Below are 57671 nucleotides of genomic sequence, written 5' to 3'. Positions count from 1 at the left end.
ACCGAGCAGCACCTTGTACAGCGCATAAAGCTGCTTGAGGTGCGGCACGACATCGGCGTACTCGCCACGCAACTGCTTGGCTTCGCTGGTTTTCGGCTGCTCAAGGATGGTGCTGACCTTGTTGTAGGTCAGGCGCGCCTTGGAGTGGATCACCGCTTCGTAGAACTGGTAGTCGGTCATCTCGCCGGATTTGGAGATGGTCATCTCGCACACCATGGCCAGACGATCGACTTTCGGGTTCAGCGAGCACAGGCCGTTGGACAGTTGCTCCGGCAGCATCGGCACCACGCGTTCGGGGAAGTACACCGAGTTGCCGCGCACTTGAGCCTCGGCATCCAGCGCCGAACCGATCTTCACGTAACTGGAAACGTCGGCAATCGCCACGTACAGCTTCCAGCCACCGCCGAACAGGCGCAGCTTGCCAGGCTTGGCTTCGCAGTAAACCGCATCGTCGAAGTCGCGAGCGTCTTCGCCATCGATGGTGACGAACGGCAGATCGCGCAGATCGATGCGCTTCTCTTTGTCCTTCTCTTCGACTTCCGGCTTGAGCTTGCCGGCTTCCTTCAGCACTGCCTCAGGCCAGACATGAGGAATATCGTAGGTGCGCAAGGCAACATCGATTTCCATGCCCGGGGCCATGTAGTTGCCCACGACCTCGACCACGTCGCCTTGTGGCTGGAAGCGCGGAGTCGGCCAGTGGGTGATCTTCACCTCGACGAACTGGCCAATCTTGGCGCCGGCATTGCGGCCCGGGGTCACCAGCACTTCCTGCTGGATCTTCGGATTGTCCGCCACCACAAAACCAATGCCGCCCTCTTCGAAGTAACGGCCGACGATGCTCTCGTGAGCACGGGACACCACCTCGACGATCATGCCTTCACGGCGACCACGGCGATCCAGACCGGAAACCCGGGCCAGCGCACGGTCGCCATCGAACACCAGGCGCATCTGCGCCGGGCTCATGAACAGGTCGTCGCTGCCGTCATCGGGAACCAGGAAGCCGAAGCCGTCACGGTGACCGCTGATGCGGCCGAGAATCAGGTCGAGCTTGTCCACTGGCGCATAGGTGCCGCGACGGGTGTAGATCAGTTGAGCATCGCGCTCCATGGCGCGCAGGCGGCGACGCAGGGCTTCGATCTGGTCTTCCGTGGTCAGACCAAACTCTTCGACCAACTGTTCGCGGTTAGCAGGCGAACCCCGATCAGCAAGGTGCTGAAGGATCAGTTCGCGGCTAGGGATAGGGTTTTCATATTTTTCCGCTTCACGAGCGGCCTCGGGATCGAGGGACTGCCAATCGGCCATTAGATAAATTTCACCTTGTCTATATGCGGGTTAGTTTGGCATACGCGTATTGAAACGGGAAATTTCAGGCTAAGACAGGCTCCGAAAAGTCCTTTCAAGGCTTCAGAACCATCCTGTAAAAGCCGTCGGTGAATTTTTTTCAATATTTTCAAGATCAGGGGTTTACAGCTCAAAAGGTGGTCCGTATAGTGCGCGCCATCGACGACGGAGACGTTGCCGATACTGCCCAGATGGTGAAATTGGTAGACACGCCAGCTTCAGGTGCTGGTGGCCGCAAGGCCGTGGAAGTTCGAGTCTTCTTCTGGGCACCACATTCAAGTTTCACAGCATAGCTGTGAAGCCTCACAAAAACCCGCGAAAGCGGGTTTTTGCGTTTCTGGCCCATAACAATCATTTCCCCCGCCAAAGCCCCCCCTCCTCAGAGCTACCCAGCCCGTCAAGCCGCACATGAGAAACAATATCGTTTATGATTGTTACAAGTTTTTGCGGCACCACAGTGAGGAACCCTGCGAATGATGTTTAGAAACACCGCCCTTCCAACATCCCTTCTGCGTGGCTTGACCATCACTTTGCTGGGCCTGACCCTGGCATCTCCACTCACTCAAGCAGCCGATCCGGCCTCCCTGACTCTCTACAACGGCCAGCACAAGGAAGTCGGCGACGCCATCGCCAAGGCTTTCGAAGCCAAGACCGGCATTCATGTCAATGTGCGCAAAGGCAGCAGCAACCAGCTCGCCAGCCAGATCGTGGAAGAAGGCGAGCGCTCCCCCGCCGATGTGATCTACACCGAAGAATCGCCGCCCCTGAACAAACTCGGCGAGCAAGGTTTGCTGGCCAAGACCGATGCCGCGACCCTCGAAGTCCTGCCCAAGGATTACGTCGCCGGCAACGGCACCTGGATCGGCATCACCGCCCGCGTCCGCGTGGTGGCGTTCAACCCGAAGCTGATCGACGAAAAGGACCTGCCCACATCGGTGATGGAATTCTCCCAACCCCAATGGCAAGGCAAAGTGGGTTTCGTCCCCACCAGCGGCGCATTCCAGGAACAGGCCGTGGCAATCATCAAGCTGCACGGGATGGACGCCGCCGAGGAATGGCTGACCGGCCTGCGCGCCTTCGGCAAGACCTACAGCAATAACATGGTGGCATTGAAGGCCGTGGAAAACGGCGAAGTCGCCACCGTGCTGGTGAACAACTATTACTGGTTCGCCCTGCAACGCGAAAAAGGCCAGCTGGACTCGAAGCTGCACTATTTCACCGGCGGCGATGCCGGCGGGCTGATCACCGTATCCAGCGCCGCAGTACTCAAGTCCAGCAAACACCCAAAAGAAGCTCAGCAATTCCTCGCCTATATGGCCAGCGAAGAAGGCCAGCGCGTGATCACCCAGACCACCGCCGAATACCCGCTGCGCAAAGGCCTGGAGTCGGATCGCGGCCTTAAGCCGTTCAGTGAGCTGCAAGCGCCGAAAGTCACCCCGGCTGACCTTGGCAACGCCGAAGAAGCCCTGGAACTGGAACGCGAAGTCGGCCTGAACTGATGAGCGCATCGCTGCCCGCCCCCGCCTCGCGCACGAACTACATACCGAGGCGCAAGGGACCATCGATCTGGCTGCTACTACCGGTCCTGCTGCTGGTTGGGCTCAGCCTGCTGCCATTGTTCTATGTCGGGCTCAAGGCCTGGCAGGCCGGCTGGGCCGAAGCCCTGCACCTGCTGTGGCGCCCCTATGTATTCGGCCTGCTGCGCAACACCCTGTTGCTGCTCATCGGCGTGACCGTTACCTGCGCCATCGTCGGCCTGTCCCTGGCCTGGCTGCTGGAGCGCAGCGACTTGCCGGGGCGGCGCCTCTGGGGTGTGATCCTGTGCCTGCCCTTTGCCGTACCAGCCTTCGTCAGCAGCTTTACCTGGGTCTCCCTCAGCGCCAGCTTCGAAGGCCTGGGCGGGGCCATCCTGGTCATGAGCCTATCCAAGTACCCGCTGGTATTCCTGCCGGTCGCAGCCACCCTGCGCAATCTCGACCCCTCCCTGGAGGAGTCGGCCCGCACCCTCGGGCAGAATCGCTGGGGCGTGTTCTTCAGGGTGACCCTGCCCCTGCTCTGGCCGTCGTTGCTGGCCGGTTCGCTGCTGATCGCCCTGCACATGCTGGTGGAGTTCGGCGCGCTGTCGATCATCGGCCTGCAAACCTTCACCACCGCGATCTATCAGCAGTTCGAACTGGAGTTCAGCAATGCCAACGCAGCGATGCTCTCCGCCGTGCTGCTGGCGCTGTGCCTGGCCCTGCTGTGGCTGGAGTTGCGGGTTCGCGGCAAAGGCCGCCATGTACGAACCGGCCAGGGCGCGGCGCGACATGCCGAGCAGGTCCGCCTGGGCAAGTGGGCGATTGGCGGGCAACTGTACTGCGCGCTGTTGACCCTGATCGGCAGCGGCATACCGCTAGGCATGCTGGCGTACTGGCTGGCCGTCGGCTCATCGGCCGCGTTTCCGCTGGCCGCCATCAGCGAAGCCTTGCTCTCCTCCCTGGCTCTATCGCTGGGTGGCGCGGCGTTGTGCCTGGCGCTGGCGGTACCGGTCGGGCTGCTGGTGGTGCGCCACAAGGGCCGCCTGGCACTCTGGGCCGAACGCCTGCCTTACCTGCTGCACGCCCTGCCAGGTCTGGTGATCGCCCTGACGCTGGTGTTCTTTGCCCTGCACTACGTGCCGGCGCTGTATCAAACCTCGGCCCTGCTGCTGATCGCCTACGCCCTGCTGTTCCTGCCCCTGGCGCAAGCGCCGATCCGCACCGCCCTGAACAAGGCAGCACCACAACTCGAGGAAGCCGCCCGCACCCTGGGCGCCTCCTCATTCACGGCCTTCTGCCGGGTGACTCTGCCGATCATTTTCCCGGCACTGGGGGCCGCCTTCGCCCTGGTATTCCTGGACGCCATGAAAGAACTGACGGCCACCCTGCTACTCAGCCCGACCGGGCTGAATACGCTGGCAACGGAAGTCTGGGCGCACACGGCGAATGTGGAGTTTGCAGCCGCAGCGCCTTATGCGGCGCTGTTGATTCTGGTATCGGGATTACCGGTCTATCTGCTGACGACGCGGATGTATCTGAGCCGCTGAGCCCGCTCCTACAGAAAGCCTTCTGTAGGAGCTCCACCCCAAACATTCAAGCCTTGTGGAAACTCAAGCCCGGAATTGCCCCAGGCTAGCTTTCAGTTGCGCCGCCAGGCCATCCAGCACCTTGCCACTGGCCGTGGTCTCCACCACCGCCTGAGCCGCACGCTCGGCCTGGGCATGGATGGTTTCGACCCGGCCGCGCACCGCTTGCGCGCCCCGAGCCTGATGGGCCGCCGCCTGGGTCGCCAGGCCAATCGCCGCGTGCACCTGCTCCACCGACGACTGCACCGTCTGTTGCAACCGTGCACTGTCGCGCAGCACCAGCAGACCTTCGCTAGCCTGCCTTCCGGCCTGGCCGATCGCCGCCACCGCCTCGCGCGCGCCCTGCTGCAGAGCACCGATATGCGCCTGGATATCCCCGGTGGAGCTTTGCGTCTTGCTTGCCAGCGCCCTGACTTCGTCGGCCACCACCGCAAAGCCGCGCCCGGTTTCCCCGGCCCGCGCCGCCTCGATGGCCGCATTCAAGGCCAGCAGGTTGGTCTGCTCGGCGATGCCATGAATCACCGTCAACACCACCTCGATCTGTTCGCTCTGCTGCGCCAGGCGCTCAATAACCTTGGCCCCGGTGTCGACCTGCCCCGCCAGCGCCTCGATCAGACCGCCCACCTGGGCCGAGGTCCGGGTGTTTTCGTCGGTTGCCTGGCGGATCTCCACCACCTGCTGCAAGGCTGCCTGCATCGCCTGGCTTTCCGCCTGGGCTTCGTCAGCCATCTGCGACAGCGCCCGCAAGCTCTCCGCCACCTCGTCACGCTGGGCCTCGGCCGCGGCGTCCGCCCCGGCATTACGCAGGCTCATCGCACCGATTTCGACACCGGTGCGCTGCGCCACATCGCCCGCCTCACGCACGATCGGCTGCAACTTGTCCACAAAGCGGTTGACCGCCGACGCCATGTCGCCAATCTCATCATTGCTGTTGAGTTGGACCCGTTTGGTCAGGTCGCCCTCACCGGCCGCCAGATCGTTCAACGCAGCGATCAGTAGATGCAGCTTGCTGACCACTCGCCGCCCCAGCACCACCGCCAGCAACAGCAAGACCCCGCAGCCCACCAGCGCCAGGCCCATGCCGATGCGCCAGCGCAGGGTGGCCGCCGCATCCTGCACAGTACCGGCAGTATTGGCCTGCATGTCCGAAGCCGTAGTCTGCGCCGACTGCAGACGCGCACGCATGGCCGCCGAACTGTCCGCCGAAGCGCCCTTGAGGCTATCGCCGACCAGTTGGTCGCTGCTGGCAATCAAGGCTGCGAAACGCTTGTCCAGCGCCGCCACGTCCGCCTCGACCGACGCCGTGGAGACCCCCATCAGCACCTTGCCGATCTCCACGCCGTTAGGACTGATGGAGGCCTCCAGGTAATAGACCGATGGATCGTTCTTGGCTGCGTCCAGCACCTTGTCCAGGGCACGATCGCCCTTGCCCTTTTCCAGCAGCGCCTTGTTGATCGGGTTTTCCCGGTTCAGGTAACGAGTCAGGTGCTCGCCATTGGCGTCGTCATACACCACGAACAGCACGTTGGGATTGCGCTGGGCGCGCCGGGCGAACTCGGAAAGAGTCGGGACGTCGCTGTCCCACATAGCCCTCGGCGCCACCGAAGCGAGCAGTTGGGCCATATCGTTGGCCGAATCCTTGAGATCCTTCTCCAGCGTCGCCCGCAATTGCACCTGCTCTTCCTCCAGGCGCGAGGACAGCCCCACGGTCAATCGTTGCCGGGTACTGCTGGAAAGGCTTTCCAGGCTCGAGGTGACTTCGCGAGCCGCCTGCTCCAACTCGCCGGACAGCTTCTGGCTATCGACGCCCAGACGAGCGGCCAGGTCGGCCTCCAGCGCCGTCACCGTGCTCCGGGTCAGGGCAACGGCAACCAGCACCTGCACTAAAAGGGCGATACCAAGGGTAACGAACACAGGCCGCAACAAACGGCTTTGTAACAGTGAGAGAACGGCCGACACAGGAAATCCCTCTACTTCAACGCCATCAAACTGATAGCACTTTGGAAGGGGAAATCACAGCAAGGGTCGTGCCGCCTGGCAGGCAGAAACGACAAAGGCCCCTGAAGAGGGGCCTTTGTTTTTTACATCAACGACTTATCAAGCAAACGGGTGACGCAGAACGATCGTCTCGTTGCGGTCCGGGCCTGTCGAAATAATGTCGATCGGCGCGCCGACCAGCTCTTCGATACGCTTGATGTAGGCACGGGCAGCGGCCGGCAGCTCTTCCAGGGTCTTGGCACCCAGGGTCGACTCGCTCCAGCCTGGCATCTGCTCGTACACCGGCTCCAGGCCGATGTAGCTGTCGGCGTCGGTTGGCGCGTCGATGACTGCACCATCCTGGTTCTTGTAGCCCACGCAGATGTTGATGGTTTCCAGGCCGTCCAGTACGTCCAGCTTGGTCAGGCACAGGCCCGAGATGCTGTTGACGTCGATGGCGCGACGCAGGATGACGGCGTCGAACCAACCGCAACGACGGGCACGGCCGGTGGTTGCACCGAACTCATGACCACGCTTGGCCAGGAAAGCGCCCACGTCGTCGAACAGTTCGGTCGGGAACGGACCCGAACCCACGCGAGTGGTGTAAGCCTTGGTGATGCCCAGGATGTAATCCAGGTACATCGGGCCCACGCCCGAACCGGTGGCGATGCCGCCGGCAGTGGTGTTGGAGCTGGTGACGTACGGGTAGGTACCGTGGTCGATGTCCAGCAGCGAGCCCTGGGCGCCTTCGAACATGATGTCCTTGCCCGCGCGGCGCAGCTGGTGCAGCTCGGCGGTCACGTCCAGCATCATCGGCTTGAGCAGCTCGGCGTATTCCATGCACTCGTCGAGCGTCTTCTGGAAGTCGATGGCCGGCTCTTTGTAGTAATTGACCAGTACGAAGTTGTGGTAGTCCAGCAACTCGCCCAGCTTCGCGGCGAAACGCTCGCGATGGAACAGGTCGCCGATACGCAGGCCGCGACGAGCGACCTTGTCTTCGTAAGCCGGGCCGATGCCGCGACCGGTGGTACCGATCTTCTGCTCGCCACGGGCTTTTTCACGCGCCTGGTCCAGCGCTACGTGGTAGGACAGGATCAGCGGGCAGGATGGGCTGATACGCAGGCGCTCACGCACCGGTACGCCTTTCTCTTCCAGCTTGACGATCTCACGCAGCAAGGCGTCCGGCGCAACCACCACACCGTTGCCGATCAGGCACTGAACGCCTTCGCGCAGCACACCCGAAGGGATCAGGTGCAAGACGGTTTTTTCGCCGTCGATCACCAGGGTGTGGCCAGCGTTGTGGCCACCTTGGTAGCGCACTACGGCGGCAGCATGTTCGGTCAGCAGATCAACGATCTTGCCTTTGCCCTCATCACCCCACTGGGTGCCCAGGACTACGACATTCTTACCCATAACACTTGTCCTCATTCGCGCAAACTTGGTGCCGGCAACGGCCGGCGGGAAAACTCAAGAAGCCAGCGGCAATACTTGCCAAAGCCCGTTCTGCTGAATCAATTGCCGGTCGCAGTCCGCTTCACGGGCGGCGGCCAATGGTTGTCCAGGCAAGGCCTGAACCACGCGCTGACCCTCACTGCGCAACTGGCAAACCTGCTGCCAGAGGGCTGCATCCGTACTGTCCGGCATCCAGATACCGCCAGACGGTAGCTCGATCTCAGCACGCCCCAGGGTCACCAGGGTTTTCAAATCGGTAGAGAAGCCGGTTGCCGGACGGGCGCGACCGAAGTCGGCGCCGATATCGTCGTAACGACCGCCCTGGGCAATGGACTGACCAACGCCCGGCACGAACACCGCGAACACCACACCGGTGTGGTAGTGGTAACCGCGCAGCTCGCCCAGGTCGAAGTACAGCGGCAATTCAGGGAAACGCACGGAAAGACGCTCGGCAATCGCCAGCAGGTCGTCCAGGGCCGCCAGCACCGGCGCCGGCGCATTGGCCAGACGCTCGCGGGCCGCAGCCAGCACTTCACGGCCGCCACACAGATCGACCAGCGCCCGCAGCATGCCGGACAGATCGGCCGGCAGGCCTTCGGTCAAGGTAATGACCTCGTCGATGGCCTTGCGTTGCAGGGCATCGAACAGTTGCTGTTCCACTTCGCCGGAGAGGCCGGCCGCACGGGCCAGGCCACGGTAGATACCGACATGCCCCAGGTCCATGTGCACATCCGGCACATCGGCCAGTTGCAGCATCGCCAGCATCAGGCTGATGACTTCCACGTCGCTGCTCGGGCTCGCATCGCCGTACAACTCGGCGCCCAGCTGGATCGGGCTGCGCGAGGACGACAAGGCACGTGGCTGCGCATGCAGCACGCTACCGGCATAACACAGGCGGCTTGGGCCTTCGCGACGCAGGGTATGCGCATCGATGCGGGCCACCTGCGGCGTAATGTCGGCGCGGAACCCCATCTGCCGACCCGATTGCGGGTCGATGACCTTGAAGGTACGCAGGTCGAGGTCCTGGCCCGCGCCAGTCAGCAAGGATTCCAGGTACTCGATATGAGGGGTCACGACGAACTCGTAACCCCAGCTCTGGAACAGATCCAACACCTGACGACGCGCAACTTCAATGCGCGCCGCCTCAGGTGGCAGTACTTCTTCGATGCCATCTGGCAGCAGCCAGCGGTCTACCGTTGCCATTACGCCATTCCCCTGTGATCCAGGCGGCCAGCCTATGGGCGGGCCTTGAGTGAAGCAGAAAATGATCGGCTCATGCGCAAACCACGCGCATGGGCGACGAAGCGAAAAGCCTGAAACCGGCTTCGCCACTCACTTTCCTCGAAAAAACCTGTCGAGTCGTTCAACTCGCCGTCTTGCACCAACAACCACAATCAAACGTGCAGACGCAAAAAAGCCGGGAATTTCCCGGCTGCCGCATCATACACTCGTTTTCCCAAAGGATCACCCCGCCAGACACTTTAGCCGCCCGGCGGGGCGATTCAGGTCAACGTCGCATCAAGGCTTGGCCTTTTCCAGGTAACGGAAAAAGTCGCTGCTTGGGTCGAGGACCATGACGTCGGATTTGTTCGCGAAGCTTTCACGATAGGCACGCAGGCTACGATAGAAACCGTAGAACTCCTGGTCCTGACCGTAGGCCTTGGAGTAGATGGCTGCGGCCTGGGCATCGCCGTCACCGCGAATCTCTTCCGACTCACGATAGGCTTCAGCCAGCAGTACGCGGCGCTGACGATCGGCATCGGCACGAATACCTTCAGCCAGCTCGTTACCCTTGGCGCGGTGTTCGCGAGCTTCACGCTCACGCTCGGTGCTCATACGCTCGAAGACGCTGCGGTTCACTTCCTTCGGCAAGTCGATGGTCTTGACCCGGACATCGACCACTTCGATGCCCAGCTCTTTCTCGGCCATCTTGTTGAGCGAAGCCGTGATATCCGCCATCAGCGCATCACGCTCACCGGACACCACTTCGTGCAGGGTGCGCTTACCGAACTGGTCACGCAGGCCCGACTCCAGACGACGGGAAAGACGCTCGTCGGCGATCTGCTTGAGGCCGGAAGTCGCGGTGTAGAAACGCTCCGCATCCTTCACGCGCCATTTGGCATAGGCATCGACCATCACGGCTTTCTTTTCCAGCGTCAGGAAACGCTGGGTCGGTGCGTCCAGGGTCATCAGGCGAGCGTCGAACTTACGCACCTGGTTCACATAGGGCACTTTCACATGCAGGCCCGGCTGAACGTCAGCCTGGACCACACGACCGAACTGCAGCAACACCGCGCGCTCGGTCTGAGCCACGATGTAGAAGCAGTTCCAGGCAGCGATCGCCACGACGACGCCGACGATAAGGGCGATCAGCGATTTATTGCTCATCAGCGACTCTCCCTGGTACGCGCTTGCTGTTGCTGCAGATCAGCTGCCGCACGCGCATTCGCTTCGTTGCTGCTGGCTGCTGCGCCAGTCACCGGAGCACTGGTGCTGCGGCCACTCTCGACCATTTTGTCCAGCGGAAGGTACAGCAGATTGCTCTGGCCGTTCTTGTTGCCGGTCACGAGAACCTTGCTGGTATTGCTGAAGACTTCCTGCATGGTGTCCAGGTACAGACGCTCACGAGTGACCTCAGGCGCCTTGCGGTACTCGGCCACCAGCTTGGTGAAGCGATCGGCCTCACCCTTGGCGCGGGAAACCACTTCGCCACGGTAACCGTTGGCATCCTCGATGATGCGCTGGGCCTGACCACGGGCTTCCGGCACGACGCCGTTGGCATAGGTTTCAGCCTGGTTGCGCGAACGCTGCTCGTCTTCACGGGCGCGGATCACGTCATCGAAGGCTTCCTGCACTTCACGCGGTGCCGCTGCGCTCTGTACGTTCACCTGAGTAACAGTGATACCGGTGCGATAGGTATCGAGGAAACGTTGCAGACGCTCCTTGATCTCGCTGGCCATCAATTCACGACCTTCGGTCAGCACCTGATCCATCGCGGTGGAACCCACTACGTGGCGCAGGGCACTGTCGGTGGCGTGCTGCAGGCTGATTTCCGGCTGATCGACGTTCAGCACGAAGTCCTGCAGGTTGCTGATCTTGTACTGCACGGTCAGCGGCACTTCGACGATGTTTTCGTCTTCAGTCAGCATTTGACCCTGCTTGGTATAGGCACGCTCACGCGTGACGTTTTCCATGTACTTGCGATCGATCGGCGGGAAGTAGATGTTCAGGCCCGGGCCGACGGTTTCATAGTACTTGCCGAAGCGCAGCACCACGGCCTGCTCCTGCTCGTCCACGACATACACCGCGCTGTACAGCCACACGGCCGCCAGCACGGCCAGACCGATACCGAGTAGGCCGAGACCGCCGCCCTTACCGGAACTGCCACCATCGTCACCACGTTTCTTACCACCACCGAACAACCCATTCAGGCTTTCCTGCAGCTTGCGGAAGGCCTCGTCGAGATCCGGTGGCCCCTTGCGGTCGCCATTGTTGCGGCGCTTACCACCCCAAGGATCCTGATTATTCGAGTTGCCACCCGGCTCATTCCAAGCCATAGCGCTCTCCATCTGATAAAGCAAAGACGCACCCACGGCGCGCCGACCAATGCTACAGAATGCCTGCTACAGCGGCACAACCGCTTTCTCAGGCTTTTATTGCAAAGTGTGTTGCTCGATGAACTCCAGCGGCTGCATGCCTTCGCGGCTTACCAGTCGATTCAACTCGACTCGTGGCAAGCGGACAGCCAGCAGGCTGACGCCTTCCTCGTCGTGATCTTCTTTCTGCACCGCGCCCAACTCGAAGAACTGCGCTCGCAGTCGAGCAAAACGCTGCGGCAAGCGCAAGGTGCCTACAAACAAATCCTCGCCCAGTAGCTCGGCAATGGCCTGCTTGAGCAAGTCCAGCCCCTGCCCCTCACGAGCCGACAACCAGACCCGCTGCGGCTTGCCGTCGGCATCGCGCTGGATCTGCGGGTCTACCCCCTCGAGCAAATCGAGTTTGTTATAGACCTCCAGTATCGGCAAGTCCTGGGCTCCGATCTCGCCGAGCACCACCATGACCTGTTCGATCTGGGCCATGCGCTCGGGCTCATGGGCATCGATCACATGCAACAGCAGGTCGGAGTTGCTCGACTCTTCGAGCGTAGCCCGAAACGCCTCGACCAGTTTGTGCGGCAGGTGACGAATGAACCCCACGGTGTCAGCCAGCACGATCGGCCCCAGATCGTCCAGCTCGAGCCGGCGCAGGGTCGGATCGAGGGTGGCGAACAGTTGGTCGGCCGCGAATACATCGGACTCGGTCACGGAGTTGAACAAGGTGGATTTGCCGGCGTTGGTGTAGCCCACCAGCGAGACCGAGGGGATATCGGCACGCTTGCGCCCGCGACGGGCCTGCTCGCGCTGGCTGCGAACCTTCTCCAGCCGGGCCTTGATCTGCCGCAGGCGAATCCGCAGAAGTCGCCGGTCGGTCTCGAGCTGGGTTTCACCCGGGCCGCGCAGCCCGATACCGCCTTTCTGCCGCTCAAGGTGAGTCCAGCCACGAACCAGGCGCGTACTCATATACTCAAGCTGGGCCAGTTCTACCTGGAGCTTGCCTTCGTGAGTGCGGGCGCGCTGGGCGAAAATGTCGAGAATCAGACCCGTGCGGTCAATCACGCGACACTCGAAAATGCGTTCGAGGTTACGTTCCTGACTGGGTGTGAGGATGTGATTGAAAATCACCAGGTCGACCTGTTCGGCTTTGACCAGGTCGCGTAATTCTTCGACCTTGCCGCTGCCAACCAGGTACTTGGCGGTTGGCCGATGACGCGGCACGTTAACAAACGCGACGGTCTCGGCGCCGGCCGATATTGCCAACTCCTGAAACTCCTGCGGATCTTCGCGCGCCTCAGGGTCCTGACCATCCAAGTGAACGAGAATTGCACGTTCACCACCACCGTGGCGCTCAAAGAACAAAGGAGACTCCTATCAGGCGTTACCTGGCTCAGCGTCACCCTGTTCGGATTCGGATGCGCTAGGCAGGCGAATTGGACGAACCGGTACCACTGTCGAGATAGCGTGCTTGTAAACCATTTGGCTGACGGTGTTCTTCAGCAGGATGACGAACTGGTCGAAAGACTCGATCGTACCTTGCAGCTTGATCCCGTTGACCAGATAGATGGAAACCCCAACTTTCTCTTTACGTAAAGTATTCAAGTAAGGGTCTTGTAGCGAATGCCCTTTTGACATGTGCCGCACTCCTTTAAGGATCAATAATAAAAAATCGGAAAACAGATGGCTAAAACCGCCCCACCCCCAAGGATAGACGGCAATTGCAAGGACTCAGCTCAATATGGAGACCGTTCCCAGGTATTTCAAGGCGCGTGGCAGATTGTCGCAATCCAGGCTGTCCAGCCAGTGTAAATCAGCCCAGCTGCGTAACCAGGTGAACTGGCGCTTCGCCAATTGGCGCGTGGCAATGATGCCGCGCTCCTGCATCTCGGCGAATGTCAGCTTGCCATCCAGATGATCCCAGACCTGTCGGTAGCCTACAGCACGTATAGACGGCAACCCGGCATGCAGGTCACTTCTAGAACGCAGAGCTACGACCTCGTCGACGAATCCCTGTTCCAACATAATTGTGAATCTTTGTGCAATGCGCTCATGCAGTACCTGACGGTTTGCCGGGGCAATGGCCAAGTTCGCGACAGTATAGGGCAATTGTCCCCGTCCCGAAGCGGCTGCTTCAGTACTTTGCGCAGATTGTCGCAGTCTATGGGCGGTCATGCTCAGGCCGCTGACCCGATAGACTTCCAGCGCCCGGGTCAGGCGCTGCGGATCATTGGGATGAATCCGCGCCGCCGATTCGGGGTCGATTGCCGCCAGTTGGTCGTGCAGGGCCTGCCAGCCAAGGCGCGCAGCCTCTTCTTCCAGCTCGGCGCGAACCTGTGGGTCGGCCGGCGGCATGTCGGCCAGGCCTTCGAGCAAAGCCTTGTAATAGAGCATCGTGCCGCCTACCAGCAGCGGAATCTTGCCGCGTGCGGTGATATCGGCCATCGCCTCCAGCGCATCGGTACGGAAATCCGCCGCCGAATAACTCTCGGCCGGGTCGAGAATGTCGATCAGGCGGTGCGGAAATTCGGCCAGGATTTCCTTGGAAGGCTTGGCGGTGCCTATGTCCATGCCGCGGTAGACCAGCGCCGAATCGACGCTGATCAGTTCGCAAGGCAAAACCTTGGTGAGTTCGATGGCCAGGTCGGTCTTGCCAGCGGCAGTCGGGCCCATCAGGAAGATCGCTGGGGGAAGCTGGCTCATCAACGACCGCGCAAGAAGAGTTTGTCCAGATCGTCCAGGCCCAATTGGGTCCAGGTCGGCCGGCCATGGTTGCATTGACCGCTGCGCTCGGTGTTTTCCATGTCGCGCAACAAGCCGTTCATTTCCGGCAGGGCCAGACGGCGATTGGCCCGGATCGCACCGTGGCAGGCCATGGTACCCAGCAGCTCGTTGAGGTGCGCCTGGATACGGTCGCTGGTGCCGTACTCCATCAGGTCGGCCAGGACATCATGCACCAGGCGGTTGGCTTCTGCCTGCTTGAGCAAGGCCGGAATCTGCCGGATCGCCAGCGACTCCGGCCCCAGGCGCTGCAACTCGAACCCCAGGCGCTGGAACCAGCTGACGTGCTCCTCGGCACAATCCGCTTCGCGCTGGCTGACAGCGATCGACTCTGGCACCAGCAGCGGCTGGCCACTCAGGCCTTCGCTGGCCATCGCCACCTTCAGGCGCTCGTACATGATCCGCTCGTGGGCCGCGTGCATATCCACCAGCACCAGGCCCTGGGCGTTTTCCGCGAGGATATAGATCCCTTTGAGCTGCGCCAGCGCATAACCCAGCGGCGGGATATCGCCCTGGGCATCCGGCAAGGCCGCAGCCCCGGACTCAGGCAAGGGCGCGAAGAACTCGCGATAGGCGCTTTGCGCCTCGGCCGCCGGCAGCACTGGCTGCGGACGCGGCGTGTACTGGTACTGATAACCCGCGCCCGAGCCAGCCCCCGGCGGGTTGAAGGCCGGTTGGGCTTGCGGCTGTTCCAGCGTCATGTTCGCCGCCAGGCGCATTTCACCCTGGGGGCCGAACTCGCCAGCCTCGATCCCGCTCGGCCGCACTATGCCAGCGACCGCTGCCGGCGCCGCCAGATGGTCTTCCGGCCGGACATCGCCCAGGGCGCGGTGCAGGGTGCCATAAAGGAAGTCGTGGACCATGCGCCCGTCACGGAAGCGCACTTCGTGCTTGGTCGGGTGCACGTTGACGTCGACCACCGCCGGATCGACTTCGAAGAACAGCACAAAGGTCGGATGCCGACCATTGAACAGCACGTCGCGGTAAGCCTGGCGCACCGCGTGGGCCACCAGTTTGTCGCGCACCGCGCGACCGTTGACGTAGAAATACTGCAGGTCCGCCTGGCTGCGGGAAAAGGTCGGCAAGCCTACCCAACCCCACAGATGCAAACCGTTACGCTCGACTTCGATCGGCAGCGCCTGCTCGAGAAAGCCCGAACCGCACACCGCCGCTACCCGCCGCGCACGCGCCACATCATCGTTGGCCTCATGCAGGCTGAGGACGCTTTTACCGTTGTGGCGCAGGTGAAAGGCCACATCGAAACGCGCCAGGGCCAGGCGCTTGATCACTTCCTGCAGATGATCGAACTCGGTTTTCTCAGCCTTGAGAAACTTGCGCCGGGCCGGGGTGTTGAAGAACAGGTCGCGGACTTCCACCGAGGTACCGACCGGGTGTGCCGCCGGCTGCACGCGCGGCGCCATGTCGCGGCCTTCGGTTTCCACCTGCCAGGCCTGATCGGCCTCGCGGGTGCGGGAGGTCAGGGTCAAGCGGGCGACCGAGCTGATGGACGCCAGTGCCTCACCACGAAAGCCCAGGCTCATGACCTGTTCCAGGTCCTCGAGGTTACGGATCTTGCTGGTGGCGTGACGCGCCAGGGCCAGCGGCAGATCGTCCGCGGAAATCCCACTGCCGTCGTCACGCACCCGCAGCAGTTTGACACCCGCCTGCTCGACGTCCACATCGATGCGCTTGGCGCCGGAGTCCAGGCTGTTCTCCAGCAACTCCTTGATCACCGAGGCCGGACGCTCGACCACCTCGCCGGCGGCAATCTGGTTCGCCAGTCGCGGGCTGAGCAGCTCGATGCGGGCGCTGCTGATTACTGCGTCATTCATTCCTTGGCCGCCAGTTCTGTACCCGGGATGGTGAGGGTCTGACCGATTTTCAGCTCATCGCTGCTCAGGTTGTTGGCGCTGCGCAAGGTGGCGGCGGAAACCTGATAACGCACGGCGATCATCGCCAGGGTTTCCCCCGGGCTCACGCGGTGGTCGCGAGGCCCCTGGGCAATCTTCCCGGAATCACGCAGCCAGGCGATGTAGGTGCCCGGTGGAGGGTTCTGCTGGAAGAACTGCCGCACGCCGCTGCTGATGGAGCGCGCCAGTGCCTGCTGATGGCTGACAGTGGCCAGCTTGGAGGCTTCGTTGGCGTTGGAGATAAAGCCGGTTTCCACCAGGATCGACGGAATGTCCGGAGACTTGAGCACCATGAACCCGGCCTGTTCGACGCGCTGCTTGTGCAGCGGGGTGACCCGGCCGATGTTGCTGAGCACTTTCTGGCCGACGTTGAGGCTGGAAGTCAGCGAGGCCGTCATGGACAGGTCCAGCAATACGCCGGCAAGCATCCGGTCCTTGTCATCGAGGCTGACGTTGCCGGCCCCGCCGATCAGGTCGGAACGGTTTTCGCTGTCCGCCAGCCAACGGGCCGTCTCGGACGTGGCGCCACGGTCGGAGAGCGCGAACACCGAGGCCCCGAAAGCCGCGCGGGACGGTGCCGCGTCGGCGTGGATCGAGACAAACAGGTCAGCGCCTTTCTTGCGCGCGATCTCGGTACGACCGCGCAGCGGGATGAAGTAGTCACCAGTACGGGTCAGCTCGGCGCGGAAGCCCTTGAGGCCGTTGATCTGGCGCTGCAGCTCACGGGCGATGGCCAGTACCACGTCTTTCTCATGCTGGCCGCGAGAGCCGGAGGCGCCCGGGTCCTCGCCACCGTGACCGGCATCGATGACCACGACGATATCGCGCTTGCCGGCCGGGGCAGGTGGCAGCTTGATCTCAGGCTTGGTCGGCGTTACCGGGACGGCCGGCACGGTCGCGACATTCGGCGCGGGTGGCGGCGTCGGCGCTGCATCCGCCGGGTTGTCGAACAGGTCGACCACCAGGCGATTACCGTATTGGGCATTGGGCGTCAGGGTAAAACTCTTGGGGGTGACAGCCTTTTTCAGATCGACGACCACCCGCAGGTCGGTGGGCGTGCGCTGGGCCGAACGCATGGCGGTAATCGGCGTATTCGCCGTGGAGACATTCAGCGGCCCGCCGAGGGTCGCACCGTTGATATCGATCACCAGACGATCAGGGGCCGTCAGGGTGAAGACGCTGTGCTGGACCGGACCGGACAGGTCGAATACCAGTCGAGTGTTATCCGGTGCCCGCCACAGGCGAACGCTACGGACCTGTGTAGCGGCCAGAGCGTCGACGGCCAATGCCGTAAGCAACAGTCCTACGACAGCAACCAACGCGCGAATGCGCATACCTAACCCCATCAATTATTTGAATTCCAACGCCAAAGCGGCACACCAGGCCTCGCCACGCGAGCCTTGCGACAACAAATGCAGGGAACGCCCGCTGTTATGCGGGCTAATGGTAATGGTCAGGTCCGGCTTTGGCAAAAAGCCCGCACCACGCTGGGGCCACTCGATCAGACATAGAGCATCACCCTCGAAGTAATCGCGGATGCCGAGAAACTCCAGCTCCTCAGGATCGACCAGGCGATAAAGATCGAAGTGAAAGGCCCGCACATCGCCGATCTCGTAGGGCTCGACCAGGGTAAAGGTCGGGCTTTTCACCGCACCGGCATGTCCCAGGCCACGGATGAGGCCCCGGGACAACGTGGTTTTCCCCGCCCCCAGATCGCCTTCCAGAAAGATCACGCCCAGCCCTTGAGTGATCTGCGCCAGGCGCGCGCCAAAGGCGATCATGGCGTCTTCGTCTGCCAGATACAGGGTTATTTCAGACACGGTGCTTGCTCCTCCAGCAACTGACGAATGGCCGGAATCAGATCGCTGGCCGCCAGCCCCCGGCCCAATTTGCCTTGATGCTCGCCCGCGACGGCATGCAGCCAGACCGCCAGGCAAGCGCTATCGAACGCCGGCATCCCCTGGGCCAGCAGCGCCCCGACCAGACCGGCCAGCACATCCCCCAACCCCGCCGTGGCCATGGCCGGATGCCCCCGGTCGCAGCGGGCCAGGCGGCCATCAGGGCTGGCGACCAGACTTCCGGCGCCCTTCAGGACGGCAACAGCTGTGTATTTTTTGCTCAACGCTTGAGCGGCGGCCGAACGATCCGCCTGTACGTCCGCAGTGGAGACTCCCAACAGACGTGCGGCCTCCCCCGGATGCGGGGTGATCACGCTGTTCGGCGGCAAGGTCAAACCGCCCTTGGCCAGCAGATTGAGCGCGTCGGCGTCCCACACCTGGGGCCGTGGCGCATTGGCGGCGGCAGACAACAGGCTGCGCCCCCAGGCCGCCTGCCCCAGACCGGGGCCCGCCACGATGATCGAGGCCTGCTCCAGCAAGCCCATCAACTGGTTGGCCGAGTCGGTGCCCTGGGCCATGACCTCCGGAATCCGCGCCAGAGCGGCCGCAACGTGCTCGCTGCGCGTCGCCAGAGACACCATCCCGGCACCGCTGCGCAAGGCACTCTCGGCGCAGAGCAGGGCCGCACCGCCAAAACCTCGATCGCCGCCGATCAGCAACAGATGCCCGAACTGGCCTTTATGGGCGTTTGGCGAACGGGCAGCCAGCCGCGGCAACGTGCCGGGCGTCAGCAGCTGAATGTCGGGTAAAGGGTGTTTTGTCTGCGGCATGCGTCTTCGGGCTCCGATGTCTGGCAGAATTATACGCACCTCAGCCCCGGTTTCTCTCGCCTCATGCCTGCCATTACCACCGATCTGCCCGCCCTCGCCCAATCGATCAAGGATTGGGGCCGCGAGCTGGGCTTTCAGCAAGTCGGCATCAGCGGCCTGGACCTGGCCGAGCATGAACAGCACCTGGAGCGCTGGCTCGAAGCGGGCTACCACGGCGAAATGGACTACATGGGCGCCCACGGCAGCAAACGCTCCCATCCGGACGAACTGGTGCCTGGCACCCTGCGTGTGGTGTCCCTGCGCATGGATTACCTGCCCGGCGACACCCAGATGGCGCAACGCTTGGCCCAGCCGGAAAAAGCCTATGTCTCGCGCTACGCCCTGGGCCGCGATTATCACAAGCTGATCCGCAAGCGCGTGCAGCAACTGGCCGAGCGCATCCAGAAGGAAATCGGCCCGTTCGGCTATCGCGCCTTCGTCGACAGCGCCCCGGTGCTGGAAAAAGCCATCGCCGAACAGGCCGGGCTCGGCTGGATCGGCAAGAACACCCTGGTGCTCAACCGCAAGGCCGGCAGCTACTTCTTCCTCAGCGAACTGTTCGTCGACCTGCCATTGCCGGTGGACGAGCCCCACGCCAGCGAGCATTGCGGCCGCTGCACGGCATGCCTGGACATCTGCCCGACCAATGCCTTTGTCGGCCCTTATGTACTGGACGCCCGGCGCTGCATTTCGTACCTGACCATCGAACTGAAAAATGCCATTCCCGAAGACCTGCGCCCACTGATCGGCAATCGGGTGTTCGGCTGCGACGATTGCCAGATCGTCTGCCCGTGGAACCGCTTCGCCCGCCCTTCCGGCGAAGGCGACTTCAAGCCACGGCATAACCTCGACAATGCCGAACTGGCCGAACTGTTCATGTGGGACGAGGACAAGTTTCTCAGCAGCACCGAAGGCTCGCCGCTGCGCCGCGCCGGCTACGAGCGCTGGCTGCGCAACCTGGCGGTGGGGCTGGGCAACGCGCCGTCGAGCATTCCGGTGCTGGAGGCCCTGAAGGCACGTCGGGACTACCCGTCAGAACTGGTGCGCGAACATGTGGAGTGGGCGCTGAAGCAACACGCCAGCCGTCACTGCTCGTCGTTGTAGACGAACTTGGGCATTTCCCAGTGGAAACGGATCGCCAGCAGGCGCAGTAGGAAACCGCCGAACAGGGTGATGAGGATCGACTGCTCGCCGGGCAACTGCAGATAGATGCAGAGCATGTAGCACCAGGCCGCGGCGAACGAGACGCTGGCATACAGCTCGCGACGGAAGATCAACGGAATATCGTTGCAGAAGATGTCTCGCAGGATGCCGCCGAACACCCCGGTAATCACCCCGCTGACCGATGCCACCACCATGCCGTGGCCCATTTCCAGCGCGGTCATGCAACCGATCAGGGTGAACGCCACCAGCCCCACGGCGTCGAGCACCAGAAACAGCGAACGCAGATGGCGCATCAAGGGCGCGATAAAGATGGTCACCAGGGCCGCGACCGAGGTCAGCACCAGGTATTCCGGGTGCTTGACCCAGGTCAGCGGGTAATGCCCCAGCAGCACGTCACGCACCGAACCGCCGCCCAGGGCCGTGACGCAGGCGATCAACACCACCCCGAACCAGTCCATGCCGCGACGACCGGCAGACAAGGCGCCAGTCATGGCTTCGGCGGTAATGGCAATCAGGTAAAGCATCAGCAGCATGATGGCGGTCCTTACAGGAAGGCGCGCAGTCTACTCAGTTGCTGCTGGCACCAAAAGGGGGCGCCAGCTGGAATTGCTGGAGAGTGCAACGCGCCTATCGCGGACAAGCCTCGCTCCTACGGATCACGCGGACTTGTAGGAGCGAGGCTTGCCCGCGATGAGTTCAACGCCGAACCATCAGAGCTTGATGAAGTGCTTGCGGTAATGCTGCAGCTCGGCGATGGACTCGCGGATGTCGTCCAAGGCCAGGTGGGTGCTGCCTTTCTTGAAGCTGTCGCGCACGTCCGGCGCCCAGCGGGCAGCCAGTTCCTTGAGGGTGGAAACGTCAAGGTTGCGGTAGTGGAAGTAGCTTTCCAGCGCCTTCATATGGCGATACAGGAAGCGCCGGTCCTGGCAGATGCTGTTGCCACAGATCGGCGACTTGCCCTTGGGCACCCACTGTTCCAGGAAAGCGATGGTCTGCGCTTCGGCTTCAGCCATGCTGATGCGGCTTTCACGCACGCGCTGGGTCAGCCCCGAGCCGCCGTGCTGACGGGTGTTCCACTCATCCATGCCGGCGAGAATTTCGTCGCTCTGGTGGATGGCGATGACCGGGCCTTCAGCCAAGGTATTGAGATTGCTATCGGTGACGATGGTCGCCATCTCGATGATGACGTCGGTATCAGGGTTCAGACCGGTCATTTCCAGATCGATCCAGATCAGATTCTGCGGGTTTTGCATGTGTGGGCTCCTCGGCGTAGTTGCGCAGTTTAGCCTAGAGGGACCTGCTGGCGTGCTAAACTCGCGGCCGTTTTACCTAACCGCCGCATTCTCGACACGGAACACCAATGGCCAAACGCCAGCTCAATCGTCGCCAAAACTGGCGCATCGAAAAGATTCAAGGCGAACGCGCCGCCCGCGCCGCCAAACGTGAATCCTCTGCCGTGGAAGCACTGGAAGGCGGCGATCTCGGCCCCGAACAGACCGGCCTGGTGATCGCCCACTTCGGCGTGCAGGTCGAGGTCGAGGCGCGCGAAGGCGAACTGGCCGGCCAGGTGTTCCGCTGCCACTTGCGCGCCAACCTGCCGGCGTTGGTGACTGGCGACCAGGTGGTCTGGCGTCCGGGCAACCAGGGCATCGGCGTGATCGTCGCGCAACTGCCGCGCCACACCGAACTCTGCCGTCCGGACAGCCGCGGCCAGCTCAAGCCGGTCGCTGCCAACGTCGACATGATTGTGATCGTCTTTGCCCCGCTGCCCGAGCCCCATGCCAACCTGATCGACCGTTACCTGGTAGCGGCCGAACATGCCGGCATCCGCCCGCTGCTGCTGCTCAACAAGTTCGACCTGATCGACGAGCAGAACGCCCCTGCCCTGAACGCCCTGCTGGCGGTCTATCGGCAACTGGGCTATCCAGTGCTGGAAGTCTCGGCCCACCACGGCAATGGCATGGAACAGCTGCAAGCGCAGCTGGACGGACGGATCAGCGTATTCGTCGGCCAGTCTGGCGTGGGCAAGTCGTCGCTGGTGAACAGCCTGCTGCCGGACGTCGAAACCCGCGTCGGCCCGTTATCGGAACTGTCCGGCCAGGGCACCCACACCACCACCACCGCGCGCCTGTTCCACTTCCCGGGCGGCGGCGAACTGATCGACTCCCCGGGGATTCGCGAATTCGGCCTGGGCCACGTCAGCCGCGCCGATGTCGAAGCAGGTTTCATCGAGTTCAACGACCTGTTGGGCACCTGCCGCTTCCGTGACTGCAAGCATGACCGTGAACCGGGCTGCGCCCTGCTCAAGGCCCTGGAAGATGGCCGGATCCAACAGCAAAGGATGAACAGCTATCGCTCGATCATCGCCAGCCTGCCGGACAGCAGCTACTAATAAGTAGCCCCACGCAGAAACAAAAAAGGCCGCGATGATCGCGGCCTTTTTTATCGAGCACTCTTTAACAGAGCCTGCTTTTACCCATCACCGCGCAGCGGGAGGCGTAGCTGCGGGGGCAGCCGCGCCCTCGGTCTTCGGTGCAGCGTCGTCGAAGATATTCAGGCGCTCGCGCAGCTCATGGGCCGGCAAAGGCTCCTGCTCCGGGGGCAAGGCGTTCGGATCGGCCGGCACTTCACCCGGGGCGCCCTGGCCCTGGGTCGGTGCCGGAGCCTCGGGAGCGACTTCACCTTCGATCGCGCGCTGGGCCTTCTTGGTCAGCACCACGATGTCGATACGCCGGTTGATCGGATTGAACGGATCCTTGCGATCGAACAACGACGACGAGGCATAACCCACCACACGAGCCACTTGACCGTCCGGATAGCTACCCGCCACCAGCGCCCGACGCGCGGCGTTGGCACGGTTGGCCGAAAGCTCCCAGTTGCCGAAATCGCCAGTGCCCGCGTAAGGCTTGGCATCGGTGTGACCACTGATGCTGATCTTGTTCGGCACCGCCTTGATGGTGTCGGCCATGGCCAGCAGGATGTCCTCGAAGTACGGCTTCAGACGCGCACTGCCGGAGTCGAACATCGGCCGGTTTTCCGAATCGATGATCTGGATACGCAGGCCGTCCGGAGTGATCTCGAACAGGATCTGGTCCTTGAACTTCTGCAACTGCGGGTTTTCTTCGACCTTGTTCTGCAACTCCTGCAGCAACAGCTCCAGACGCTCTCTTTCCACCTGCTCGGCCATGCTCTCGACCTGATCGGTGTCGACCGTAACCTTGTCCGGCTGCGGCTGCGACTTGATCTCGGGGTTGAGCGTATTTTCCGGCGCCAGCTCGGGAGAACCACCCAGGTCGATGATGTAGGGCGTGCCGCTTTCCGAGAAGCCGATCGGGTCCTTGAAGTAACCGGCGATGGCGATCTTCTGTTCCGGGGTGGCGGTGGACAGCAGCCACAGCACCAGGAAGAACGCCATCATCGCCGTGGCGAAGTCGGCGAAGGCGATCTTCCACGCCCCGCCGTGATGCCCGCCGGCAAAGCGCTTGACGCGCTTGATGATAATCGGCTGATTGTTTTCCATGGCTTAGCGACCGCGAACCGCTTGTTCCAGCTCGGCGAAGCTTGGACGGTGCGCCGGGTACAGCACCTTGCGCCCGAACTCCACGGCCAGCGATGGCGGCATGCCGGAAGCCGAGGCCACCAGGGAAGCCTTGATGGCTTCGTAGACGTTCAGCTCTTCCTTGGCGTCATGCGCCAGGGAATGGGCCAGCGGGCCGAAGAAGCCGTAGGCCGCGAGAATACCGAAGAAGGTACCGACCAGCGCCGCACCTACGTGCAGGCCGATGGACTTCTGGTCGCCGTCGCCCAGGGACGCCATGGTCACCACGATACCCAGTACCGCCGCGACGATACCGAAACCCGGCATGCCGTCGGCGATGCCGTTGACCGCATGGGACGGATGCTCGAGGTCTTCCTTGAGGCTGAACAGCTCCATGTCGAACAGGCCTTCCAGCTCGTGGGGAGCCATGTTGCCGGAGGACATGATGCGCAGGTAGTCACAGATGAACGCGGTCATGCGCTCGTCTTTGAGTACGGATGGGTACTTGGCGAAAATCGGGCTGGCGGCGGCGTCTTCGATATCGCCCTCGATCGCCATCATGCCTTCGCGACGGCTCTTGTTGAGGATCTCGTAGATCAGCCCCAGCACTTCCAGGTAGAAGGTCTGGGAAAAGCGCGAACCGAACATCCCCAAGGACTTCTTGAGCACGTGCATGGTCATGTAGCCGGGGTTTGCCTGCAGGAACGCCCCCAGCGCGGCGCCACCGATAATCAGCACCTCGAAAGGCTGGATCAGGGCGGCAATCTTGCCGTGAGAAAGCACGTATCCGCCGAGCACGCTCGCGAACACGACGATGATGCCGATAATTTTAGCCATAGGTAGGAAGGTACTTACTGAGTCGGGTTCAAGGTCATATTCGGAAGTTCTTAAAACTCTTCTTCTACTTATCGGCAAAACTGCGCCAGACTATAGGCCGTTAAGGCGAAAAGCCAGTTTGGCCCGCTCTGGGCGTGTTACAGCAGACGATGATTGCGCCCAGCCATGTCTAATGAAACGACAGTCCCAACTACCGCCCCCCACTCCCTTGAATCCTGGATAAAGCTGCTTGACGCGGTCCGCTTGCCGGTGCCGCAAGCCAGCCACGATAGGGTCTGCCAAGCCATCAGGGACAATCGCAGCTCGCTGCGCGACATTGCCGACCTGATGCAGGACAGCCCCGCGCTGGCCCTGAGCGTGATTCGCGAAGCCAATCGCCACACCCACGGCAGCATGAGCGAGCCGGCCGAAAACCTCGAGATCGCCCTCAACCGCCTGGGCCTCGCGCGTACCGAAGAATTGCTCGCCCGCCTGCCTGCCCAGCCCGAGCAGGAGATCCCGGTCGGGCTGCGCCAGCTGCAACTGATCAGCCAGCACGCGACCCAACAGGCCAACGGTTTTTTCGCCGGGCGCCTGGCCAGGCTCTGGCAGGACATTCACTGGGGCAGCCTGCTGTTTCTCTCGCCGCTGTGGCCCTTGGCGCTGACCTATCCAAAACTGCTCGAAGAGTGGGAGTTGCGTGTCGTCCACAAGGCCGAACCGGCCCAGGAGGTCGAGCAGCAACTGTTCGGCGTCGGCCTGCTTCAGCTGGGCCAGGCCCTGGTGGAGGTCTGGCACCTGCCGATCTGGGTACAGCAAGGCTACCGCCTGCTGATCGACGAGCAGGACCAGTTGGTCAAGGCTCTGCATATCGCCCGGGACAACGCCCATCCACTGCACCAGCAACAATGCCTGGATGCCGATCCGGCCCTGCAGCGCTGGCTGAACCAGCCGGCCAACAGTGTATTGCTGGCCAACGCCCTGGCCCTTTCGGCGCAAGAGTCCTGGACCGGCCCGCACTGCATGCGCTGGCAATACCTGACCAGCCTGTACCTGCAGATGTCGATGGACGAGCTGCAACAACAGTTGCACCAGCAAGCCGCGCAGAGTGCCCGGCATCACCATATGCCCGACCTGTGGCACCCGGCCGAGGCACTGCTCTGGCCCTGGGAGGCCCGGCGTGTGCATCGCGGCGAGCTCCCGGTCGCCGCGCCAACCGCCGAAGACCTGGCCAAATGGCGCAAGCAGTGCAGCGAACTGCTGGTGGAACCCAGCCGCTTCAGCAACGCCATGCACCTGACCACCTTTGCCCGCGACGCCCTGGTGGCGTGCGGCATGCGCCGGGTGATGCTGTTGATGATCGACCGCACCCGGACCCAGTTGCGGGTGCATCAGATCGCCGGGCTGCCCGCGCAAGCCTCGAGCCTGATGCTGACGATCGACCAGAGCAGCGTATTGCAGCGGCTGCTGGACGCCCCGGCGCAAGTACGCCTGACGCCGACCAACAACGCCCAGTTCTCCGCCCGCCTGCCCGCCAGCCTGCGCACGCTGTTTCGTGGCGAGCACCTGCTGATGCGCTCGGTACCTAGCAATGGCCGGGTGATCATGCTGATCGTCGCCGACCAGGGCGGCCAGCCCTTCTCGGAAATCTCCGTACAGGCGTTCGGCAAGACCGCCCAGTGCATCGAAAAGGCCCTGCACAGCTTTACCAACCGCAGCCGCTGACGCTTGCGCTACAATCCCTCCCTTTGTGCCCTGGAGACCTCACATGCCTGACTTCTCTGGCTTGCCGCTGGTGATCGAGCCGAGCGACCTGCTCCCTCGCCTGGACGCCCGCGAACTGATCCTGGTGGACCTGACCAGCGCCGCCCGCTATGCCGCGGGCCACATCCCCGGCGCGCGTTTCGTCGACCCCAAACGCACCCAACTCGGTCAGGCGCCGGCGCCAGGGCTGATGCCGCCACAGGCGGCCCTCGAAGCCCTGTTCGGCGAACTGGGGCATAACCCGGACGCGCTCTACGTGGTCTACGACGACGAAGGCGGCGGCTGGGCCGGGCGCTTCATCTGGTTGCTGGATGTCATCGGCCACTCCCGCTACCACTACCTGGACGGCGGGCTGCTGGCCTGGCTGGCGGACGGCCTGCCGGTCTCGAATGAAGTCCCGGCAGCCGTCGGCGGCCCTGTCGCCCTGACCCTGCACGACGAGCCGACCGCCACCCGCGAATACCTGCAAAGCCGTCTTGGCGCGGCCGACCTGGCAATCTGGGATGCTCGCGGCCCATTGGAGTACTCAGGGGAGAAAGTCCTCGCCGCCAAGGGTGGGCATATTCCAGGCGCGATCAACTTCGAGTGGACCGCCGGCATGGACCAGGCGCGCAACCTGCGGATCCGCGGCGACATACCGCAGATCCTCGAACAGCTCGGCATCAGCAAAGACAAAGAAGTGATTACCCACTGCCAGACTCACCATCGCTCTGGCTTCACCTATCTGGTGGCCAAGGCGCTCGGTTATCCGCGGGTCAAAGGCTATGCCGGTTCCTGGGGCGAATGGGGCAACCACCCTGACACGCCCGTAGAGATTTAAAGGTTTAAGGACAGTTAATGAAAAAGCGTTTGTTTATCCTCAGCCAGTACCTGCTGCCTCACCACCTGCTGTCGCGCCTGGCCGGCTGCATCGCCGAGTGTCGTGTGCGCTGGTTCAAGAATGCCTTCACCGCCTGGTTCGCCAAGCGTTATCAGGTGGACATGTCGCAAGCGCTGGTGGAAGACCTGACCGCCTATGAGCACTTCAATGCCTTCTTCACCCGTGCCCTGAAAGACGGCGCCCGCCCGCTGGACCAGACTCCGGGCGCGATCCTCAGCCCGGCCGACGGCGCGGTCAGCCAGCTCGGCCCGATCGAACACGGTCGGGTGTTCCAGGCCAAGGGTCATAGCTTCAGCGTGCTGGAACTGCTGGGTGGCGATTCGGCCCTGGCAGCCCCGTTCATGGGCGGCGATTTTGCCACCATCTACCTGTCGCCGAAGGACTACCACCGCGTGCACATGCCGCTGGCCGGCACCCTGCGGGAAATGGTCTACGTGCCGGGTCGGATCTTCTCGGTCAACCAGACCACCGCGGAAAACATGCCGGAACTGTTCGCCCGCAACGAGCGTGTGGTGTGCGTTTTCGATACCGAGCGCGGCCCGATGGCCGTGGTACTGGTGGGCGCGATGATCGTGGCCTCGATCGAAACCGTCTGGGCCGGCCTGGTGACTCCGCCGAAGCGCGAACTGAAGACAGTGCGCTACGACGAAGCCGCCCGCGCACCGATCCACCTGGAAAAAGGCGCCGAATTGGGCCGCTTCAAGCTGGGCTCCACCGCGATCGTGTTGTTCGGGCCGGAGCAAGTGCAGTGGGCCGAAGAACTGGCGGCCGGCTCGCCAGTACAGGTGGGCCAAGGCATGGGCCTACCCAAGGCCTGAGCTTTGGGCATAAAAAGCTGGACATAAAAAAACGCCGCAGATCGCGGCGTTTTTTTTGCCTTGGATTCGGCTCAGAGCTGGCCGTCGCGATCGCGAAAGCCCAGCAGATAAAGCACGCCATCCAGGCCCAGGGTGGAGATCGCCTGCTTGGCCGACTGCTTGACCAGCGGCTTGGCGCGGAAGGCCACGCCCAGGCCGGCGATCGCCAGCATCGGCAGATCGTTGGCGCCGTCGCCGACCGCGATGGTCTGCTCCAGGCGCAATCCTTCCTTGGCGGCCAGCTCACGCAGCAGATCGGCCTTGCGCTGGGCATCGACAATCGGCTCGACCGCGACACCGGTCACCTTGCCGTCGACCACTTCCAGCTCGTTGGCGAATACGTAGTCGATCCCCAGCTTGGCCTGCAATTGCTTGGCGAAGTAGGTGAAGCCACCCGACAGGATCGCGGTCTTGTAGCCCAGGCGCTTGAGTTCGGCGAACAGGGTCTCGGCCCCTTCGGTCAGGCGCAGCGATGCGCCGATGGAGTCCAGCACCTTGATGTCCAGGCCCTGGAGCAAGGCCAGGCGTTCCTTGAAGCTGGCCCGGAAATCCAGCTCGCCGGCCATGGCCCGCTCGGTGATTTCCGCCACCCGGTCACCCACGCCGGCCGCCTTGGCCAGCTCGTCGATGACTTCCGCCTCGATCAGCGTCGAGTCCATGTCGAACACCGCCAGGCGGCGGTTACGACGGAACAGCGAGTCTTCCTGGAAGGCGATATCGACGTTCAGCTCCTGGGCAACGCTCAGAAACTCGGCACGCAACGCCTGCGGATCGGCCGCTTCGCCACGCACGGAGAACTCGATGCAACCCTTGCCCTTGTCGGCCGGGGTGTCCAGCGGCATGCGCCCGGAGAGGCGATCGATGTGGTCGATGTTCAAGCCGTACTTGGCGGTGATCGAACTGACGCGCTGCAACTGCTCGGCGGTGACCTTGCGGGTCAGCAAGGTGACGATATGGCGCTTCTTGCCCTGGCCACCGACCCATTGCTGGTAATCCTCTTCGGAAACCGGCGTGAAACGGACCTGCTGGTCCAGCTCATAGGCGGTGAACAGGATGTCCTTGAGCACCGACGAGCTCTGCTCGTTGTCCGGAATTTCAACCAGGATGCCGAACGACAGAGTGTCGTGGATCACCGCCTGACCGATGTCGAGAATGTTCACACCACCCTGGGCCAGAACGCCGGTAATGGCCGCAGTGAGGCCCGGACGGTCCTCACCAGTGATGTTTATCAGGACGATTTCGCGCAAGGCGCACCCCCGCAGGTGGAAAAAAACCGCATTCTACCCACTTTCAGTGACCATCGGGCACAGCCAGCGCTTTGCCGGTCTAGGGCCTGTCGCTATACTGCGCCTCAACTTCACGGACAAAAGAGCCGAGCTCAGTGAACCGGCCCACGCCAGTTAAAACCGATAACTTCTTCCTGCTGATCTTCCGTGCACTGCGTCATCGCCGTGTACCGATTGCATTGCGCATTGCCAGCCATAACGTGATCCTGGTCGCCCTGGCCCTGGTGATCTATGCCTGCGTGATGGGGCTGCAGTTCAAGCAGGCCATGCACGAGCAAGCCGACGCCCTGGGTCAGAGCCTGACCACCCAGACCGCGACCTCGGCCACCGAGTTGTTGGTGTCCAACGACATCCTCAGCCTCAACGTGCTGCTGAATAACCTGACCAAGAACCCGCTGGTGGCCCACGCGGCGATCTACAGCGTGGACAACCGCATCCTCGCCGAAGCCGGTCAGCGCCCGAAAAGCAGCCTGCTGGGTGAAACCGAAGGCGTCTACCAGACCAAGATCACCTTCCAGGACGTGACAGCGGGCAACCTGCGCATCAGCCTGGACATGGAACAATTCCAGCAGCCGATGACCATCAGCTTGCAGAGCATGGGCATTCTCAGCGCCATCCTGCTGGCCTTGGCCCTGGCCTTGAGCCTGCGCCTGGGGCGGCACATCTCCACGCCGCTGATGCAACTGCGGGTCTGGCTGCGAGATATCGACGAACACACCCCGGCCACCCAGCGCCAGGACGAGATCGGCGACCTGGCGCGCCAGCTGCACGCCAGCTTCGCGCCGGAGAAGGTCGAGCCGGAGCCCGAACCGGAAGCCGAGATCGACGACACCGACTACGACGACAGCGAAGACGCGGAACCGACCTTCGAAGTGCGCAACCTGCGTGACCCAAGCTTCGATGAAAGCGCTCCCGTGGCCGGCCTCAAGCCCGCACCGCGGCACGTGGTCAATGCCGAAGAGGATCTGGCCGACGATGAAGACCCATTCGCCGATCTTCGCGATAGCTCGTCCACCGCGACCGCTGCCAAGCCGATCGTAAAACCCGCGGTACCGGCACAACCGCAGCACAGCGCGGTACTGGCCGTGCAACTGGGCGCCCAGGAGCAACTGCGCCGCCTGCCCCGCGCCCGCCTGACGGAATTGCTGGAACGTTATCGCGATTGCCTCGACCAGGCCGCCTCGCTGTACCAGAGCGAACTGCACACCCTGAACGATGGCAGCACGCTGATGCTGTTCCACAGCGAAGACAGCGGCGACGACTACCTGACCAACGCCATCTGCTGCGGCGAACTGCTGCGCGCCTTGGGCCACGCCCTGCAAATCGAAGTGGCCGACAGCGGCATCACCCTGCAGCTGCAACTGGGCCTGACCCTGGGCGAAGAGCTGTTCGGCTTGAGCCAGATTGATCTGCTGCTGACCGAGACCGCCCAGGACGCCCTGGCACTGTCCCAGCACAGCCGCAACCTGCTGCTGGTCGAGCGCAAGATCAACGACGATGCTCTGATTCGTCAGCGCGCGCGCATCCGTCCGATCGCCAGCCCGGAAGGCGCCTGCTGCGTCGAGCGCCTGATGGAGCCTTATCCATCGATGCTGGAGCGGCAACTGGCGCGCATGCACGAGACCCGGGCCAAGCTGTAAGCCAGCCGCCCAACAAAAAGCCCGCAGCGATGCGGGCTTTTTGTTGGGCGTTGATCGGGCTAACGCCATCGCGGGCAAGCCTCGCACCTACCTGCTTCTGTAGGAGCGAGGCTTGCCCGCGATAGCAATCTGCATAACACCGCAGAGCGCCCGAGCTACCGAACAACTCTCCAGAAACGACAAAGCCCGCTGATCAGCGGGCTTTGTCCTGGAACCGCAACACTCAAAAGCGGAACACTTCCATATCCGTGCGGATTGGCGTGGCCATCGGAATCTTTGGCTGCTTCTCCTGCTCGACCGGTTTGGCCGCCGGCGCAGGCGCTGCCTTGCGTGGCACCTCGGCTACCGTAGGCTGGTTGGCCAGCGGCTTGAGGGCACCCGACAGCTGCTCGGCCAGGCGTTGCAGCAACACACCCTGGGCCTGGACCTGGGATGCGGTGGTGCCAGCATGTTGTTCCTGCAGATGAACGATACGGTTGTCGCGAACCTGCCCACGGCGATCGATCAGGCGCCATTGCGCATCGAGAACCGCCGGTTGCGACGCGCCCGAATCCAGGCGAGTGATCGACAGCAGCACCTGCACATCCGGGGTGAAGCCGGTACTTGCCGGCGCCAGCACTACACGCTGGCTGTCCAGCTGGCCAGCGACCTGACGCAACAGCAACTGATCGATATCGGAAGACAGGCTGCCCGCCCAACGACCGTCGGTCGAAGCCTGCAGGCTGCCGTCGCTCTGACGTTGCAGCAAGGTTTCACGTTGCAGATAGTCGGCAACCAGTACCGGGCCCAGCAATACGGCCATACCGGCACTTTGCGCCGGTTGAGCTGGACTTCCGCTGTCCAGCTGATACAGCGACACCGGCTGGTGTACGCTGCAACCCGCCAGGCCAAGAACGCCAGCGAGCAAGAAAACAAGAGGAAGGCGCAGAGCAGTCATCATCCCATCCAGGTGGCGGCCACAAGGCTAGCCACAGTGTAAATACTCAAAATAACCCTGAATAACGCTCAGCCACGCCGGCGCTTGAAAGCGCATATCATCCGTGAATATGCGCCATGACTCCAGTGTTGTAGCGCCGATCTACCGGTTAAATCGCAGATCGGACGCTCTAGACCGCATCAATTGAGAGTTTCTACCAACAACGCATCCACTCGCTGGAAGCCTCGCGGCAATTTGTTACCCCGGCGACCGCGCTCACCCTTGTAGTGCTCAAGGTCATCGGCCTTGAGCGACAGGGTACGTTTTCCGGCCTGCAACACCAATGTCGCGCCTTCCGGCAGTACCGCGATATCGGTCACGTACTCCTCGCGGCTGGCCACTCGCTCACCCGGAATCCCGATGATCTTGTTGCCCTTGCCTTTGCCCAACTGCGGCAGGTCGCTGATCTTGAACACCAGCAAACGCCCTTCGGTGGTCACCGATGCCAGCCAGTTCTGTTCACGATCGCTCACCGGCCGCGGCAACAACACCTTGGCGTTGTTCGGCAGGCTCAACAGCGCCTTGCCGGCCTTGTTCTTGGCTTGCAGATCCTCGCCCTTGACCACGAAGCCGTAACCCGCGTCGGACGCGATCACGTACAGCGCCTCGTCGTCCGGCAGCAGTACGCATTCGAAACTGGCGCCAGGTGGTGGCGTCAGGCGTCCGGTCAGCGGCTCACCCTGGCCACGGGCCGATGGCAGCGTATGTGCCGCCACCGAATAACTGCGCCCGGTGGAATCGATAAACACCGCGAACTGGTTGGAACGCCCGATGGCCGAGGTCTTGAAGCCGTCGCCAGCCTTGTAGGACAGGCCCGTGGCGTCGATATCATGCCCTTTGGCGCAGCGTACCCAACCTTTTTCCGACAGAACGATGGTGACCGGCTCGGTCGGCATCAGCTCGTTTTCCGACAAGGCCTTGGCCTCGGCGCGCTCGACGATTGGCGAACGACGGTCGTCGCCATAGGTTTCAGCGTCCTGCAGCAATTCGGTGCGCACCAGTTTCTTCAGCTTGGCTTCGCTGTTGAGCAGGGCTTGCAGCTTGGCCTGCTCCTTGAGCAATTCGTCCTGCTCGGCGCGCAACTTCATCTCTTCCAGACGCGCCAACTGACGCAGGCGGGTATCGAGGATGTAGTCGGCCTGCACTTCGCTCAGGGCGAAACGCTCGATCAGCTTGGCCCGCGGCTGGTCCTCGGTACGAATGATGTGGATCACTTCATCCAGGTTGAGGTAGGCGATCAGCAAGCCGTCCAACAGGTGCAGGCGACGCTCGACCTTGTCCAGGCGGAACTGCAGGCGGCGGCGCACCGTCAGTACGCGGAACTCCAGCCATTCCACCAGCAGGGCGCGCAGGTTCTTCAGTTGCGGCTTGCCGTCCAGGCCGATGATGTTGACGTTGACCCGGTAGCTGGATTCCAGCTCGGTGGTCGCAAACAGGTGCTGCATCAGCTCGTCGGGGTCGACCCGGTTGGAGCGTGGAATGATCACGATCCGGCAGGGGTGTTCGTGGTCCGACTCGTCACGCAGGTCAGCGACCATCGGTAGCTTCTTGGCCTGCATCTGCGCGGCGATCTGTTCCAGCACCTTGGCGCCGGACACCTGGTGCGGCAGCGCGGTGACGATGATGTCGCCATCCTCGATGCGATAGACGGCACGCATGCGCACCGAACCGCGACCGGTTTCATAGATTTTCAGCAGATCCGCGCGTGGCGTGATGATTTCCGCTTCGGTCGGGTAGTCCGGGCCCTGAATGTGCTCGCAGAGCTGTTCGACCGTGGCCTTGGGCTCATCCAGCAGGCGCACGCAGGCCGTGGCGACTTCGCGCAGGTTGTGCGGCGGTACGTCAGTGGCCATACCCACGGCGATACCGGTAGTGCCATTGAGCAGGATGTTCGGCAAACGTGCCGGCAATACCAGGGGTTCCTGCAAGGTACCGTCGAAGTTCGGCCCCCAGTCCGCGGTCCCCTGGCCCAGCTCGCTGAGCAGGACTTCGGAATAACGCGACAGGCGCGCTTCGGTGTAACGCATGGCGGCGAAGGACTTGGGATCGTCCGGCGCACCCCAGTTACCCTGGCCATCCACCAGGGTGTAGCGGTAGCTGAAAGGCTGCGCCATCAGCACCATGGCTTCGTAGCAGGCCGAGTCGCCGTGGGGGTGGAACTTACCCAGCACGTCACCGACCGTACGGGCGGACTTCTTGTGCTTGGAATCGGCATCCAGCCCCAGCTCACTCATGGCGTAGACGATACGCCGCTGTACCGGTTTCAGGCCGTCGCCGATATGCGGCAAAGCACGGTCCATGATCACGTACATGGAGTAGTTGAGGTAGGCATTTTCGGTGAAGTCAGCCAGCGATCGGCGTTCTACGCCATCCAGGCTGAGATCCAGGGAGTCGCTCATGCGGGCCTCATCAGTTCGTTGTCTGGCGCAGCAGCAAGGTGCCGCCGCGCTGGGTAAATTCAAGTTTTTTCAAAGCGCTCATGCCCAGCAACACCTGCTCGCCGCCCAGGCCCGGCGCGACCAGCGCACGGACATCCCGCAGGACGATATCGCCCAACTGCAGGCGGTCGAGGCGGGTTCGATAACCCTCGCTACGACCGTTGGCGGTACTCAGGGTCACCGGGGCGCCCTTCTCCAGGCCGAGACGCTCGGCCAGCCCGGACGGGATCGACACATCGGTCGCTCCGGTATCGAGCATGAAATTCACCGGCTGGCCGTTGATCTGGCCGCTGGCGACGAAATGCCCCTGGCCGTTGCCGACCAGTTTCACTTCGATGTAACCCTCATGTTGTTGCGAAGTGACGACAGCATTGGGGTTCTCCTGACGCTGTTCCCACTCGCCGAAAAACCGTGTCGCCAGGAACAGCCCGGCGCCCCAGGCCAGCACCAGCAGCACGCGCCCGGCACGTTTGCCCGGTGGCTGCTGACTCACGGCTTGCCCCCCCAACCGCCCTCGGGCGCGGCGAAGCGCCAGATGATCGGGCGTTTTTCACCGTCTGCACGGGCTCCGGTGTTGTTATCCACACCAATCCAGGCGCCCTCGGCATCCACCACCAGCGCCTCGGTCAGGCCATAGTCCTGTGGATAACGCCGGTGTTCCTGCAACGCCTCGGCGGCAAACGACCAGCAACGCTCGACCTTGGCCGTCGACGCATCACGACGACAGACCTGAAACGCATTGCGCTCGAGGGTGAACAACTTGCCCTCGAACAGCGACAGGTCGGCGAAATCCCGGGACACCGCCTTGGCCTTGGGCATCTGCGGGGGCTGCATTTCCAGCCCGGCCTCGCTGAGCAGCACACAGCCGCCATCGCAGTCCCAGACACTCTGCTGGCGCTTGATCAACAGCAGCCCGCGGCGCTCGCGCTCGGCGGCCAGCCAGATCTTGTCGCCGGCCGGGTTGACCGCCAGGCCTTCGAACAAGGCATTGAAGTGCAGCAACATACCGCTGGCCCGCGCCTCGCGCACCATGATCGGCGAAATCTTCAACCAGGCGGCCGAACCCGTCGGCGCCAGCTGCAACACCGCCGCATGGGATTCGCTGACCACATACTTGTTGCCGGCGCTGTCGCAGGTGATGCCCTCGAAATCCAGGTCGCCGCCACGCACGAACGAAGCGACCCAGGTGCGTGAGTTCAAGCCCCAGGGCAAACCGCTGTCCGGCACCGGCGGCACGTCGATGCGCACAGTTTCGGCCTGCCAGACCCGGTCGCTGGTATCGAGCCGATAGATCTGGTCATCGTCGCGGTCGGAGACCGTCCACAGCTCCTTGCCGCACAACGCCAGTCCCGACAGGTTGCCGCCGCGCATGCCGTCCACAGGATGCTCGGCCAGCAGCCTCAACTCGGGCAAGGGGTCGGCCATCGCCGAGGTTGCCAATAGCAGTAACGCCAGGGCAAAGCCTCTGCGCATCAGGCCAGAACCTCGGCCAGGTTGCCCTTGGACTCCAGCCAGCTCTTGCGATCGCCGGCGCGTTTCTTCGCCAGCAGCATGTCCATCATTTCCGAAGTCGCGGCGAAGTCCTCACCGAGGGTCAACTGCACCAGGCGCCGGGTGTTCGGGTCCATGGTGGTTTCGCGCAGTTGCGGCGGGTTCATTTCACCCAGGCCCTTGAATCGGGTGACCTGCGGCTTGCCCCGCTTCTTCTCGGCCACCAGGCGATCGAGGATGCCGTCGCGCTCGGCTTCGTCGAGGGCGTAGTAGATCTCCTTGCCCAGGTCGATGCGGTACAGCGGCGGCATCGCCACATAGACGTGACCGGCATCCACCAGCGGACGGAAATGCTGGACGAACAGCGCGCAGAGCAGCGTCGCGATGTGCAAGCCGTCAGAGTCGGCGTCGGCAAGGATGCAGATCTTGCCGTAGCGCAGCTGGCTCATGTCCTCGGCGCCCGGGTCGACCCCGATGGCCACAGCGATGTTGTGCACTTCCTGGCTGGCCAGGACTTCGCTGCCATCGACTTCCCAGGTGTTGAGGATCTTGCCGCGCAGCGGCAGGATCGCCTGGAACTCCTTGTCCCGCGCCTGCTTGGCCGAACCACCGGCGGAATCACCTTCCACCAGGAACAGCTCGGAACGCATCGGGTCCTGGCCGGCGCAGTCCGCCAGCTTGCCTGGCAGTGCCGGGCCCTGGGTAATGCGCTTGCGCTCGACCTTCTTGCTGGCCTTGAGGCGACGACCGGCGTTGCTGATGGCCAGCTCCGCCAGTTGCATGCCCAGTTCCGGGTTGGCGTTGAGCCACAGGCTGAACGCATCCTTGACCACGCCCGAAACGAAGGCGGCCGCCTCACGGGACGACAGGCGCTCCTTGGTCTGGCCGGAGAACTGCGCGTCCTGCATCTTCATCGACAGCACGAAGGCGATGCGTTCCCAGACGTCTTCCGGCGCCAGCTTCAGGCCGCGCGGCAGCAGGTTACGGAATTCGCAGAACTCGCGCATGGCGTCCAGCAGGCCCTGGCGCAAGCCATTGACGTGGGTACCGCCCTGGGCGGTCGGGATCAGGTTGACGTAGCTTTCCTGCACGCTGTCGCCACCTTCCGGCAACCACAGCAGGGCCCAGTCCACCGCTTCCTTGTTACCCGCCAGACTGCCGCAGAAAGGTTCGGTCGGCAGGCGTTCGAATTCGCTGACCGCGTCCACCAGATAGGAACGCAGGCCGTCTTCGTAATGCCACTCGACCTTCTCGCCGGTGCCTTTGTCTTCGAAGCTGACCAGCAGCCCCGGGCACAACACGGCCTTGGCCTTGAGCACATGCTTGAGGCGGCTGACGGAGAATTTTGGCGAATCGAAGTATTTCGGGTCCGGGGCAAAGTACACGCTGGTCCCGGTATTGCGCTTGCCGACGCTGCCAACCACTTCCAGTTCGGTGGCCTTGAAGCCGTCGGCGAAGGTCATCTGGTATTCGTTGCCGTCACGCTTGACCCGCACCCGCACCTGGGTCGAGAGGGCGTTGACCACGGAAATACCCACCCCGTGCAGACCGCCGGAGAACTGGTAGTTCTTGTTGGAAAACTTGCCGCCCGCATGGAGCTTGGTGAGGATCAGCTCGACACCGGACACGCCCTCTTCGGGGTGAATGTCCACCGGCATGCCGCGACCGTCATCGGACACTTCCAGGGAATGATCGGCATGCAGGATGACCTGGATCGACTTCGCGTGCCCCGCCAGGGCTTCGTCGACACTGTTGTCGATGACTTCCTGGGCGAGGTGGTTCGGCCGGGTGGTGTCGGTGTACATGCCCGGGCGTTTGCGCACCGGGTCGAGGCCCGAGAGGACTTCGATGGCGTCTGCGTTATAAGAGCTAGCGCTGGGAGTGGCCATGGGGTCTCGTCGTTAGTCGTTCAATGAAATAGAAGCGAGGGTTCACAGCGAGGTGAAATCGATCGCCTGGTACTGATCCGGGCCGATGCCGGCAAAATTCAACAACGCCGGCAATTGTCCGGCAAAACCCTGGAAACTATGGTCGCCGCCGGCCTGGATGCGCAAGGCACAGGCTCGGTAATACAGCTGGGCGCTGCGATAGTCCAGCATCTCGTCACCTGTCTGCAGCCAGACCTGGAACCGCTGCGGGTCCTGGGGCGCCGGCACTTCCAGTTCGGCCAGGGCCGTCACGTGGTCGTGGGTCAATTCCCAGGTTTCCCCGGTATAGAGGTTGGTCTGCGTGCCCAGAAAACCGTCGAACATCCGGTGCGGACTGACCGCGGGGTTGATCAGCAGGGCTTTCAGGCCATGGCGCTCGGCAAGGTGAGTGGCATAGTAGCCGCCGAGAGAGCTGCCGACCAGCAGCGGCCGTCCGAGTTCGGCAATCGCCTGTTCCAACTGGCCAATGGCCTCGCGCGGATGATGATGCAGGGCCGGCACGCGCAACTGTTCTCCGCGGCCGATCGCCTCCATGACAGCGATCAACTGGCTGGCCTTCTTCGACGCCGGCGCGCTGTTGAAGCCGTGGATATACAGGATCGAACCGGACATGCGCACTCCCTTTGCATCGTGCAAAAAGGCGCAGTTTACAGGGTGTATCGCCGCTTGACTTGTGTTCAGGTGTATCCCTTTGTCCTGCCGCCTCGGACTGCGGCCCCGGGCCGGAATCAGTAGCCGTCGCTGCCGTAATCGACCTCGAAGTCGAAGCCGGTGACCCGCTCGACACCGGTTTCCAGGCGCCCATCGGGCAGCAGGCGCAGCCAGCGATAACCCGGCGCGGTTTCGCCGACCTTGAAATCCTCGCTGCCCGGCTCGAACTGAATGCAGGTCGAGGGCGACGCCAGCAGGCGCAAAGGCCCCTGCTGACGGTCGATTTCCTGATGCACATGGCCCCAGAGCACCGCGCGCGCCTGCGGAAAGCGCTCCAGCACGGCGAACAACGCGTGCGGATTGCGCAGCCCGATGGGCTCCATCCAGGCACAACCGATGGAGACCGGATGATGATGCAGGCACACCAAATGATGGCGTTCGGGGGCTTCGCTCAAGGCGCTGGCGAGCAACTGCAGCTGTTCGTCCTGTAGATAGCCCGGTACCGAACCCGGTACGGCCGAGTCGAGCAGGGTGATCCGCCAGTTGCCGATGTCCACCACTGGCGCCAGCAACGAACTCTGGGTCGCCGCCTGCGCCATGATCTGCGGCTCGTCGTGATTGCCGGGAATCCAGCGCGCCGGCGCCGGAATCTGCCGGGTCATGTCACGAAATAGCTGATAGGACTCCAGCGTACCGTCCTGGGACAGATCGCCCGTGGCCAGCATCAGGTCGATCCGCGGCTGCTGCTCCAGCACCAGTTCGATCACCCGCTGCAGGCTGTCGCGGGTATTCATGCCCAGCAGCGTGCCGTCCGCTTCGGCGAACAGATGACTGTCGGACAGCTGCACCAGCAACACGGGATCGTCGGTGGTCAGAGTGGATGCGCTCGGCAAGGCGGCCTCCCAGGGCGTGTCACGGGCAGTGAGGAATGGAGGCAATTATGCTGGGGGAAATTCAAAAGAGGAAACCGGCGAACCGGACGCAGTTCACATCTACCGCACGGCCTCGAACTCATGACCGTAAGCCAGGCAGTGGCTCAGCCATTCGCCGAGAAACACATTGAGCTGGGCCTTCTCGTCCGGCTGGTGCATGAAGGCGTTCGGATACGGATAGATGCCACGAAAGCGCCGGGCGTGCTCGGCACTGATGACCTCGGCCATGCGCGCGTCGTGATAGACCTGCACTTCCAGCTGCGGCACCGGCAGCCAGGGCAGGCTGTGTTCCTGGCGCACCTGCAGGGTGGTGGTGTAAGGACAGGCCAGCAGCACCTCCAGCGCCAGCACGCCGAGCATCTGGTCACCCTGGGTCACCGCGATCCGCCGCGCCACCGGCTGGTTGCGCATGTCGGGCAACAGGCGCATCAACCGGGCATAGTTGGCCTCGCAGGACGCTTGCAGCCCCACGAGATCGACCCGATAGCGATCGCGCACTTTGTTTACGACCATAACCCCCTCACTTCAACGCGGTTCAAAGCCAGCCATTGCAAGGCAATAATGCTCGCCGCGTTGGAAATCCGCCCATCCCTTACCGCCTGCAGTGCGTCTTCGAAAGCCCAGACCGACACGCGGATATCCTCCGCCTCTTCCACCAGCCCGTGCAGGCCACCGGCACCGCTGCTGTCGCAACGCCCCAGGTACAGATGCACGAATTCGGTACTGCCCCCCGGCGACGGGAAATACTGGGTCATTGGCCACAGCGCGGAGAATGTCAGCCCAGCTTCCTCCTGCGCCTCGCGGTGAGCAACTTCTTCCGGCTGCTCGTCCTTGTCGATCAGACCAGCGACCAGTTCGATCAACCAGGGGTTCGCGGTCTTCCCCATGGCGCCGACGCGAAACTGCTCGATCAAGACCACTTCGTCGCGTTGCGGATCGTACGGCAGGACGCAGACAGCATCGTGACGCACAAAGATTTCACGACTGATCTCGCGCCCCATGCCACCGGCAAACAGCTCGTGGCGCAGTTGCACCCGGTCGAGCTGATAAAAACCCTGGAAGCATTTCTCGCGCCGAACGATATCGACAGTGGTCGGCGTGGTGTTGGCAAAGTCCATCATGGCAATCCTCGTTTCTTGCTGTCCGATCCGAGGCTCCCCCTCGACTTCGCGCCATCCTAACGCGCCGGTGACCGATGATGCAGCCCCTTTGCCATCAGCGGGATAGACGGCAAGGGGGCAAACCTAATCTAATTGCCTCTATTGAGCTTAGTGGCGAACTGATTGCCCCGCAGGCAGTCGAAGCCGGTAACTTTTGCCTACCTCTGGTTTATCAAGGACGCACATGTCGCTTCTTAAAATCGCTTCCGTGGCTTGCCTGGCCCTGACCCTGGGCGCCTGCCAAAGCCTGTTCCAACCCAGCTATCAAAAGCCCCTGCAAAGCACCAGCGACAAGTCGGAACAGATCAAGCCCGGCTGCAGCAATCAGGATTGCCCGCTGGTGAACATCGACACCGTGCACTTCGCCGACGAGCCGCAGCTGGATGCGCTGATTGAAAAGCGCCTGCTGCAGATGACCCGCACCACTGCCGACCAGGCCGTGCCAGCGACGCTGAGCGCCTATCGGGAGAAGTTCCTGCGCGAGGCCGACAGCCGCAACAGCATGTACCTGCAAGCCAAGGTACGCGAACAGCATGACGGCCTGGTGATCATCGAACTGGCCAGCTACCTGGACACCGGCGGCGCCCATGGCACGCCCGGTCGCGGCTTCATCAATTACTCCCGCGAGCTGCACAAGGAGCTGACCCTGTCCGACATGCTGCGCCCGGGCCAGGAAACCGCGTTCTGGAAAGCCGCCCAGGTGGCCCACAACAGCTGGCTGATCAGCACCAAGCTGGACCAGGAGCCGGAGTTCATCAAGACCTGGCCGTTCCAGAAAACCCCGAACGTGGCGCTGACCTACGGCGGCGTGATCCTCAAGTACAACGTGTCGGTGATCGCGCCTTACGCGCTGGGCCACATCGAACTGAAGATCCCTTACAACCGCCTGAACGGCATTCTCAAGCCCGAGCTGTTTCCTGGCCGTGGCTGAAGGCCCGTCCCAGCAGCCCTTGCAGCAACCCTGCCAGCACCAGTGACGGCAGGGTTGCGCCAACATCCGGGTAGAAGTTGGCCAGCAGGTGATAAGTGCTGACCCCACCCAGCCAGGCCAGCAACGCCGGCCAGCGCCACCCCACGGACAGCACCTGGGCACTGCGCTTGCGCAGGATGAAGTGATCCACCAGCACCACGCCGAACAGCGGCGCGAACACCGAGCCGATCAGCAGCAGGAAGTTCTGATACTGGGCCAAAGGCGCCAGGCAGGCGATCAGGGTGCAGAGCACGCCGATGGCCAGGGCCAGGTGCTCGACTTTCAGGCGCAGCAGAATGCCGCTGGAGACCGCGGCCGAATGGATATCGGCAAAGGCGTTTTCCGACTCGTCCAGCAGGATCAGCAACAGAGGAATCCCCAGGAGCGTTGACTTCGCCGCTCGGCGCAAAGGCCAGGGTGTAGGCCACGCCCAGGCTCATCAGCCACAGGTTGCCGATAAAGAACCCCAGCGCCGTACCGCCAAACACATTGCGCGCACGCTTGCCGAACCTTGAGTAGTCGGCGATCAGCGGCAACCACGACAACGGCATGGCGATCGCGATATCGAACCCCACGCCGAGCGGCATGGAGCCGTCGCCGGCCTGGGCCCAGAGCGCGGCCAGATCGGCCTTGGCGAACAGGTTCCAGGTCAGCCACAGGCAGGCCGCCAACAGCAACCAGATGCCCCACTTGCGCAGGACCTTGCGCACAAAGGTCAGCGGCCCGCTGACCGCGAGCAAGGTCGCCAGCGCGCCGAAAAACAGGGTCCAGAGCAAGGGACTGGCCAACAGGCTGCCTTCGCTGAACGCACGGCCGCCCAACAGGCTGGCGGCATCGCGCATGACGATGATCTCGAACGAACCCCAGCCCACCAGTTGCAGCAGGTTGAGCAAGGCCGGCAGGCTCGCGCCGCGAGTGCCGAGGCTGAGCTTGAGCGCCGCCATGGACGACAGGCCGGTATCGCTACCAATCACCCCGACCGCCGCGAGCAGCAAGACGCCGACCGCCGTGCCGAGAAAAATCGCCAGCAAGGCACCGGACAGGCCCAGGCCTGGCGCCAACAGCGCGCCGGTCTGCAACACCATCAGGCCGATGCCGAGGGAAAACCACAGGGAAAACAGATCGCGCGCGCCGAATACACGTTGCTCGGCAGGGACCGCGAGATCGGGAGAGTAAGTGCTGCTGGATGTGTTCAAGGGTGCATCTCGAAGGGACAGGGTTGGGAAACTATCCAGACCCTGCAGGAGCGAGCGGGCGGCGATCCGACTTGCCCGCGCCTACGGGGGGGAGTGATCGCTTCTGGCGAAGCGATCACCTGCGCAGGATCAAACCTTCTTGTACAGCTGGCTGCCTTCCTGCTTGAAGCGTTCGGCCTGCTCCGCCAGCCCCTTGGCGACCTCCACGTCCACCGCTTCGATGCGCTGGTTGGCCGCGTACTCGCGGACCTCCTGGGTGATTTTCATCGAGCAGAACTTCGGCCCGCACATGGAGCAGAAGTGCGCGACCTTGGCCGAATCCTTGGGCAGGGTTTCGTCGTGGTAGGCGCGCGCGGTGTCCGGGTCGAGGCCGAGGTTGAACTGGTCTTCCCAGCGGAATTCGAAACGCGCCTTGGACAGTGCGTTGTCACGGATCTGCGCGCCCGGGTGTCCTTTTGCGAGATCCGCAGCATGCGCGGCGATCTTGTAGGTGATGATCCCGGTCTTCACGTCATCCTTGTTCGGCAGGCCCAGGTGCTCCTTCGGCGTCACGTAGCAGAGCATGGCACAGCCGAACCAGCCGATCATCGCCGCGCCGATACCCGAGGTGATGTGGTCGTAGCCTGGAGCGATGTCGGTGGTCAGCGGGCCGAGGGTGTAGAACGGCGCCTCGTCGCAGCACTCCAGCTGCTTGTCCATGTTCTCCTTGATCAATTGCATCGGCACGTGGCCCGGACCTTCGATCATGCACTGCACGTCATGCTTCCAGGCGATCTTGGTCAGCTCGCCGAGGGTCTCCAGTTCGCCGAACTGCGCTTCGTCGTTGGCGTCGGCGATCGAGCCCGGACGCAGGCCGTCGCCCAGCGAGAAGCTGACGTCGTAGGCCTTCATGATTTCGCAGATTTCGTCGAAGTGGGTGTAGAGGAAGTTTTCCTTGTGATGCGCCAGGCACCACTTGGCCATGATCGAACCACCGCGGGAAACGATGCCGGTCACGCGCTTGGCGGTCAGCGGCACATAACGCAGCAGCACGCCGGCGTGGATGGTGAAGTAGTCGACGCCCTGCTCCGCCTGCTCGATCAGGGTGTCGCGGAACAGCTCCCAGGTCAGGTCTTCGGCCACGCCGTTGACCTTCTCCAGCGCCTGGTAGATCGGCACGGTACCGATCGGCACCGGCGAGTTGCGGATGATCCACTCGCGGGTTTCGTGGATGTGCTTGCCGGTGGACAGGTCCATGACGGTGTCCGAACCCCAGCGGATGCCCCAGGTCAGCTTCGCCACCTCTTCCTCGATGGAGGAACCCAGGGCGCTGTTGCCGATGTTGCCGTTGATCTTCACCAGGAAGTTGCGGCCGATGATCATCGGTTCCAGTTCGACGTGGTTGATATTGGCCGGAATGATCGCGCGACCGCGGGCGATTTCCTCACGGACGAACTCGGGGGTGATTTCTTTCGGGATGCTGGCGCCGAAGCTGTGGCCGGCGTGTTGCTGATCGAGCAGACCCGCGGCGCGGGCCTCTTGCAGCTTCATGTTTTCGCGGATGGCGACGTATTCCATCTCGGCGGTGATGATGCCCTTGCGCGCATAGTGCATCTGGCTGACGTTGGCCCCGGCCTTGGCCCGACGCGGATTGTTGACGTGGGCGAAGCGCAGCTTGGTCAGCTCGGGATCGGCGAGGCGCTCCTGGCCGAAGTTGGAGCTCAGGCCGGGCAGGCGCTCGGTGTCGCCACGGTCGTCGATCCAGGCCGAGCGCACATCGCCCAGGCCTTTGCGCACGTCGATCACCACGTTGGGGTCGGTGTAGGGGCCGGAGGTGTCATAGACGGTGACGGGCGCGTTGATCTCGCCGCCGAAGTCGGTCGGGGTCACGTCGAGGCTGATTTCGCGCATCGGCACGCGGATGTCCGGGCGCGAACCCTGGACATAGATTTTTTGCGAGCGGGTAAAGGGCTGAACCGACTGCTCATCGACCTTGGCCGATTCGCTAAGGTGGGTAGCGTTTTTTAATTTTGTAGTCATCACAGGCTCTCCAGACAGCATCCAGGCAGTGGATTTTTGTCGGAGCGAACCTGTAACGAACGGACGCAGCCATAGCTGGAGCCAGGGGCGAAAACCAGCTGGTGCAGTGCTTGGTGCTCGAGGGGTGTTCGATTGTCGAACAACATCCCGGACGAAGCACAAGAGGACTCGCCGGGTGACGAGAAATCTTGTTCCCTACGCAGGCGCTAACCTGATCAGGTTCAACGGGATCCGGATTATCCGATCTCAGCCTCATAGCAAGGCACCCCGACAAGAACCCGGCCAGTCTAGACAAAGCCGGCACAGAACGCCAACACCACGGCAAACAGCGTGATGAATGGCGTAAATGCAGGATTGTTGCCCTGCGCAGGCGCATCTACACTCGGTGGGTTGCGTCGAACCTTGACGCTGCACAGGCCGAGACTTAGCCTTGGCGCCAGAATTATCCTCGTAATATCAACTCTAGGGATCGCCGAATGCTGCGCAAACTCTCACTGGCCATCGCCGTGTCTTGTGCGTCCAATGGAATGGCCTGGGCAGCAGAAGCGCCCTTGACCACTAAAACCGACCTGGTCAGCGTCTACCAGGAAGCCGTGGACAACAACGCCGACCTCGCCGCCGCCCGCGCCGATTACGACGCACGCAAAGAAGTGGTGCCGCAGGCTCGCGCCGGTTTGCTGCCCAACCTCTCGGCCGGTGCCGACCTGAACAACACCCGGACCAAGTTCGACGAACCCTCGATGACCGCCACCCGCAGCGGCACCGTGTATCAGGCGACCCTGGCCCAGCCGATTTTCCGCGCCGACCGCTGGTTCCAGCTGCAAGCGGCCAAGGACGTCAACGAGCAAGCCGCGCTGGAGCTCTCGGCCACCGAACAGAACCTGATCCTGCAAAGCGCCGAAAGCTACTTCTCGGTGTTGCGCGCCCAGGACAACCTGGCCTCGACCAAGGCCGAAGAAGCCGCCTTCAAGCGTCAACTGGACCAGTCCAACGAGCGCTTCGATGTGGGCCTGTCGGACAAGACCGACGTCCTGCAATCCCAGGCCAGCTACGACACCGCGCGGGCCAACCGGATCCTCGCCCAGCGCCAGGTGGATGACGCGTTCGAAGCCCTGATCACCCTGACCAACCGCCAGTACAACTCGATCCAGGGCATCGTTCACAGCCTGCCGGTGCTAGCACCGACCCCGAATGACGCCAAGGCCTGGGTCGATACCGCGGCCAAGCAGAACCTCAACCTGCTGGCCAGCAACTACGCGGTCAGCGCCGCCGAGGAAACCCTAAAGCAGCGCAAGGCCGGCCACGCCCCGACTCTCGACGCGGTGGCGCAATACAAGAAAGGCGACAACGACGCCCTCGGCTTCAGCAACCCGGCCCCACTGGGCCAGCGTTACGGCAGTGACGTAGAACAACGCACCATCGGCCTGCAACTGAGCATTCCGATCTACAGCGGCGGCCTGACCAGCTCCCAGGTCCGCGAGTCCTACTCGCGCCTGAACCAGAGCGAGCAACGCCGTGAGGCCTTGCGCCGCCAGGTGGTGGAGAACACCCGCAACCTGCACCGCGCGGTGAACACCGATGTCGAGCAGGTCCAGGCCCGGCGCCAGTCGATCATCTCCAACCAGAGCGCCGTGGAAGCCACGGAAATCGGTTATCAGGTCGGTACGCGCAATATCGTCGACGTGCTCGACGCCCAGCGCCAGCTGTACACCTCGGTGCGCAACTACAATAACAGCCGCTACGACTACATCCTCGACAACCTGCGCCTCAAGCAAGCCGCCGGCACCCTCAACCCGGGCGACCTGCAGGACCTGTCGCGCTACCTGAAAGCCGACTACAACCCGGACCGCGACTTCCTGCCGCCGGACCTGGCCAAGGCCGCGGCGGAACAGCTCAAGGCCCGGCCGGGCCAGTAACCTGTAGCCGCTGCCGCAGGCTGCGATCGACCGGAACGGTCGTAAAAAAGGCCACCGCCATTCAACTGAATCGCGGTGGCCTTTTTGCCTGTCCTTCGGACAGGATCGCAGCCTGCGGCAGCGGCTACAGCAAACGGCCCAACCCGTCGAGCAGGCGCTGCAGGGCGCCCTGATTGCTGCGCATCACCCGCAGCCCGGCATCGGCCATCTTCTGCGCATCCCGGGGCAACTCGAACAGGCGCTGCACCGCCACCGCCAGGCCATGGGCATCGTCCACTTCCTGCAGGGCACCCGCCTCGCGCAGCATCGTCGCGATCTCCAGGAAGTTGAACAGGTGCGGCCCGCTCAGCACCGGCTTGGCCAGGGCCGCCGGCTCCAGCAGGTTGTGACCGCCGTTAGGTACCAGGCTGCCGCCGACAAAGGCGCTGTCCGCCAGGGCATAAAGAAACAGCAGCTCGCCCATGGTGTCGCCCAGCAGCACCGAGGTGCTGGCGGTGACCGGCTCGGCGCTGGAGCGGCGAATAGTCGCGAAACCTTGCTGCCGGCACAGCTCGAACACCGGATTGAACCGCTCCGGATGACGCGGCACCAGGATCAGCAAGGCATCCGGGTGGCTGGCCAGCAGTTGGCGATGGGCGTCCAGCACCACGGCGTCTTCGCCCTCATGGGTACTGGCGGCGATCCACACCGGGCGCTCGCCGGCTTGCCATTGCTCGCGCAGCTCGCTGGCGCGCACCAGCAGTTGCGAGTCGATGCTCAGGTCGAACTTGATCGAGCCCGTCACCTCGACCGTTTCCGGCCGCGCACCCAGCTGGCGAAAACGCTCGGCCTCGGCTTCGGTCTGCACCGCGAACAGGCTCATTTCCGCGAGCATGGGCGCGGTCAGTTTGTTGAACCGGCCATAACCTCGGGCCGAGCGCTCCGACAACCGCCCGTTGGCCAGCGCCACGGGAATGCCGCGCTTGGCGCACTGGTGAATGTGATTGGGCCACAACTCGGTTTCCATGATCACCGCCAGCTTCGGCCGGACCCGATCGAGGAAACGCGCGGCGGCGCAAGGCAGGTCGTAGGGCAGGTAGCAGTGCTGGATGCGTGGCTCGTTGGCGAACAACGCCTGGATACGTTCCGAGCCGGTGGGGGTCATGCAGGTGACCGTGATCGGCAGCTGTGGATAACGCGCCAGCAAGGCACGGATCATCGGCGCGGCAGCGATGCTCTCGCCCACCGACACCGCGTGCACCCAGATACCGCCTGGCTGCATCGCCGGCAGGCCCCAGGAAAAACGTTCGCCAACCCGCCTGGCATAGGCCGGCGCCTTGCGCGCCCGCAGCCACAGACGAATCGCCACCAATGGCAGCCCCAGGTAAAACAGCGCGGTGTAGAGAGTTCTATTCATGGCGGCGGAGTTTATCGGCTTTTTCAGCCAATCGCCCGCAAGTGCACGGCAAAACGCTCCGCCAGCCAATGCGCCGCCGGCCCCAGGGGCTCATCGCGGCGCCAGACCAGTTCCACCACCAGCGCAGGCGGGGTCCACTCGCTGGCCAACTCGACCATCTGGTTCTGATAGGCCGGGTACTGCACCACATGCCGCGGCAACCAGGCCCAGCCCAGGCCGCGCATCAGCAGCTCGGCCATCGCGTAGAAGCTGTCGGCGCGCCAGACTTGCGGGCTGAGCTGCTCACCACTGGGGTAGGTGCTCAACTGCGGGGAAATCAGCAACTGCCGATGACGCCCCAGTTGCTGACGGTCCACCTGCTTCTCCCCGGCCAGCGGATGCCCGACCGCGCACACCGTGACCATCTCGACGCTGCCCAGGGCCCGTCGCTCAAGGGCCTCGGACATCTGTTCATGGTGAAACAGCAAACCGAGGTCGGCCCGCCGCTCCAGCAGCTTGCGCGCCACGTCACCCTGGGCGCTGCTGGCCAACTGGACCTCCAGACTGGGGAAGCGCTCGGACAAGGCCTCAAGGCTATCGAGCACCGGCTGGAAAGGCATGGCCTCGTCCAGCGCCAGCCGCAAGCGCGCTTCTTCACCCCGCATCAACGCCAGCGCCCGACCGTTCAAGCGCTCGCACTGGCGCAGCACTTCCCGCGCCTCCGCGAGCAAGGCGCGACCGGCCTCGGTGAGTTTGGGCTGGCGACCGCTGCTGCGCTCGAACAACAGCACGCCGAGATCGGCCTCGAGCAGCGCAATCGCGCTGCTGACCGCCGACTGCGCCTTGTGCTGGTCACGGGCCACCGCCGAAAACGAGCGTTGCTCGGCGACGCTGACGAACAGCCGCATCTGCTCCAGATTCCACTGCACATTCATGAGCCAACCCATCTTCAAAACAGATAGGTAATGACTTTACCCCATCTGCACAATCTCTAGAATGCCGACCTCATCAAGCAAGCCCAAACACGAGGACTCTCCCATGAACGCTTACACCTACCTGGCCATCGCCATCTGCGCCGAAGTGATCGCCACTGTTTCGATGAAAGCGGTCAAAGGCCTGAGCACTCCACTGCCCCTGCTGCTGATCATCGTCGGTTACGGCGTGGCCTTCTGGATGCTGACCCTGGTGGTGCGCACCGTGCCGGTGGGCGTGGCTTACGCGGTCTGGGCCGGCATGGGCATTGTCATGGTCAGCGTGGCTGCGCTGTTCCTCTACGGGCAGAAGCTGGATATCCCGGCGATGCTCGGCATGGCCCTGATCGTCCTGGGCGTGGTGGTGATCCAGCTGTTTTCGAAGACTGCCGGGCACTGACCCACAGACCGACCGCCACGATGTAAAAAAGGCCACTGCGCTTCAACCGAAACGCAGTGGCCTTTTTGCAAGGCTCACAGTCTGCGGCAGCAGCAAGCCTTGATCGGCGACAAGCCTGTGCGGCTCGAGCCTGTATACTGCGCCCCTAGTCTTGAACACTGAGGTCGCTGCATGCCATCCGTTATTTCCACCGACGTGCTGATTGTCGGCGCCGGAGTCGCCGGCCTCTGGCTGAACGCCCGCCTGCGTCGCCAGGGCTTTTCCACCGTGCTGGTGGAGAGCGCCAGCCTCGGCGGCGGACAAAGCGTCAAGTCTCAGGGAATCATTCACGGCGGTGCCAAGTACGCTCTGCACGGCGCCCTGACCGGTGCCTCGGAAGCCATCGCCGACATGCCGCGCCGCTGGCGGGAGGCCCTGGCCGGCAACGGCGAACTGGACCTGTCCGGCGTGCGCCTGCTGTCCGAGGCCCATTATCTGTGGTCCCCCGGCACCCTGGCCGGCAACCTCACCAGCTTTTTCGCCAGCAAGGCCGTGCGCGGCCGCGTCGATCAGGTCAAGGGCGACCAGTTGCCGCCAGCCCTGCAAGACCGCCGCTTCAAGGGCAAAGTCTATCGTCTGGCCGAGTTGGTAGTGGACGTACCGAGCCTGATCGGGCGCCTGGCCGAACTGGGTGGCGATAGCCTGCTGGCCGGGCAGAAGATCGAGCCCGTGCTGGAAAACGGGCAATTGCTGGGCCTGCGGGTCGACGATCGGGAAATCCGCGCGCAACGCATCGTGTTCAGCGCCGGTGCCGGCAATGCCGAGCTGCTGAGCAGCCTCGGCCTGAGCCAGCCGGCCATGCAACGCCGGCCGCTGCACATGGTGCTCGTCAAGGGCCCGAGCCTGAAACCGCTGTACGCCCACTGCCTGGGTGGCGGGCCGAAGCCGCGCATCACCGTGACCACCCACCCGGCGGCCGACGGCCAATGGGTCTGGTACCTCGGCGGCGACATCGCCGAAGCCGAGGGCGTGGCTCGCGAGCCGGCGGCGCAGATTGCCGCCGCCCAGAAAGAACTTGGCAACCTGTTGCCATGGGTCGACCTCAGCCAGGCGCAATGGGCCACCCTGCGGGTGGACCGAGCCGAGCCCGCGCAATCGGGCCTGACCCGTCCGGACAACGCCTTCCTCGCCGAGCAGAACCGTCTGCTGGTCGGCTGGCCGACCAAGCTGGCCCTGGCCCCGGACTTCGCCGACCGGGTGTTCGCCGCCCTCGAGCGCGACGGTATCAAGCCAGGCCCGGCTGCCCCGCTGCCGGTATTGCCGAAACCCGCCATTGCCCAACCGGCGTGGGAGCAACTGCTGCCATGAGCCAAGCGACCCTGCACGACCTGCATCGCCCCTTCGGCAGCACCGGACTGCTGGTCTCCCCACTGGGCCTGGGCACCGTGAAGCTCGGGCGCGACCAAGGGGTGAAGTACCCCAACGGCTTCCAGATTCCGGATGACACCGAAGCCCGCATGTTGCTCAAGCTGACCCGCGACCTGGGCATCAACCTGATCGACACCGCGCCGGCCTATGGTCGCAGCGAGGAGCGCCTGGGTCCGTTGCTGCGTGGGCAGCGCCAGGACTGGGTGATTGTCAGCAAGGTCGGCGAAGAGTTCGAGAACGGCCTGTCACGCCATGATTTCAGCGCCGCCCATACCCGCTTGTCGGTGGAGCGCAGCCTGCAGCGCCTGGAAACCGACTTCATCGACCTGGTGCTGGTGCATTCCGACGGCAACGATCTGCACATCCTCGAGCAGTGCGAGGTGTACCAGACGCTGGCCGAGCTCAAGCAGGAGGGCAAGATCCGCGGCTTCGGTTTGTCGGGGAAAACCGTCGAAGGGGGCCTCAAGGCCCTGGAACAAGGCGACTGCGCCATGGTCACCTACAATCTGAACGAACAGAACGAAAGAGCCGTCATCGATTACGCCGCGGCCCATGGCAAGGGTATTCTGGTGAAAAAAGCCCTGGCCAGTGGCCATGTATGCCTGAGCCCGGGGGTCGACCCGGTGCGCGCCAGCTTCGAACTGCTGTTCGACCAGCCGGGCGTCGCCAGTGCTATTGTCGGGACCATCAATCCGTTGCACCTGGCCCATAATGTCGCCACTGTCGCGCAGGTGTTGCGCAAAAACTGATGCCGCCCACGCGGCCGACCCCGACGCAAGAAGGAGCCGACATGCCGCGTACGCTCATAAGAAAGAACCCCAGCAACTTCAAGACGCTGCCCCTGTTCGTCGAAGCGACGCCTGAAGGCCTCAGCTATCAGAGCGTCGGCATGCCGCTGAACTTTGCGCAGACCCTGCAGCGGCGGCGCCCGGTCACCGTGGCCGACGCCGAACGCTTCGCCCTGGAACTGGCCAACCTCGGCGTCTCGGTACGCCTGACCCTGCATTGGCAGAACCGCGACTATTGGGTGCTGGTCCGCCAGCGCCGGCAGGACCGCGGCGATGTAGTGCTCAAGCTGATTTCCGGTTACGTCCCGGCCCACGAACTGAACCTGCCGCTGCATACCGCCATCCAGGAAATCGCCGAGGAATGCCTGCTGGAAACCCCGGAAGGCTGGCTTGGCGGGCGCTTCAACGACACCTGGCTGCCGGCGCCCTACTCGGCGGCCCTGCATTATCGCGAAGCCCTGCCCTTTCGCCTGACGCCGCTGTCGGGCGCGGCACGCCCGGTGCGCTGCGCCAACCTGCATCTGCTGGAACGGCCGCGGGCTTATGTGCACCTGCCCACCGCGTCTCTGCAGCTGATCTATGACCTGCGTCTGGACGTGCCGAAAGAAGCCAAGTCGCTGAGCCTGTTCCATGTCGATGAACGTCTGGAAGGCGACCAACTGGTGGCGCGCCTGGATCGCAAGCGCCCGGACCTGTACCTGATGCCGCTCAAGGACGGGCAGCCGTGCGCCGAGCTCTATACGTTGAAGAAGGATCAGTTGCACCCGGCGAGTACCCGCGGCCTGTATCTGGCCGAAAGCTTCGCCCAGCAGCAAGGCTGGCTGGTGCGTGACGAGCGGATTCGCTGGAAGGACTGGCTGAAGCAGCAGGGATTGAGCGCGCCGGAGAAGGACTCCAAACTCCAGCGTCTTACCGGCAAGGCGCGGCAGATATTGCGCAAGATCGTCCCGGCCAAGGCTAGCCGGCAACGTTGATCGCCAACCCGCCCACTCCGGGTTTCGCAGGAGCGGGCAGATTGGCGAGCAACATCATTCGGTCTTGCGAATCTTCTCGACTATGGCCGTGGTGGAACTGTTCTCCACCAGGCCCAGCACTTTCACCACGCCGCCATAAGCCTTGACGATATCGGCACCGACCACCTGGTCCACCGAATAATCCCCACCTTTGACCAGCACGTCTGGCTTGACCTGGGCCAGCAGGTTTTCCGGCGTGCCCTCGGGGAAGCTGATGACCCAGTCCACCGCGCCCAGGCCGGCCAGTACTGCCATGCGCCGGTCGACGCTGTTGATCGGACGTCCAGGCCCCTTCAGGCGGCTGACCGAGGCATCGTCGTTGATCGCCACGATCAGGCGATCGCCTTGGGCCCGCGCCTGCTCGAGGTAGGTCACATGGCCGGCGTGGAGGATGTCGAAGCAGCCGTTGGTGAAGACGATCTTCTCTTTGTGTGCACGCGCATCGTCGATCGCCAGCAGCAGCTGGTCGAGGCTCAGCACACCGCGCTCGGAACCCTCTTCACGCTGGATAGCACGACGCAGCTCCGGCGCGCTGATGGCCGCAGTACCCAGCTTGCCGACCACGATGCCGGCGGCCAGGTTGGCCAGGGCTACCGCGTGCGGCAGCTCTTCGCCCGCCGCGATCGCCGCCGCCAGGGTGGAAATCACCGTATCGCCGGCACCGGTGACGTCGAACACTTCACGAGCGCGAGCCGGCAAATGCAGCGCCGGGTGATCGGGACGCAACAGGGTCATGCCGTGTTCGCCACGGGTCACCAGCAAGGCGCCCAGCTCCAGGTCGTGCATCAGCTTCGCGCCTTTGCTGACCAGGTCGTGCTCGTCGACGCAACCGCCGACTATGGTTTCGAACTCGCTGAGGTTCGGGGTGATCAGGCTGGCGCCGCGATAAATCGAAAAGTCCTTGCCTTTCGGGTCCGCCAGCACCGGTATGCCACGGGCACGCGCGGCCTGGATCAGTGCCTGATGGTTCTTCAGGGCACCCTTGCCGTAGTCGGACAACACCAGCACCTTGATGCCATCCAGCAACTGGTCGACTTCAGCGCCCAACGCCAGGGCATCGGTGGCGAAGGGTTCTTCGAAATCGATACGCAGCAGTTGCTGGTGCCGGCTCATGACCCGCAGCTTGACGATGGTCGGCTGATGGGCAATGCGCTGGAACAAGGCGCGTACGCCCGCCCCCTCGAGACTGTTGGAGAGACTGTCGGCAGCCTCGTCGTCGCCGGTGACGCCAACCAGCGAGGCCGGTGCGCCGAGCGCGGCAATGTTCAAGGCAACGTTCGCGGCACCGCCCGGGCGGTCCTCGATTTGCTCGACCTTGACTACCGGTACCGGCGCCTCAGGGGAAATCCGTGAGGTACCACCATGCCAGTAACGGTCGAGCATGACATCGCCGACCACCAAGACAGGGGCTTGATCGAATCGCGGCATGGACAACTTCATGGAGCAACCCACATACAAAATGAACAGGGGCGCGATATTAACACAGGGTGAACGCTGCCTAGTTCTACCGCTGCACGAGTATTCGCGATCGCCCCAAACTGTTCATTTATTGAGCAAAAGCGCCATGAGCCGGTCTGTCGCACAGGCCAGCCCGACTGTTTCGGTATCGATCTCGCAGTCGGGATAAAGCGGCGCTTCGTAGGGGCTGTCGAGCCCGGTGAAGTTCTGGATACGCCCCTCGCTCGCCGCCCGATACAGACCCTTGGGGTCGCGTCGGGCACAGGCAGCGAAGGATGTACTCACGTACACCTCGAGAAACTCGTCCGCCGCGAACAAGGCCCGGGCGGCGGTGCGCTCCGCGCGAAACGGTGAAATCGCCGAAACGATCACGATCAACCCCGCCTCCACCATCAACCTCGCCACCTCGGCCAGGCGCCGGATGTTTTCCTTGCGCGCCTCGGCGCCCATGCCCAGGTCACGACACAGGCCGCTGCGCACGTTGTCGCCATCGAGGATGAAGGTATGCAGGCCCTGCCCGTTCAGGCGCAATTCCAGCAGATTGGCCAAGGTCGATTTGCCGGCGCCGGACAAACCGGTCAGCCAGATACAACATGGACGCTGCCGCTTGAGCGCCGCCCGCTCGGCAGCGGTCAGGGACAGGCTGCAGGGGCGGATGTCCGGTCGCGGGCAATGCGGCGACAAAGGCTCATTCATAGCCGAGCATCTCGTAGTCGCGCTGGTAGGCTCGACGCACCAGCCGCCGGGTGCGTACCGAGCAGAAGTCCCGGGCAGGCGCCTGGTGCCGCTGCCGCGATTCGTTGAGGTGCGGCAGGGACCTGCTCACGCCCAGATGCTCGCTGAGTAACTGATAGTCCCGCTGCAGGTGCTCCTGATAGCCGATGAAGTCCATGTTCAGGCGCCCCATGGAATCCACCAGGAAGTCGGTCTGCGGGGCGAAGTGCAGTTGCTTGTGGATATTTTCCGGATGCAGCCAGCGCCCGACAAAATCGTCGAAATCGCGATAGTGGCTGACCAGCCGCTGGGCGGCCTGGTCGCGGCGACTGAGTTCGTTGCCACGCAGGAAGGCATAGGCCGAGTAGGCCCGCTCCAGGGGATCGCGGACCACGGCGAACTTGAAACTGCTGGCGAACTGCTGGGGAAACTGTTGCTCGTACCAGTACAGGGGCAGGTGGCCCGGCGTCCAGCCGTCGAACAATGCCGAACACAGGCTGCTCCCGGCGCACTTGGGCACATGGATGAACACACAACCGTGCTGACGGAACGGCGCCGGAAAACGGACGTTGGCGGACATGGCCTTGTTCACCACCTGCCGGTCCACCACAGACAGGCGCCCAAGCAAAAACGCCCGTTGCGACTTGGGCAATAACTTCCACAGATAACGTTGCAGCATTCCAGTACCCGCGCGACGGGGTTGGCCCCCTCGATTCAGTCGACGATTGAGGCTGGAACCATAACAAGCAGGAGGCGCTGAATTATTTAGGCTTGGTCAAGACTGTAAGGGGCGGGATACAAAGACCGCCGGCGCATTGCACGCCGGGGCCGTTCCAGGGTGGGCAGTGCCCACCCTGGTGCAGGAGTCAGGCAATGCCTTCGGAAGCTGGCTCGTCCAGGCCCATGGCATGCAGGCGCGAGTAGTAGCCGTTCTGTGCCAGCAGGTCGACATGGGTGCCGCGCTCGACGATCCGCCCCTGGTCCATGACCAGAATCAGGTCGGCCTTCTCGATGGTCGACAGGCGGTGCGCGATCACCAGGGTGGTGCGCCCCTTCATCACCTTGTCCAGGGCCGCCTGGATATGCCGCTCGGATTCAGTATCCAGGGCCGAGGTGGCCTCGTCGAGAATCAGCAACGGCGCATTCTTCAACAGGGCCCGGGCAATCGCCAGACGCTGGCGCTGGCCGCCGGAGAGCAGCACGCCGTTCTCGCCGACCTGGGTGTCCAGGCCTTCGGGCAGCTGCGAAATGAAGTCCATGGCATAGGCATCCGCCGCCGCCTTCTCGATATCTTCCCGCGGCGCCCCGGCCAGGTCGCCATAGGCGATGTTGGCGGCCACGCTGTCGTTGAACAGGGTTACATGCTGGGTCACCTGGGCCACATGCCGGCGCAGGTTGCGCAGGCGGTAATCCTCGATCTCCACGTCATCGAGGAGAATCTGCCCCGTTTCGTGGTGATAGAAGCGTGGAATCAGGCTGGCCAGGGTCGACTTGCCGCTGCCGGAGCGACCGACCAGCGCGATCATCTGGCCGGGAGCCGCGGAGAAGCTGATGTCCTTCAGCACTTCACGGTCGGTGCCCGGATAGGTGAAGCTCAGGTTGCGCACGTCGAGGCGACCCTCGATACGCTCACGCTCGACCTGGCCCCGATCGACTTCAGGCTCGACATCCAGCTGCTCGAAGATGCTTTCCGCGCCCGCCACGCCTTTCTGGATGGTCGAACTGACTTCCGAGAGCTGGCGAATCGGCTTGGGCAGCAGGCCCGCCGCGGTGATATAGGCCACCAGGTCACCCGCGGTGGCATCGCCACGCAGGAACAGCACCAGGAACATCAGCACCGCCATGGCGGAGTAGATAACCAACTGCAGCATCGGCGTGTAGACCGCACCGGTCTTGGTCATGCGCAACTGCTTGTCAGTGTTGCTCTGGCTGGCGTCGACGAAACGCTGCTGCTCGTAGCTTTCGCCACCGAAGCTGCGCACCACGCGATAGCCTTGAATGGTCTCGGAGGCCACATGGGTCACATCGCCCATCGCCACCTGGATCTTCTTGCTCTGCTTGCGGAATTTCTTGCTGGTGCTGCCGACCATGACCGCAATCAACGGCAGGATCGCCAGCATCACCAGGGTCAGTTTCCAGTTCATCCACAGCAGGTAGACGAACAGGAACACCACTGTCAGGCCTTCGCGAATCACCACCTTGATGGCGTCGGTGGCGGCACCGGTAACCATGGTGACGTTGAAGGTGATGCGGGAAATCAGATGCCCGGAGTTATGGGTATCGAAATAACGGTTCGGCAGGACCAGCAGCTTGTTGAACAGCTGGACCCGCAGGTCATGCACCAGTCCCAGGGAAACCTTCGCCAGATAATAGTTGCCGAGGAAGGAGCCGAGCCCCTGCCAGGCCGCGATCAGGATGATCAGCAGCGGCACCGCCATCAATAGCTGCAAGTCGCGCAGATAGGGAACATTAGGGAAGAGCACCGCTTCGGGATTGCTCAAACCGTCGACGAAATATTTGAGAATGCCCGCCAGCATCGGCTGGGTGGAAGCAAATATCACGAAGCCCACGATACTCAGCAGGAAAATGCCTATGTAGGGTTTTACATACCCCAACAGCCGGAAATAGATTTTCAGGCTGGAATCCTGTTCCGCTTTGGGCGGTGCGTCACTCATCGTCGAGCTCACTGTTTAGGAGGAACGCGGATTTTATCACAGCCAGTGTGACCGCCCCGTGCCCAGACCAAAACAGTAGCCAAACCGATCGGCAGCCAGCTGATGAACCATTCGGCGCGAGGGGTTCCGGTCAGGCTGGCGGCATCGAACTGCATGGCCAGGAAGGAGAACAGCCAGATCCCGATGACGCCCCGACCATAAAGCGATTCACGGGCGCGCCAGGCTTCGCGCAGGACGGCAAACCAGGCCACGATCCAGAGCAACAGCCCAGGGATTCCCAGTTCAATGGCAATGTGGGTGAACAGGTTGTGGGCATGATCGAACGAAAACCCTTCAGCCGATACGTTATAGCTCGAGCCCAGACCAAGACCTGTCCATGGGTGCTCG

Annotated in this window: 49 protein-coding genes, 1 tRNA gene, 1 pseudogene and 1 riboswitch (2 of these 52 running past the window's edge); of the genes and pseudogenes, 15 read left to right on the top strand and 36 right to left on the bottom strand. The window is 63.0% G+C overall.

Annotation, left to right across the window (positions count from 1 at the left end; translation table 11 throughout):
* Positions 1-1302: the beginning of a ribonuclease R gene (rnr, locus tag J4D52_RS00740; RefSeq protein ID WP_025808070.1), read on the bottom strand. Its footprint begins 1305 nt before the window's first position; only the first 1302 of its 2607 coding nucleotides appear in the window; its start codon is at positions 1300-1302; its stop codon lies beyond the left edge, outside the window.
* Positions 1303-1526: 224 nt separating this feature from the next.
* Between rnr and J4D52_RS00735 the strand changes: the two genes are divergently transcribed.
* The 3 genes from J4D52_RS00735 (at position 1527) to J4D52_RS00725 (ending at position 4405) form a co-directional block, all read left to right on the top strand.
* Positions 1527-1613 (top strand) — tRNA-Leu (locus tag J4D52_RS00735).
* 201 nt (positions 1614-1814) lie between these two features.
* Positions 1815-2840: an extracellular solute-binding protein gene (locus J4D52_RS00730; protein ID WP_063428009.1), complete on the top strand. Its 1026-nt coding sequence runs from the start codon at positions 1815-1817 to the stop codon at positions 2838-2840.
* Positions 2840-4405 carry an iron ABC transporter permease gene (locus J4D52_RS00725; protein ID WP_063428007.1) on the top strand — a complete coding sequence of 522 codons (1566 nt, stop codon included), beginning with the start codon at positions 2840-2842 and terminating at the stop codon, positions 4403-4405. Before J4D52_RS00730 ends, J4D52_RS00725 begins: the two co-directional genes overlap by 1 nt.
* 63 nt (positions 4406-4468) lie before the next feature.
* Here the strand turns inward: J4D52_RS00725 and J4D52_RS00720 are convergent, their stop codons facing one another.
* The 12 genes from J4D52_RS00720 to J4D52_RS00665 all read right to left on the bottom strand — a co-directional run bounded on the left by J4D52_RS00720 (position 4469) and on the right by J4D52_RS00665 (position 18822).
* Positions 4469-6403 (bottom strand): methyl-accepting chemotaxis protein, encoded by a 1935-nt coding sequence (locus J4D52_RS00720; RefSeq protein ID WP_063428005.1) that lies wholly within the window; start codon positions 6401-6403, stop codon positions 4469-4471.
* 138 nt (positions 6404-6541) lie between these two features.
* Positions 6542-7834: an adenylosuccinate synthase gene (locus J4D52_RS00715; protein ID WP_009041907.1), complete on the bottom strand. Its 1293-nt coding sequence runs from the start codon at positions 7832-7834 to the stop codon at positions 6542-6544.
* A gap of 54 nt (positions 7835-7888) precedes the next feature.
* Complete coding sequence (locus J4D52_RS00710; protein ID WP_009046692.1) at positions 7889-9076, bottom strand: ATP phosphoribosyltransferase regulatory subunit; 1188 nt, start codon at positions 9074-9076, stop codon at positions 7889-7891.
* Positions 9077-9391: 315 nt separating this feature from the next.
* The gene (gene hflC, locus J4D52_RS00705) at positions 9392-10261 is read right to left on the bottom strand and encodes a protease modulator HflC (protein WP_007921367.1); all 870 of its coding nucleotides are present in this window, start codon (positions 10259-10261) and stop codon (positions 9392-9394) included.
* The gene (gene hflK / locus J4D52_RS00700) at positions 10261-11430 is read right to left on the bottom strand and encodes an FtsH protease activity modulator HflK (RefSeq protein ID WP_025808075.1); all 1170 of its coding nucleotides are present in this window, start codon (positions 11428-11430) and stop codon (positions 10261-10263) included. The genes hflC and hflK overlap by 1 nt, the downstream gene beginning before the upstream one ends.
* A gap of 96 nt (positions 11431-11526) precedes the next feature.
* Entirely contained in the window at positions 11527-12828 is a 1302-nt protein-coding gene (gene hflX / locus J4D52_RS00695; RefSeq protein ID WP_025808077.1) for a ribosome rescue GTPase HflX, read from the bottom strand.
* A 12-nt stretch (positions 12829-12840) separates the two neighbouring features.
* Positions 12841-13101, bottom strand: coding sequence for an RNA chaperone Hfq (gene hfq / locus J4D52_RS00690; protein WP_007921378.1), 261 nt, complete (start codon positions 13099-13101; stop codon positions 12841-12843).
* A gap of 93 nt (positions 13102-13194) precedes the next feature.
* A complete protein-coding gene (gene miaA, locus J4D52_RS00685; protein ID WP_025808078.1) occupies positions 13195-14166 on the bottom strand; it encodes a tRNA (adenosine(37)-N6)-dimethylallyltransferase MiaA in 972 nt (323 codons plus the stop codon).
* The gene (gene mutL / locus J4D52_RS00680; RefSeq protein ID WP_063428003.1) at positions 14166-16076 is read right to left on the bottom strand and encodes a DNA mismatch repair endonuclease MutL; all 1911 of its coding nucleotides are present in this window, start codon (positions 16074-16076) and stop codon (positions 14166-14168) included. The genes miaA and mutL overlap by 1 nt, the downstream gene beginning before the upstream one ends.
* Entirely contained in the window at positions 16073-17500 is a 1428-nt protein-coding gene (locus tag J4D52_RS00675; RefSeq protein WP_196762704.1) for an N-acetylmuramoyl-L-alanine amidase, read from the bottom strand. The genes mutL and J4D52_RS00675 overlap by 4 nt, the downstream gene beginning before the upstream one ends.
* Positions 17501-17503: 3 nt before the next feature.
* Positions 17504-17974 (bottom strand): tRNA (adenosine(37)-N6)-threonylcarbamoyltransferase complex ATPase subunit type 1 TsaE, encoded by a 471-nt coding sequence (gene tsaE / locus J4D52_RS00670; RefSeq protein WP_025808080.1) that lies wholly within the window; start codon positions 17972-17974, stop codon positions 17504-17506.
* The gene (locus tag J4D52_RS00665) at positions 17962-18822 is read right to left on the bottom strand and encodes an NAD(P)H-hydrate dehydratase (protein ID WP_063428001.1); all 861 of its coding nucleotides are present in this window, start codon (positions 18820-18822) and stop codon (positions 17962-17964) included. The genes tsaE and J4D52_RS00665 overlap by 13 nt, the downstream gene beginning before the upstream one ends.
* 63 nt (positions 18823-18885) lie before the next feature.
* Between J4D52_RS00665 and queG the strand changes: the two genes are divergently transcribed.
* Positions 18886-19965, top strand: coding sequence for a tRNA epoxyqueuosine(34) reductase QueG (gene queG, locus J4D52_RS00660; protein ID WP_025808083.1), 1080 nt, complete (start codon positions 18886-18888; stop codon positions 19963-19965).
* Here queG and J4D52_RS00655 read toward each other — a convergent pair.
* Positions 19947-20561, bottom strand: coding sequence for a trimeric intracellular cation channel family protein (locus tag J4D52_RS00655; RefSeq protein WP_169915460.1), 615 nt, complete (start codon positions 20559-20561; stop codon positions 19947-19949). The genes queG and J4D52_RS00655 overlap by 19 nt on opposite strands.
* A 174-nt stretch (positions 20562-20735) precedes the next feature.
* A complete protein-coding gene (gene orn / locus J4D52_RS00650; RefSeq protein WP_007921399.1) occupies positions 20736-21278 on the bottom strand; it encodes an oligoribonuclease in 543 nt (180 codons plus the stop codon).
* A gap of 107 nt (positions 21279-21385) precedes the next feature.
* Here orn and rsgA point away from each other — a divergent pair, with 107 nt between their 5' ends.
* Positions 21386-22417, top strand: coding sequence for a small ribosomal subunit biogenesis GTPase RsgA (gene rsgA, locus J4D52_RS00645; protein WP_009046685.1), 1032 nt, complete (start codon positions 21386-21388; stop codon positions 22415-22417).
* An 87-nt stretch (positions 22418-22504) separates the two neighbouring features.
* Here the strand turns inward: rsgA and motB are convergent, their stop codons facing one another.
* Positions 22505-23545 (bottom strand): flagellar motor protein MotB, encoded by a 1041-nt coding sequence (motB, locus tag J4D52_RS00640; RefSeq protein ID WP_025808085.1) that lies wholly within the window; start codon positions 23543-23545, stop codon positions 22505-22507.
* A gap of 3 nt (positions 23546-23548) precedes the next feature.
* Entirely contained in the window at positions 23549-24400 is an 852-nt protein-coding gene (gene motA / locus J4D52_RS00635) for a flagellar motor stator protein MotA (protein ID WP_007921402.1), read from the bottom strand.
* A gap of 165 nt (positions 24401-24565) precedes the next feature.
* Between motA and J4D52_RS00630 the strand changes: the two genes are divergently transcribed.
* Genes J4D52_RS00630 through asd form a run of 3 tightly spaced genes read left to right on the top strand, consistent with a single transcriptional unit; the run spans position 24566 to position 27841 of the window.
* Positions 24566-26104: an HDOD domain-containing protein gene (locus J4D52_RS00630; RefSeq protein ID WP_063427997.1), complete on the top strand. Its 1539-nt coding sequence runs from the start codon at positions 24566-24568 to the stop codon at positions 26102-26104.
* A gap of 43 nt (positions 26105-26147) precedes the next feature.
* Positions 26148-26963 carry a thiosulfate sulfurtransferase gene (rhdA, locus tag J4D52_RS00625; RefSeq protein WP_063427995.1) on the top strand — a complete coding sequence of 272 codons (816 nt, stop codon included), beginning with the start codon at positions 26148-26150 and terminating at the stop codon, positions 26961-26963.
* Positions 26964-26980: 17 nt separating this feature from the next.
* A complete protein-coding gene (gene asd, locus J4D52_RS00620; protein WP_102675942.1) occupies positions 26981-27841 on the top strand; it encodes an archaetidylserine decarboxylase in 861 nt (286 codons plus the stop codon).
* A 71-nt stretch (positions 27842-27912) separates the two neighbouring features.
* Here asd and serB read toward each other — a convergent pair whose 3' ends face one another.
* Positions 27913-29127, bottom strand: coding sequence for a phosphoserine phosphatase SerB (gene serB / locus J4D52_RS00615; protein WP_009041895.1), 1215 nt, complete (start codon positions 29125-29127; stop codon positions 27913-27915).
* 134 nt (positions 29128-29261) lie between these two features.
* On the opposite strand from serB, the gene J4D52_RS00610 reads away from it, so the two are divergent.
* Positions 29262-30806: an AhpA/YtjB family protein gene (locus J4D52_RS00610; protein WP_063427990.1), complete on the top strand. Its 1545-nt coding sequence runs from the start codon at positions 29262-29264 to the stop codon at positions 30804-30806.
* 223 nt (positions 30807-31029) lie between these two features.
* On the opposite strand, the gene J4D52_RS00605 is transcribed toward J4D52_RS00610, so the two are convergent.
* From J4D52_RS00605 to J4D52_RS00565, 9 genes are all read right to left on the bottom strand, one after another.
* Positions 31030-31743, bottom strand: coding sequence for a membrane integrity-associated transporter subunit PqiC (locus J4D52_RS00605; protein ID WP_025808092.1), 714 nt, complete (start codon positions 31741-31743; stop codon positions 31030-31032).
* 179 nt (positions 31744-31922) lie between these two features.
* Positions 31923-34181, bottom strand: coding sequence for a DNA topoisomerase IV subunit A (gene parC / locus J4D52_RS00600; RefSeq protein ID WP_009041892.1), 2259 nt, complete (start codon positions 34179-34181; stop codon positions 31923-31925).
* A 10-nt stretch (positions 34182-34191) separates the two neighbouring features.
* The gene (locus tag J4D52_RS00595) at positions 34192-34713 is read right to left on the bottom strand and encodes a TIGR02281 family clan AA aspartic protease (RefSeq protein WP_062823852.1); all 522 of its coding nucleotides are present in this window, start codon (positions 34711-34713) and stop codon (positions 34192-34194) included.
* Complete coding sequence (locus J4D52_RS00590; RefSeq protein ID WP_102675941.1) at positions 34710-35693, bottom strand: esterase-like activity of phytase family protein; 984 nt, start codon at positions 35691-35693, stop codon at positions 34710-34712. Before J4D52_RS00590 ends, J4D52_RS00595 begins: the two co-directional genes overlap by 4 nt.
* On the bottom strand, positions 35693-37600 hold the full coding sequence (gene parE / locus J4D52_RS00585) for a DNA topoisomerase IV subunit B (protein ID WP_016704500.1): 1908 nt from the start codon (positions 37598-37600) through the stop codon (positions 35693-35695). The genes J4D52_RS00590 and parE overlap by 1 nt, the downstream gene beginning before the upstream one ends.
* Before the next feature lie 42 nt (positions 37601-37642).
* Entirely contained in the window at positions 37643-38251 is a 609-nt protein-coding gene (locus J4D52_RS00580) for a YqiA/YcfP family alpha/beta fold hydrolase (protein ID WP_102675940.1), read from the bottom strand.
* 116 nt (positions 38252-38367) lie between these two features.
* Positions 38368-39183, bottom strand: coding sequence for a 3',5'-cyclic-AMP phosphodiesterase (gene cpdA, locus J4D52_RS00575; RefSeq protein WP_053277184.1), 816 nt, complete (start codon positions 39181-39183; stop codon positions 38368-38370).
* A gap of 99 nt (positions 39184-39282) precedes the next feature.
* Positions 39283-39735 carry a DUF1249 domain-containing protein gene (locus J4D52_RS00570; RefSeq protein ID WP_102675939.1) on the bottom strand — a complete coding sequence of 151 codons (453 nt, stop codon included), beginning with the start codon at positions 39733-39735 and terminating at the stop codon, positions 39283-39285.
* The gene (locus J4D52_RS00565) at positions 39726-40343 is read right to left on the bottom strand and encodes an NUDIX domain-containing protein (protein ID WP_102675938.1); all 618 of its coding nucleotides are present in this window, start codon (positions 40341-40343) and stop codon (positions 39726-39728) included. Before J4D52_RS00565 ends, J4D52_RS00570 begins: the two co-directional genes overlap by 10 nt.
* 223 nt (positions 40344-40566) lie before the next feature.
* Between J4D52_RS00565 and J4D52_RS00560 the strand changes: the two genes are divergently transcribed.
* Complete coding sequence (locus J4D52_RS00560) at positions 40567-41313, top strand: RsiV family protein (RefSeq protein WP_102675937.1); 747 nt, start codon at positions 40567-40569, stop codon at positions 41311-41313.
* Here the strand turns inward: J4D52_RS00560 and cytX are convergent.
* Both cytX and thiC read right to left on the bottom strand, forming a co-directional pair.
* Positions 41282-42548, bottom strand: a pseudogene (gene cytX, locus J4D52_RS00555) (putative hydroxymethylpyrimidine transporter CytX). The gene J4D52_RS00560 and the pseudogene cytX overlap by 32 nt on opposite strands.
* 129 nt (positions 42549-42677) lie before the next feature.
* A complete protein-coding gene (gene thiC, locus J4D52_RS00550; protein ID WP_053277181.1) occupies positions 42678-44567 on the bottom strand; it encodes a phosphomethylpyrimidine synthase ThiC in 1890 nt (629 codons plus the stop codon).
* A gap of 175 nt (positions 44568-44742) precedes the next feature.
* A riboswitch (TPP riboswitch) is annotated at positions 44743-44847 on the bottom strand.
* A 196-nt stretch (positions 44848-45043) separates the two neighbouring features.
* Between thiC and J4D52_RS00545 the strand changes: the two genes are divergently transcribed.
* Positions 45044-46483 (top strand): TolC family outer membrane protein, encoded by a 1440-nt coding sequence (locus tag J4D52_RS00545; RefSeq protein WP_063427982.1) that lies wholly within the window; start codon positions 45044-45046, stop codon positions 46481-46483.
* Between the two features lie 124 nt (positions 46484-46607).
* Here J4D52_RS00545 and waaA read toward each other — a convergent pair whose 3' ends face one another.
* Positions 46608-47879 (bottom strand): lipid IV(A) 3-deoxy-D-manno-octulosonic acid transferase, encoded by a 1272-nt coding sequence (gene waaA / locus J4D52_RS00540; RefSeq protein ID WP_102675936.1) that lies wholly within the window; start codon positions 47877-47879, stop codon positions 46608-46610.
* A 23-nt stretch (positions 47880-47902) separates the two neighbouring features.
* Complete coding sequence (locus tag J4D52_RS00535; protein WP_162096366.1) at positions 47903-48787, bottom strand: LysR family transcriptional regulator; 885 nt, start codon at positions 48785-48787, stop codon at positions 47903-47905.
* Between the two features lie 109 nt (positions 48788-48896).
* Between J4D52_RS00535 and J4D52_RS00530 the strand changes: the two genes are divergently transcribed.
* The 4 genes from J4D52_RS00530 to J4D52_RS00515 all read left to right on the top strand — a co-directional run bounded on the left by J4D52_RS00530 (position 48897) and on the right by J4D52_RS00515 (position 52398).
* Positions 48897-49229, top strand: coding sequence for a multidrug efflux SMR transporter (locus tag J4D52_RS00530; protein ID WP_007921448.1), 333 nt, complete (start codon positions 48897-48899; stop codon positions 49227-49229).
* Between the two features lie 171 nt (positions 49230-49400).
* Complete coding sequence (locus J4D52_RS00525; protein ID WP_063427978.1) at positions 49401-50576, top strand: FAD-binding oxidoreductase; 1176 nt, start codon at positions 49401-49403, stop codon at positions 50574-50576.
* Positions 50573-51385, top strand: coding sequence for an aldo/keto reductase (locus J4D52_RS00520; RefSeq protein ID WP_063427976.1), 813 nt, complete (start codon positions 50573-50575; stop codon positions 51383-51385). Before J4D52_RS00525 ends, J4D52_RS00520 begins: the two co-directional genes overlap by 4 nt.
* Before the next feature lie 41 nt (positions 51386-51426).
* On the top strand, positions 51427-52398 hold the full coding sequence (locus J4D52_RS00515; protein ID WP_025808108.1) for a hypothetical protein: 972 nt from the start codon (positions 51427-51429) through the stop codon (positions 52396-52398).
* A gap of 54 nt (positions 52399-52452) precedes the next feature.
* Here the strand turns inward: J4D52_RS00515 and hldE are convergent, their stop codons facing one another.
* From hldE to J4D52_RS00490, 5 genes are all read right to left on the bottom strand, one after another.
* Entirely contained in the window at positions 52453-53877 is a 1425-nt protein-coding gene (gene hldE, locus J4D52_RS00510) for a bifunctional D-glycero-beta-D-manno-heptose-7-phosphate kinase/D-glycero-beta-D-manno-heptose 1-phosphate adenylyltransferase HldE (protein ID WP_063427974.1), read from the bottom strand.
* 102 nt (positions 53878-53979) lie between these two features.
* The gene (cysC, locus tag J4D52_RS00505) at positions 53980-54591 is read right to left on the bottom strand and encodes an adenylyl-sulfate kinase (protein ID WP_025808110.1); all 612 of its coding nucleotides are present in this window, start codon (positions 54589-54591) and stop codon (positions 53980-53982) included.
* Positions 54584-55288, bottom strand: coding sequence for a sulfotransferase family 2 domain-containing protein (locus J4D52_RS00500; protein ID WP_025808112.1), 705 nt, complete (start codon positions 55286-55288; stop codon positions 54584-54586). Before J4D52_RS00500 ends, cysC begins: the two co-directional genes overlap by 8 nt.
* 187 nt (positions 55289-55475) lie before the next feature.
* Positions 55476-57284, bottom strand: a complete 1809-nt coding sequence (gene msbA, locus J4D52_RS00495) for a lipid A export permease/ATP-binding protein MsbA (RefSeq protein WP_025808113.1) — start codon at positions 57282-57284, stop codon at positions 55476-55478.
* Positions 57285-57292: 8 nt separating this feature from the next.
* Positions 57293-57671 carry the final stretch of an O-antigen ligase gene (locus J4D52_RS00490; protein WP_102675935.1) on the bottom strand. The gene runs 800 nt beyond the window's last position, so the window shows 379 of its 1179 coding nt (coding positions 801-1179); its start codon lies beyond the right edge, outside the window; it ends in the stop codon at positions 57293-57295.

It is taken from the genome of Pseudomonas sp. GW460-12-10-14-TSB1, assembly GCF_017349775.1.
In the GTDB taxonomy this organism is placed as follows: Bacteria; Pseudomonadota; Gammaproteobacteria; order Pseudomonadales; family Pseudomonadaceae; genus Aquipseudomonas; species Aquipseudomonas piscium.
This window is presented reverse-complemented; position numbering and strand designations above follow the sequence as displayed.

Coding starts and splice junctions, on each gene's coding strand:
- J4D52_RS00500 (WP_025808112.1), bottom strand. CDS start 55,288: ATGCTGCAACGTTATCTGTGGAAGTTATTGCCCAAGTCGCAACGGGCG.
- J4D52_RS00730 (WP_063428009.1), top strand. CDS start 1,815: ATGATGTTTAGAAACACCGCCCTTCCAACATCCCTTCTGCGTGGCTTG.
- J4D52_RS00630 (WP_063427997.1), top strand. CDS start 24,566: ATGTCTAATGAAACGACAGTCCCAACTACCGCCCCCCACTCCCTTGAA.
- hflK (WP_025808075.1), bottom strand. CDS start 11,430: ATGGCTTGGAATGAGCCGGGTGGCAACTCGAATAATCAGGATCCTTGG.
- J4D52_RS00570 (WP_102675939.1), bottom strand. CDS start 39,735: ATGGTCGTAAACAAAGTGCGCGATCGCTATCGGGTCGATCTCGTGGGG.
- J4D52_RS00545 (WP_063427982.1), top strand. CDS start 45,044: ATGCTGCGCAAACTCTCACTGGCCATCGCCGTGTCTTGTGCGTCCAAT.
- cysC (WP_025808110.1), bottom strand. CDS start 54,591: ATGAATGAGCCTTTGTCGCCGCATTGCCCGCGACCGGACATCCGCCCC.
- J4D52_RS00715 (WP_009041907.1), bottom strand. CDS start 7,834: ATGGGTAAGAATGTCGTAGTCCTGGGCACCCAGTGGGGTGATGAGGGC.
- J4D52_RS00710 (WP_009046692.1), bottom strand. CDS start 9,076: ATGGCAACGGTAGACCGCTGGCTGCTGCCAGATGGCATCGAAGAAGTA.
- rhdA (WP_063427995.1), top strand. CDS start 26,148: ATGCCTGACTTCTCTGGCTTGCCGCTGGTGATCGAGCCGAGCGACCTG.
- orn (WP_007921399.1), bottom strand. CDS start 21,278: ATGCAAAACCCGCAGAATCTGATCTGGATCGATCTGGAAATGACCGGT.
- hfq (WP_007921378.1), bottom strand. CDS start 13,101: ATGTCAAAAGGGCATTCGCTACAAGACCCTTACTTGAATACTTTACGT.
- J4D52_RS00565 (WP_102675938.1), bottom strand. CDS start 40,343: ATGATGGACTTTGCCAACACCACGCCGACCACTGTCGATATCGTTCGG.
- J4D52_RS00525 (WP_063427978.1), top strand. CDS start 49,401: ATGCCATCCGTTATTTCCACCGACGTGCTGATTGTCGGCGCCGGAGTC.
- thiC (WP_053277181.1), bottom strand. CDS start 44,567: ATGACTACAAAATTAAAAAACGCTACCCACCTTAGCGAATCGGCCAAG.
- J4D52_RS00560 (WP_102675937.1), top strand. CDS start 40,567: ATGTCGCTTCTTAAAATCGCTTCCGTGGCTTGCCTGGCCCTGACCCTG.
- J4D52_RS00580 (WP_102675940.1), bottom strand. CDS start 38,251: ATGTCCGGTTCGATCCTGTATATCCACGGCTTCAACAGCGCGCCGGCG.
- J4D52_RS00530 (WP_007921448.1), top strand. CDS start 48,897: ATGAACGCTTACACCTACCTGGCCATCGCCATCTGCGCCGAAGTGATC.
- J4D52_RS00675 (WP_196762704.1), bottom strand. CDS start 17,500: ATGGGGTTAGGTATGCGCATTCGCGCGTTGGTTGCTGTCGTAGGACTG.
- motB (WP_025808085.1), bottom strand. CDS start 23,545: ATGGAAAACAATCAGCCGATTATCATCAAGCGCGTCAAGCGCTTTGCC.
- mutL (WP_063428003.1), bottom strand. CDS start 16,076: ATGAATGACGCAGTAATCAGCAGCGCCCGCATCGAGCTGCTCAGCCCG.
- hldE (WP_063427974.1), bottom strand. CDS start 53,877: ATGAAGTTGTCCATGCCGCGATTCGATCAAGCCCCTGTCTTGGTGGTC.
- parE (WP_016704500.1), bottom strand. CDS start 37,600: ATGGCCACTCCCAGCGCTAGCTCTTATAACGCAGACGCCATCGAAGTC.
- rsgA (WP_009046685.1), top strand. CDS start 21,386: ATGGCCAAACGCCAGCTCAATCGTCGCCAAAACTGGCGCATCGAAAAG.
- hflC (WP_007921367.1), bottom strand. CDS start 10,261: ATGAGCAATAAATCGCTGATCGCCCTTATCGTCGGCGTCGTCGTGGCG.
- J4D52_RS00725 (WP_063428007.1), top strand. CDS start 2,840: ATGAGCGCATCGCTGCCCGCCCCCGCCTCGCGCACGAACTACATACCG.
- waaA (WP_102675936.1), bottom strand. CDS start 47,879: ATGAATAGAACTCTCTACACCGCGCTGTTTTACCTGGGGCTGCCATTG.
- J4D52_RS00665 (WP_063428001.1), bottom strand. CDS start 18,822: ATGCCGCAGACAAAACACCCTTTACCCGACATTCAGCTGCTGACGCCC.
- parC (WP_009041892.1), bottom strand. CDS start 34,181: ATGAGCGACTCCCTGGATCTCAGCCTGGATGGCGTAGAACGCCGATCG.
- J4D52_RS00520 (WP_063427976.1), top strand. CDS start 50,573: ATGAGCCAAGCGACCCTGCACGACCTGCATCGCCCCTTCGGCAGCACC.
- queG (WP_025808083.1), top strand. CDS start 18,886: ATGCCTGCCATTACCACCGATCTGCCCGCCCTCGCCCAATCGATCAAG.
- motA (WP_007921402.1), bottom strand. CDS start 24,400: ATGGCTAAAATTATCGGCATCATCGTCGTGTTCGCGAGCGTGCTCGGC.
- miaA (WP_025808078.1), bottom strand. CDS start 14,166: ATGAGCCAGCTTCCCCCAGCGATCTTCCTGATGGGCCCGACTGCCGCT.
- J4D52_RS00605 (WP_025808092.1), bottom strand. CDS start 31,743: ATGACTGCTCTGCGCCTTCCTCTTGTTTTCTTGCTCGCTGGCGTTCTT.
- J4D52_RS00590 (WP_102675941.1), bottom strand. CDS start 35,693: ATGCGCAGAGGCTTTGCCCTGGCGTTACTGCTATTGGCAACCTCGGCG.
- asd (WP_102675942.1), top strand. CDS start 26,981: ATGAAAAAGCGTTTGTTTATCCTCAGCCAGTACCTGCTGCCTCACCAC.
- msbA (WP_025808113.1), bottom strand. CDS start 57,284: ATGAGTGACGCACCGCCCAAAGCGGAACAGGATTCCAGCCTGAAAATC.
- J4D52_RS00515 (WP_025808108.1), top strand. CDS start 51,427: ATGCCGCGTACGCTCATAAGAAAGAACCCCAGCAACTTCAAGACGCTG.